Here is a 41,711-nt window from a genome sequence, read left to right on the forward strand (position 1 = left end):
CCATTCCGGGTAGCCTTGATGCAGCGACAGCGTAATCAAGGTTTATCGATGTCGCACCGCCAATTCATATTCACTAGTCCAACCCGTGTTGTGTTTTCATCATTAGTTCAGAAACAGGTAAAATAACCAGGAATTGGGCTGACTTGTTGCTTGAGCTTTTAGGTTGTTACGCTGTCGCTGCATCAAGGCTTCTTGGAATGGAGTTTTTAAGTTGTTTGGTTGTCCCTTATACGGCAGCCTGTATTAGACAACGTCGTAATACAGGTTCTAATCTTGCGATAGACCCTTGAAATACTCTGAAAAATCCCTGTATTACGACTTTGTCTAATACAGGCTACAAGTGAACAGAACAAGGATAGTAAACAGGCAAACACCTTAGGTGCTTGGGGAAAAGCATGAGAGGTAATGGTATTCATTCCGGGTAGCCTTGATGCAGCGTAAGCGTAATCAAGGTTTATCGATGTCGCACCGCCAATTCATATTCACTAGTCCAACCCGTGTTGTGTTTTCATCATTAGTTCAGAAACAGGTAAAAAAAACAGGAATTGGGCTGACTTGTTGCTTGAGCTTATAGGTGGATTGGGAGAGTTATCCCTTGATTACGCTGGCGCTGCATCAAGGCTTGGCTACTTGGCTGAAAATCACGCCTAATTTAGCCCGGGATTAAGCCAACTGGCTGAATCTCGGGTTTAGGTCTGCATCGATAGGTGGAAGATCATAACCTGATAAAAGTAGCATGGTCGCTTTAGAATAAATGCTCCTCAACAGGTGCGAAATGCTCATCGGTTTCGTTATTGCTTGCATTAAATACAGGGGCAGAATCTTCTTCAGCCGGTACCTCCCGGTCACGGAAATATTCAATGATGCCGTTTGGTTGATTGGGTTTGGCGAGTAATCCACTTACCGGGTCAATGCGAACAGCAACAACATTATCCGGTTGTTTTAATTCACTTTCGGGTTTGCCCTTTAACGCATCTCGCATGAAATCTATCCACAAGGGAAGGGCAAGGGTAGCGGCATATTCATGTAAAGACTTAGGATTATCAAATCCTACCCACACAGTAACCACTAAATCTGAGTTAAATCCGGCAAACCAGGAATCGACCTGATCATTGGTCGTTCCGGTTTTTCCAGCAATATCTTGACGGTTAAGGGAACGAGCTGCCCTTGCCGTTCCATGTTGAATCACATCTTTTAATGCAGAGTTCATTAAAAAGGCGATGTCTGCAGGGATAACACGTGGTGCAAGCATGGATGCGTCAGTTTTTTCATTATCACAAGGATCACACACAACAGCAGGTTTTGCTTGCAGTAATACCTTACCGTCCGCATCCGTTATGTGGTCAATGAGGTAGGGTTCTACTTTAAAACCGCCATTGGCAAACACGGCGTAAGCGGTCGTGAGTTCCATTGGGCTAATGGATAAGCTTCCCAGAGCCAAGGACAGTGCTTTAGGCAGGGATTTTTTGGTAAAGCCAAATCGGGTCAGGAAATCTACTGTATAATCTATACCTATATCATCCAGAATTCTGATTGATACGAGATTCTTGGACTGAACCAGAGCTTGCTTCATCCGAGTAGGGCCGTTAAATTTAAGATTAACATTATGAGGGCGCCAGAGTTTGGGCTGGCTTGGATCATCTACTACTATAGGCGCATCGTTAATCAGGGTTGCCAGATTGTAGCCATTATTCAAAGCGGCAGCATAAACAAAAGGCTTAAAGCTTGATCCGGGTTGTCTGCTGGATTGAGTGGCTCTGTTGAACTTGCTCTTTTGGAAATTAAAACCACCAACCAGTACTTCTATGGCGCCATTTTTAGGATTAAGAGCAACCATGGCAGATTCTGCTTCGGGAATTTGTGCCAGCTCCCAGTGTTTTTCAGTCGAGTGGACATAAACAACATCCCCAACTGCCACGACTTGTTGCGCCCTGACTGGCGATTTACCTACCCAGCCTTTTTTTAGTGCTGGTCTGGCCCAGGATAGGCCTTCCCAGGGAATTATAACGGTTTGGCCGTTGGCAAGAGCCGCTGTAGCTTCTTTTTCACCTACTTCGGTAATCACTGCAGGCAGCAGGGTATTCAGCTCAGGGTATTTTTTTAAATATTTTTGCCGAATTTGCGGTGATTGACTGTCTTTTTCCCCTATGGTGGCAACAGGACCTCTATAGCCATGACGATGATCATATGCGATCAGATTCTTTTCAACGACCTCATTGGCGGTATTTTGTAATTTGCCATCAATTGTCGTGTACACCTTGTAGCCCTTGGTATAGGCATCAGGGCCAAAATTATCATAAAGAGACTGGCGAATCATTTCGGCAACATAAGGGGCACTGACTTCGATATTGGTGCCATGGTATTTTGCGGTAATGGGCTGGTTGATTGCGTTTTGATATTGTTCTTCGTTGATGTAGTGTTCTTCTAATAATCGTTCCAGAACATGATCCCTGCGTTTTTTAGCCGCCAAAGGATTTGCCACAGGATTTTGTGTAGAAGGAGCTTGAGGAAGACCTGCTATCATTGCCAGTTCTGCCAGATTGAGTTCATTGAGCGGTTTACCAAAGTAAACCATGGCGGCAGCGCCTACGCCATATGCCCGATTCCCCAGATAGACTCTGTTGAGGTACAACTCCAGAATTTTTTCTTTACTCAATTCCCTGTCTATTTTAATAGCCAGCATGATTTCGTTGAATTTACGTAAAAAGGTTTTTTTACGGCTCAAAAAGAAATTACGTGCTACCTGCATCGTAATGGTACTACCACCCTGAGATTTGGTACCTGTTTTAATCATGCGCACCGCAGCACGACCCAAACCCATTACGTCAACACCGGGATGTTCAAAAAAACGTTGATCTTCTGTTGCGATCAGTGCCTGAACCAGTGTTTGCGGGATTTCATCATAGGTCAAGGGAATTCGTTTTTTTTCACCGTATTCCTGTATGAGTAAGCCCTCTTTACTGAAAATCTGTAGAGGAACCTGTAATTGAACTGTTTTTAGCGAATCGACATTGGGGAGCTGACTTTCCAGATATAGATACAAAAGGCTGCCCGCAACCAATAAAAGAAAAAACAGGCTCATCAGCGCCCAAAGACCTTTACGCCAGAAGTATGCCATTTTTTTCATAGAATTTAATTATCTTCAAGTGTGGATAATCATGCATTATACAGCGATTCTTGCTGACATTGCGAGTTTTGTTGGAAAAAGGGCAGCTACATAATAAAAAAAAGGTCATTTCTGCCCATAAAGGGCAATTATTTCCGGTTTGTCACAGAAGTATATCAGGATATAGCCCATGGATAATGGCACGAACTTTTAGCTTTTGGTGCTTTGTTGGCAGATCAGAGGTATCTGTTTTACAGCTCGTTACAGTTTATGGGGCATGGTGTTTTTGATGAGAGGTTCGCCATTGGTTTATTCAAAACCAATGGCGAACCAAACGGTATTCCTAAATGCCCAGATCGGATGATTCAGGTGGTACTGTGTTGGTAGTTCCCATTAATCTTGGAGCCCTGTCCAGGCCAAAGAAAGAAGAGGTACATGCAAAACCATTGATAATAGGTCTGGGCATTTGTACGGGCTCATCAAGCAGTCTAGCTTGTTCGCTTAATTGTTTCTGTTGCTCAAGTAGTTGTTGTGCTTGCTGTTCCATTAACCCGGTGAGGTAGGTGATGGAGTCTTCTTTTTCTCTGAGGAGACTGGCAAGTTGGGATGAATTGGCCTGAAGTTCTGCCAGCTGTTGCGTCAGCGATTCGACGATTTGTTTTTGTTCTCTGTTGTCTTGTTCCAGAATTGAGTTGGTTATCTTCATCTCAGATACTAATATGGTGTCCTGATGCTCAAGACAGATGTCTTTGGCCAATTCCCAGATTTTATCGTCAGAATCTTTATGAGTAATTTCCAGGGTTTTTAGAACCTCTTTTTTAAGAAAAATCCCTGAATTACAAAAATAATTTCCAACGTAAGCATCATTAATACACCCTGGTAAAGAAATTAGCTCCTGGGGGCCTAAATCAGACTGATGTTTCGTGACCACATAGATACTTCCTTTAGGAGTGTTTAAACACCCCTTTATATCAACGAGTAATGTGAATATCTGTAATGTATATTTATCAAGCTCCTCGGGTGTAAAGGATGTTGTTTTGTTCAAATAAGAGTGAATTAGTACGATTTCATTTAATAGATATTCAAGAAATGGCCGTCTGGCTTCATATCCAATGGTACAATTTTTAATTATGTTTTCCAGATTTTGGATAAAACCCGATCTTCTGATTAATTCTGTTGCGTACTGTCTCGACTTTGGTCTTGTCTCTGCGATATCGCGAGCTGTGATGAGTTTTTTGGAGGCTAGGCTGTCGTGATAACGAATAATCACTGTGGCTAGAGAATACATTAATTTTTCAATTTTAGTCATTTAAAACTCCTTTTTAAAACGTAAATCAATACTCCAAATGTGAAAAACAATGGCAGCTTGGTTTTTCACTATATTAAATGTTTTGCATCAGCGCAAGTATTTATTTACTGGTACATTAGTTGTAAAAAACATACAATAAAATGAGTTTATTTGTCCCTTTGTGTTTTTATAAAAGCGAAACCGCTTTTTTTTGCTGCGTTTTGTTATCTGTTTGTTTTTAACGCACCTTCTCAAAGTGCAACACTAAAAAATCCAAATCCGGCTGCTGATGAACTGTTGGCCTCAGGCAAGAGCAAGGATTCTAAATCACTAATTTTTTGGGTCAGGTGTTCAATTGTTTCTTCCTGCCGTTTTACGGTTTCTTTCAGGCGAGTTTCCGTTACTGTGCTTATGTTTAATTGCTCGTGCAATTGGTAGAGGGTCAGTAATTGTTTTGCAATCGTGGAATGTAACTTTTTTTGTTCTTCTTCTTGAGCACGAAACTGTTCTTGTAATTGATATATTTCTTCGTTATCGAAAGCTGAATGTGGAATTGAATTGTAAGTTAATTGCGCAGTAAACTCAGGAATCAGCAAAATGTTTTGATGTTCCTGACACAGTTGCATGGCAAATTCGTCGAGTTCAGCCTGAGGGGCATGAAGCGTCAAATTAAATCTATCGAGTATTTCTTCTTTCAGGATAAGGCCTGAGTTGCACAATTGACCTCTGCTGTAATAGTGATTATCAACAAGGCCATCCAGAAAAACGGTGCTTCCTGGGCTTAAATCGGTATTATGGTATCTTATTGGGGATTTTGTTCCTTTGCTATTGGCTAATAAGTGTTTAAGATCGGTTACTAGTTCGATAACCTGGGTTGTGTATGCTGCAAATTGACCAGAGCTAAATGAACTATTCTTATCAACAATACTTTTTAAAAAAATGATTTCGTTAACAAGGTAATTAAGAAAAGGTTTTCGATCATCATGATGTTTGGTGGATTGCTCGATTAAATCCTGCAATTGGGTTTTAAAATCAATTTCGGTGTTACTCATTATTTCTTTTGCCAAACAATGCGTTTTTTTTCTTAAAAGTACCTCATCACGTTCCGTAATTTTTAATGTCACACCGGGTTGCTTGTCATGATAGCGAATCATCACTGCAACCAGTGAGTAAAGTAACTCTTCACATCGTGTCATTTAAAACTCCCTTTAAATGCAAAAAAGAAGACATTGCGTGTTATGAACTACATGTTGAATTTCACTATATTTAATCATGACTCCCAGCGCAAGTTTTATACGGCATAAAATCTCATTAACTACCCACCTTGCAATTCCAGGGATACGCTTCGTTTTACTCGGGATGAGGAGGGTAGTTATAAATCTTTCATCATCCTTTACGACTAAGGTATGTTGACAATTCACCGCTGCCTACGTGCCGTGGCTTCTCCACGGCATCCAGTAGCTCTCAATCATTGGCAAATTTCTTCATATAGATCGCACCATTCGGGATTAAGTTTTTCAATTAGATTTAATTTCCAGTGTCTTGGCCAATTTTTGAAACGTTTTTCACGGCGAGCTGCTTCAATATACAACTCATCCATTTCATAATAAACCAGCATGTGTACGTTATATTGGGCTATGAAGCCGGGTATGAATTTATTTTTGTGCTCATTAGTCAGAACCATTTTATTATGACTTTGCTCCTCTTAATCAATTTATTAGAAAGTTCATATTTTAATTGAACCATCTACTGGATGCCGTGGACAAGCCACGGCACGTTGGCGTTGGTGAATTGTCAACAGACCCTACTGCTTAATAGAAAAAAATAATGGTTCAAGAGAACTGAATCTAAATGATTCCAATTTTCAGTATCTTACGTTACCATCTGAAATACATAAAAAGATAACAGATCATAAATAAACAAGAGCGCTTTAGGGGCTGCAAGGGAGATACAGGGAGATAAATCGGGTGCTCAAACTGTTTAAACCGAAACATCGTGCCATCCTGGGCATAGACATTAGTTCTTCGGCCGTTAAAATTCTGGAAATTTCCGGAACAGGAGAACACCTTTGTGTCGAGGGATATGGTCGTCAACTGCTGCCCCCCAATGCTCTTGATGGCAACGTCATCAAGGATATTGATGCGGTAGCCAGCACTATTAAACAGGTGATACAAACGGCCAGATTAAACTGCAAACAGGTTGCTCTCGCCGTGCCGGATTCTGCTGTAATCAGTAAAGTAGTACAAATGAATGATGGCTTGAATGATGCCGAACTGGAAGAGCTTGTTGTTATTGAAGCCGATAAATACATTCCTTATCCCATAGACGAAATTAATCTTGATTTTGAAATTTTAGGCCACTCTGCAAAAAACTCCGCTATGGTCGATGTTCTGATTGTTGCCTCTCGTGCAGAAAATGTTCAAAGTCGGGTTGAAGCAGTAACTCGTGCTGGCCTGGAGGCAAAAATAGTTGATGTAGAGTCTTATGCTGTAGAGCGGGCAGCGCAACAACTTGCAGCAGAATTACCTGCTGGCGGTCAGGATAAAATAGTTGCTATTGTTGATATCGGAGCCAATTATACGCATCTTTTTGTTTTGCATGGGATGAAATTGATTTTTTCGCGTGAGGAAAAATTTGGGGGCATGCAATTAATTGATGCGATAGCCGAACATTATGGTATGCCGCACGAACATGCTTTAATTGCAAAAGAGCAAGGTAAATTGCCGCCTGATTATACTACCGAAGTTCTCGAACCTTTCAAGGAAATGGTTTTATTACAAATTAAACGAACCCTGCAGTTTTTTTATTCATCAAGTCAGCACGGATTTGTTGATCATATTTTGCTTGCAGGGGGGCTGGCTCGTCAGGAAGGGTTGGCTGCCTTGATTCAAGAACAAATCGGCGTATCGACTACAGTGGCTAACCCCTTGTTGCATATGGTGCCTGGTAAAATGGTAAATCTGGAATCGATAAATAACGATGCCCCTGCTTTGATGGTTGCTTGCGGGTTGGCCCTAAGGCATTTAGAGTGAAACATGACTGAAATCAATCTGCTGCCATGGCGTGAATACAAGCGAGAGCAAGAAAAAAAGCTCTTTACTACCTTCTCTTTGATGGGAATAGCCGGTGCAGTTGCTGTTGTTTTTCTGGTTAATTCTTACGCCACGCATTTGATAAGCAATCAGACCGAGCGAAATAGCCTGTTACAAAAGGAAATCACTATTCTTGATGGTAAAATAAAAGAAATAAAGGCACTCAAACAAATTCGGGAGGGATTAATTTCCCGCATGTCCATAGTTCAGAATTTGCAATCCACCCGAACCTTGATGGTGCATTTATTTGATGAATTGATTAAGGTCATGCCCACAGGAATTTATGTGACCAAGTTGGAGCGCCAAAATGATGTAGTAACTGTGTGGGGATATACTGAATCAAATACGAATATCTCTGAACTGATGCGTAATATAGAAATGAACGCCTGGGTTCAGGCTCCTGTCTTGACCGAAATCAAGAAAATGGATGATAAAAAACAAGCTGCAAACAGTGAATTTAAACTAAGTTTTGTTCTTAAACCTAAATATTAAATGGGTAACCTTTTATGAATGCCGTTAATTTAAGCGAACTCACCCTGGAAAATGTTGGTCAGTGGCCTGTTGCGGTAAAAGTTGGGGTTATTGCCGGATTAAGTTTAATGATTATCGCTTTAGGTTATTTTTTAATTATTAAAGCCAATTTTGAACAATACGACACGCTGCAAGCTCAAGAGACTACGTTAAGAGCTGAATTTGAAAAGAAAGAGCATCAAGCATCTAACCTGAAAGCCTACCAAAATCAGTTGTTACTCATGAATGAGCGTTTTGGTGCGATGTTAAAGCAGTTACCTGCAAAAAACGAAATGCCGGGGTTACTGGAAGAAATTTCCAAAACCGGAGTAGAATCAGGATTAAAATTTGAATTGTTTGCTCCACAAGCCGAGGTAGTTCATGATTTTTATATAGAGCTGCCGATTAAAATAACAGTGGTTGGTACCTACATGCAATTGGCTGTTTTTTTGAGTAGAGTAGCAGAGATGAACCGAATTGTGACCTTACATGAGTTTAGTATTCAGGGCAAATCATCTAAAGACAGTAAAACGGTCTCAGAGGATGAATTGGTGATGAACATTACGGCTAAAATATACCGATACAGAGCGCAATGATAAATTTCAGACAACAAGTACATGCAGGGCTGGTAGCAATTTTTTCATTGCTGCTTTGCGCATGTTCAGGCGATAAGAGTGATTTAATCAAGTACATCAATGACATGAAATCACGTCCTGCCAAAGCTATTGAACCCATCCCCAAATTTGCCCCATTGCCTGTTTTTAAATTTCCCGAAAACGATCAGCGGCGCAGCCCATTTACCCCTGTTGTTTTAAAGAAAAATGCCGATTTATACGCTCCTGATCAAAAAAGACTCAAACAACCTTTGGAAGCTTTTCCTTTAGATGCATTAAAATTTGTCGGAATTTTAGAGCAGGACTCAGTGATCTGGGCTTTGATAAAACAACCCGATTCACAGATATCCCGGGTCAGGAAAGGGGATTATATGGGGCAAAATTACGGGCGAATAATCTCTATTACACAAGAGCAGATTAAGCTTGAAGAAACGTTAAAAGACTCAGGGGCGTGGATAAAGAAAACAACCACACTTAAATTGGATGCTGGCAACTAGGAGCGCAGGGTGCGAAAGATTATCGCTATTTTGATTTTATTAGGGGCAGGTTTTGGTGTGGCATTTTCCCAGGACAATTCCTTGACCTCAGTGAAAGTCATTCCCTTGCCCGAGGATAGAGTTCGTATCGATTTTCAATTTACGCATCCATTAAAACAACTTCCAGCCAGCTTCATTACCCAAAAACCCGCTCGAATCGTTTTGGATTTTATCAAGACCGATCTGCATGTGCCAACCGAACAAAAAATGAAAAAAATCGAGTTGGGCTCCTTAAAAACGTACACCATGGTCGCAGTAGCAGATAGGGTTAGGGCAATATTAGACCTTGATCGTACCGTTTCTTATTCGGGGAGCGCAGCAGGAACTGTTTATAGCCTGGTTTTAAACGGTAAAAGTAACGAAATATATCAAAGTAATAAAGAATTGTTTATTACCAATCAGGTCGTTAATGCCAAATACCAGATTAATAAAATCGATTTTCGTGGAAGAGAAAAGCAGGGAGGACGAGTTGTTGTCGATGTTTCAGACTCCAGCATTCCTGTTGATGTAACTCAGGTTGGTAAAGAAGTAGTGGTTAATTTTATCAACACCAAGATACCTGTTCATTTGATGAAGCGCTTTGATGTTGCTGATTTTAATAGCCCGGCTCAGGTGATTACCATGCAGCAGGATGGTAAAAACGTACGCATGACCATATTGAATAAAGGAGATTATGGTCACTTTGTATATCAGGTGAACAAGCAGTTTATGGTTGATATTTTCCCGCTGAGCGCTGAGGAAATGAAACAGGCGAAACTTAAAAAGCAAGTCTTTACCGGCAAACGAATTTCTTTAAATTTCCAAAATATTAATATTCGGGCGGTGTTACAGTTACTTGCTGATTTTACCGGAATAAACATGGTAGTAAGTGATAAAGTACAAGGAGATATTACCTTGAGACTTAATGATACCCCGTGGGATCAGGCTTTGGATATCATATTAACTACTCAGGGACTGGATAAACGTAAAACCGGTAATGTCATGTTAATAGACACCAAAGCCTCTTTGGATAAAATGGAAGAACAGCAGCTTAAAAACCAACAAACCATTGAAAAGCTGGAGCCTATACGCTCTGATTTGATTCAGATTAATTATGCAAAAGCTGCCGAAATTGCACTGTTAATCAAAGACAAACAAAATTCTCTTCTGTCTCCCAGAGGCAAAATCAGTGTTGATGGCAGAACCAATACTTTATGGATTCAGGACACCGGGCTTAAAATTGAAGAGGTTAGAGACTTAGTCAAGCAATTGGATGTAGCGGTAAAACAGGTTCAGATTGAAGCCCGTATTGTTGAAGTCAATAAAGATTTTAGCCAGGATCTTGGAATTAAATGGGGGGTTTCCAAACCTACTCATCTCAGTGGTACTTTAGAAGGGGCGAATCAGTTGCAATTACCTGCGGGAGTTGCCAACCCCGCTAACGTGCCTATTGCCCAACGCTTGAACCTGGATTTGGCTGCTGCGCCAAATAATGCAATACCCGCTTCTGTTGGTATAGCGCTGGCCAAATTGGGCAATAACATTTTGCTGGATCTGGAGCTCTCGGCACTGGAAAGTCAGGGGCAAGCCGAATTGATTTCCAGTCCCAGCGTGATTACCACCAATCAACAGCCTGCGGTTATTGAATCAGGTAAAGAGATTCCTTATCAGGAGTCCACCTCAAGCGGTGCCACTGCGGTAGCATTTAAAAAAGCAGTGTTGAGTTTGAAAGTAACCCCACAAATTACGCCTGACAACAAAATCCTGATGGAATTGCAGATTAATCAGGATGCTGATTCCGGTGAGCGCGTTCTGGGTGTACCTATTATTTTGACCAAGCAGATTCAGACTAATGTTTTGGTGAATAACGGTCAAACCATTGTGCTTGGCGGAATTTACAAACAAGATAAAAACAAATCCATCAAACGCATCCCTTTCCTGGGCGAGCTTCCTGTGGTTGGGATATTGTTCAGTAACAAACAGATACGATTGGATAATGAAGAGTTGCTCATTTTCATCACTCCGAGGATAATAACCAACTCGCTGTCGATTACAACAATACAAGGCCGTGAAAAAGAGGTGTATAAATAAGCTCAATTAAGCTCATAGATCTGATAAACTGTAATTTTAGAGGATTTTGGTATCTATTCGTTGTAGAATAGCGCAAATTTGTATTTGCCCTGTGAGTATAAATTCATTATCAAGTAGATAAGCAGTAAATTTAAGGCGTTTTAAAAGTGAATCTCGTCTACGAAATTTGTTTAATAGGATAAATCAGCTAAGACGTGTATTTAATTTGTTGTTATAATGGCGGTGTTAGTTATAACACAACAGTTAATGAGGTGTGTAAGAAAAAATGAGCATAGTTAAAGTACGAAACATTTTTCTCATTGGCCCCATGGGTGCTGGAAAAAGCACAATAGGCCGTGCTTTGGCAAAGGAGCTCAAACTGGAATTCTATGACTCGGACGAAGTCATTGAAGAGCGCGCCGGTGCCGACATATCCTGGATTTTTGACATAGAAGGCGAGGAAGGATTCAGACGCAGAGAGCAAAAGGTTATTGATGAATTAACCCAAAAAACCAACATCGTTTTAGCAACAGGCGGAGGAGTGGTCATTACTCCTGAAAACAGAAATGCTTTGGCTGGACGGGGTACGGTTATCTATTTGAAAACCTCTTTGCAACAACAATTTGAACGAACCAAACGAGATACCAAACGTCCTTTGTTGCAAACAGAAGATCTTGAAGGCCGATTAGAATCATTAAGAGACGAACGTGAGCCATTCTATGACGAGTTGGCAGACGTTAGTTTTGAAACGGATAAATTAACTGTAAAGGCTGTAGCGAATAACATTATAAAATACATTTATGGCGAAGTTTGAGGTTTTTACCCAGGTTGATGTCTGTTTGCCTGGATGTCACTATCCCATAATAATTTGTCGCAAGGGTCTGCACGACTCCTCGCTTTTATGCCAGTTGATTCCTTCGCAACAAGTGCTCATTGTAACCAATGATACTGTTGCGCCACTTTATTTGGAGTCCATTGAGGCTGCTTTGGCATCAAAGCAGTGTGACACAGTAGTAATACAAGACGGCGAAGCGTTTAAGAATCAACACAGTTTATTCAGTATTTACAATGCATTGATTCATAACAGACATCATAGAGATACTACTGTTGTGGCTCTTGGTGGCGGCGTGATAGGTGATCTTGCCGGTTTTGCTGCTTCAACATACCAACGAGGGGTGGGGTTTGTTCAAATTCCAACTACATTGCTTGCTCAAATCGATGCTTCCGTTGGCGGTAAAACAGCAATTAACCATTCTTCAGGTAAAAATTTAATAGGTAGTTTTTATCAACCCAATGCTGTATTAATCGATTTAAACAGTCTGGATACATTACCTGACAGAGAGTTTCGTGCTGGGTTAGCAGAGATGATAAAATACGCTGTGTTAGAAGGCGGTGATTTTTTAGACCATCTTATGGCCGCACTGCAACAGGGATTAACTTCTAAAAGTCATGAGCTTCCTGAGTTTATTGCTCATTGCTGTCGAATTAAGGCTCATTATGTTGCTATGGATGAAAAAGAAACTGGGCAACGAGCACTGCTCAATCTTGGTCATACTTTTGCCCATGCTTTGGAGGCATATACCTATTACGAACGATGGCTGCATGGTGAAGCGGTAGCAATTGGGTTATATTGTGCGGCTGTTCTATCCCATAACCTGGGATTACTGGATTTTAAATACGTTGAGTTGATTGAACAGATGTTGGAATATGGCGGTTTGCCGCATAAAATACCTGCATCAATTGATTTGATACGTTTAATGGATTTAATGCGTCTTGATAAGAAAATTAAAAATAACTGTTTACGTTTTGTTGTAATTAAAAAGCCTGGTGAATGCTTTCTTGATGACCAAGTGAGCACTCACTGTTTGCATAATACACTTATTACAGCTGTAAAAGGAGAATAAAAATGACAGATGGATCAATTCAGCCTGATGTTGGTGCTGTAAATCAACCCAGAATACTTTTCAAACCCGGAGCATGGTTAGCCAAAATCGATTTTATTAATCATTTGGTGTTATTTAATAATGTGCTCATTACCTTACTTTCAGAAAAAGAAGGCGGAAAAACATCCTTTAGCACCTTGTTACAACAACACGTGGATCAGCAAATAAAACCCGTTTTGCTGACCGTTAAGCCGCCATTCGATGAGCGCCACATCATTAGCGACATTGCTACCCAATTGTATTTAAATGCCAGCTCAGACACCCATTTTGCATCCATAGTCAAACAAATTAACGAACGCAAAGCCCATGTTTTACTGATTATTGACGATGCGCAAAATTTACCTGAATCTTTTATCAGAGAGGCTCTTTTTTCAATAAAAAATCAGGAAGACTTTGGTTTTTTTCATCTATGTCTGATTTCAGATTATTCACTAGTTGCCACACTGAACCAGCTTGCCGTAGATCAGTACAGTAATTTAATACACACCATTGAATTAGGGCCATTGAATGAAAATGAAACAAGAACCTATGTTTTACAACGTGCAATGAATGGTCGATTAATCAATAAACCTCTAACTGAAGCACAGTTCAAGCAATTTTATCAGTTGACCAAAGGAAATCTGGCGAAAATAAATTCTAATCTGGAATCTTATATTCAACAGTGTTTAACCCAAAAAGGCACCAATACCCTAAAGATTATAAAACACACCTTTACGGCTTTAGCCGCAGTTGCTGTTGCCGGGGTTTCATATCTTTATTTAAACGGGTTTAATACGGATAATTTCTTACCACAAAAAGCTCAACTAACTACCACAACGTCAATAGAAACTGTAGTCGCTGAATTAAAACCACAACCAGTTGAAGTACCGCCCCAGAGCTACATCGCTTCATGGCAGGATTCTTCCACACGTCAGATAATGCATTACGCTCTTCCCAAAAAGCAGATTCTCGATGATTTTGATGATGAGCAAGAACTAAACACCGTTGCTGTTGTTGATAAAGTCGTTGTTATTCCTACGGTTAAAGCACGAGAAGAACTGGTAGAAACACAACTTCCCTTAACGCAGACTGCTGCTGTTTTAGAATCCAAGCTGGTTGAGTTTAAAAAGCCCGAACCAGAGCTAATAGCGAATAAAACAGACTCGCAAAAATCCGGCGGTGCTCTATACACCATCCAGCTTGCGGCTAGCCACAATATTAGCGATATTCATCGTTTCCGAACCGTAAACAAGTTGCTTGAAAATACTCGAATAAGGCATTTTACCAATGCAAAAGGCGGCTGGTACATATTAACTCTGGGTGAGTACAACAGCAGAGCCCTTGCTCAAAGCATGACTAATAAATTACCACCAAAGTTAGCAAAATTAAAACCATGGATTAGGCCAGTAGCCGGCCTGACGGATCAAGGCTAAATAACAGGGAAGGGCGCATTAAGCCCTTCCGTATTTTGCAAAGATCATGGGACTTGTTGACAATTGCCTCCTTTGTCTGTGTGCCCCAGCGTGTTTTGGGTATCCATTACATTGTGATAAAAAAATTAATTTCTTATTAACTCATGGATTAATGATTTTATTTAACCCTTAACACCAGAGCGGGGTTCATACATGACGTGGGGAGTTACTTTTTGCAGGGACAGAGACTTGTATTTATATTGCACATATTGCTTATTACTTCTTTTTAATATATGATGCACAATTGCTCTTTATTTAGACTTATTGATCGATGCCATGACTGTTATCCTGAATACCCAAAAAGATAAATTTTTTATTGCACTAGGCAAGCAACATGATCATTCGTTTGTCATGTTTGGTGTCTATGATCAAAATAAAGTGCGCCGTCTTCTGTGTCGGGTAGGAAAACATAAATATGAGCCTGATGACGAGAAAACCAACATAATTGTGAAGGGCGTCAGGAATCTTTCAAATTTCTTTTTTTCCAGTGTGAAGGCGAAATTAGGCTCAGAGCCTATCTATAAAAAGAAACCATGTGTTGACCCCATCAGTTACCAAGCTTATGAAGCAACTTATGAGCAGTATCTTGAGTTAATTGGAATAATCGAAGGTGTTAGTCAAAAGAAAAGACCCATATGGTGTTTTAAGCCATATGATCATAACGACGATTATGTTTTACTCACAGAGAAGAACTCGCGAGTAACCCAGAAAACAGATCATCACAAAGAAATTAAAGATAATGTAGAATCCTTATCAGTATCCAATACATGCAGGCATACAGCGATTAGATTAGTTGAGGAAGTGCTGAAAACTCCGCTTAGCCCTTCGATATCTTCTCGTTATTTTGTCGATTTCTTATGTAAAACCCAGCTTGTTCATGGAGTTCCTTCTTCTGACATTCCTTTCTACGTATTACCAATACCACCCAATCAATTTACCACGCAAAGTCCGGCACATCAGGATATCTTAAAAAAGCTCTACGCTCGAATGGAGCATCTGATTACCCTTGATCCCAATTCAGTTGCGACTATGGAAAAATTTAACAGCATTAAGGCACAATACAATCAGCTGGCCGGTTCACCCGCACTTAGCCTGGAGCAGTTACTGGAAAGTATCCAAAGCTGGAAAGAGCGAGATAAAGCTCTTTTGAGTACCTTGAGAAAAACCTATATTTGGGATTTCTTTTTAAACCGATCCTCGGCAACTATGGATACCGTCAATGAAATTGAGAGCAGCCTTAAAAACGACAAAAACGGCTTGAAGTAACCGTATCAGGAACATTGCAGACGTGGTTTGTTAGACAGGTATTTGTGTCGGTTAAGATGCTGTCTCAATTAAATCCACTTATCCGTTTTTGTAGCCGTCTTTACATGCCGGGGATTTTAATACCGGGGATTGTTTTTGACTCCATTCCAATTCAGTATACAAATGCATACTTAACGCATGCAATCCGCTATCAAATTCATGCTTTAACAGCTGGTTAACCATTCGGTGCCGTGCTATTCGGGTGGATTCGTTAAAGCGGGAAGAGACCATAATGACCTTGAAATGCGTTTCTGCTCCTTCAGGTACGTGATGATTTTTAGATTCATCCTCTACTGACAAAAACAGGGGAGAGAATTCTTTGGATAACAGGGTTTCTATATTTGTTCTGCGTGACATACACTACTCGCTGGTGTTCGTGATGCCTGATTATATCCGGGAAAATAAGCCGGGCATAGTGCTGTGATGATTGTGCGGATTTAGGCCTCGTTTAAATGAGTCACCAATCCATATAAGTAGCCTGTAATAGACAAAGTCGTATTACAGGGTGTCCAATCTGGGAATGTTTTTTCATGACAGGGTATCTCTGGTGCGTCTGTTTTTTAGGGTGACTTGATGAGATAGGGAATCTGACCTCCTGTATTACGACTTCGTCTAATACAGGCTACAATTGTTGTTTGAGCAAGAGGGGTGTTGTGTCATCATTTCCCTAACCAGGTAAGGCGAGAGCAGAGGGGGGGACAGGTTGGATGATCTTATTTTAGTTTATTGTGTCACTATATGACAAAAAATGTCAGTTTGTTTTCGGGCAGGGGTTATGGATGAAAAAAATCTGGTGCTGCTTTCTACTTTGAATTTGCAGATTTAAGGAATCTCAAGGAGTTGGCAAATTGTGTCAACACGTTACAGAACATAGCCTTGGTAATCACGTTGATTTTATTTGATTTAGCTGTAACGCTTATGGGTATAGCCTGCTGGAATGGAAAAGCGCTGTTGGTGGGCTGGGATTTTTTTGCTTCATAGTGACAGTACTTGGTAGGGGCGGAAGATGATAAGGAGGGTTGCCTTTTATTTTAAGGGTAGTTTCATATAATGCTTGCTGGTTTTGGGGTTTGGTTGAATAATGGCATTTAAAATGCAGCCTGTAACACCCAGTTCAATAAACTGGCACTAAGTATGCATGATATTCAATGTCACTTAATTTACGGAGATGGACATGAAACAAAAGGGTTTTACACTGATTGAATTAATGATAGTGGTAGCTATTGTGGGCATCCTTGCCGCAATTGCCATTCCTGCTTATCAGGATTACACCATCAGGGCACGTGTGACTGAGGGTTTATCATTGGCATCTGCGGCTAAACTTGCCGTGTCTGAAACTGCTATAACTAATAATGCGTTGCCAGCAACAGAGGCAGCTACGGGATACACATCCCCTCCTGCAACGCCTAATGTTCAAGATATCTCAATAGCTGACGATGGTACAGCACAGATAACTATTACGTACACAGCTGCTGCTGGTGGTGGAACTATTATAATGACCCCTGCGCTTGGGGCAAATGGGGATGTAACGTGGACTTGTACCGCCGGAACCCTTCTGACCAAATATCGCCCAGCAAGTTGCAGACCTTAATCTCCTCCCTAAAAAACCGCCTCCAGAGGCGGTTTTTTTTAATGCTGGCATCATTAATCTTTAAAGTCTTTAATTTAAACTGTATTGGACGGTTATTTTTTATTTCAACCGGGGTTTACGATAGGGTAAAAGTATCTGATTTGAGTGCTACTAAAAGATTCTTGATCTTCACTTGAACTCTTTGCAAGACAGCTATTCAAGCATATTTCTGCATGCCGTTGTCTCAGAAGGATGCTATTATAATCAGGTACTAATTCAGTAATCGATTTGGAATAACCATGAACAGCTCACTATCCGCACTCGAGGAACAACGAGTTCTTAAAATATCCATAGCCGTGACCTTTATTTTGGCGGTAACCGGTATCTCTTTTGGATTATTATCCGGTTCGCTGGCTATAGTGTTTGATGGCATGTTTAATATGGTGGATACGGCCATGTCCATACTGGCTCTGCTGGTGGCACGACTTTTAACCAGTAAGGGAAGCCGGCGTTTTCAGTACGGTTATTGGCATGTAGAACCCATGGTGCTGGTGTTTAATGGCAGTGTGCTGATTTTGATTTGTGCCTATGCTCTGGTGAATGCGATAGGCAGCATGTTGTCTGGCGGACGAGAACTGGATTTTGACTGGGCTTTCATTTTTGCTTTTTTAATGTCGGTGTTATCGGTGGTGATGTATGTGTACGTCCGGCACAAAAACATTAAGCTCAACTCGGAATTTTTACGGTTGGACACACAGAGCTGGCTGATTTCAGCGGCTATTTCAACCTCCTTGCTGATTGCTTTTGGTATTGCCACCTTAATGAATAAGACCGTTTATGACTCTCTGACGCCCTATGTGGATCCGCTTATTCTGGCTGTTGTGACGTCTTGTCTGATTTTTGTACCTGTGACAGCGATTCGTGATGCGATGCGCGATATCTTTCTTATTGCCCCTTTTGGACTGGATGAAAAAGTCAGGGGATTTTTAGATGAATTAACCGCACGTTATGGATTTAAAACCTATTCGAGTTATGTTGCCAAGATAGGCCGTGCCCAATTTATAGAAATACACATAGTCGTTCCTCAGGGGTACCCTGTTGCAGGTATTGAGGCTTTGGATGCCATTCGCCAGGAAATAATAGGGGTTATGGGAGGGGATGATCCGCAGCTGTGGTTGACTATTGCCTTTACAACCGATGAGCGCTGGATTTAGGTACACGCCGCTCGAAACCAGCGGTATGCACCCGGGAAGTTAAATGAATTGGAAGTCTATTCTTAACGGTTGTTAAGCTTTTTGGCGACTAATTGATTTTTTAAACGGACGTAATCCGGCATGCCGTTCAGGTAATTGGGATAGGCTTCGCCTTGAATCAACGGCGATAAATAACGTTTGCACGCAGGCGTTATGCCCATTCCGTCTTCTGAAATAAATTCAGCTGGCATGGCTTTTTCCTGATTGGCAACCTCTGACAAAGCTACTTTGCCTATAGACCATTGATAGGGTTCATCCTGCTCTCTGATGATGACGGGCATGATGGCGTTATGGCCTTGAATGGCGTATTCCACAGCGGCTTTACCCAGGGCGTAGGCTTGATCCACATCGACTTGCGAGGCAATATGGCGAGCGGCTCTTTGCAGGTAATCCGCAACTGCCCAGTGGTATTTTAGTCCAAGCGCTGATTTAACCAATTGCGCAATAACAGGAGCAACGCCACCAAGTTGAGCATGGCCAAAGGCATCTCTTAATCCTGCATCACTCAAAAACTTGCCTTCTTTGTTACGTATTCCTTCAGAAACAACAACCACGCAATATCCGTATGAATCCACACACTCTGCCACTTTAGCGAGGAATCGTTCAGGATCAAAGGCCACTTCAGGCAGTAGAATAATGTGCGGTGGTTCTCCCTGGTTTTGGCTGGCAAGCCCGCTGGCTGCTGCTATCCAGCCGGCATGTCGCCCCATCACTTCCAGAATAAACACTTTGGTGGATGATGCCGCCATGGAGGCTACATCAAAGCCTGCTTCTTTGGTGGAAATAGCAACGTATTTGGCAACCGATCCGAAGCCTGGGCAGGCGTCTGTGAAGGGCAGGTCGTTGTCTACTGTTTTGGGTATTCCTATGCAGGTAATGGGGTATCCCATGGTTTCACCCAATTGGGAGACTTTATGGGCAGTATCTTGGGAGTCACCACCGCCATTATAGAAAAAATAGCCTATGTTATGTGCCTGAAATACTTCAATCAGGCGTTTGTATTCGTCGCTATTGTTGTTTAACTTATAGCGGCAGGAGCCAAAAGCGCCAGAGGGTGTTTGCATTAATCGTGCTATATCGGCATCGCTTTCCAAAGAGGTGTCTATGAGCTCCTCGTTCAAGGCGCCAATAATTCCATTTTTGGCCGCATAAACGGTTCCAATGTGTTCAGGGTATAATTTTGCGGTCTGGATAACACCACAGGCAGAGGCGTTGATCACGGCAGTTACGCCACCGGATTGAGCATATATTGCATTTTTTACAGCCATTTTTTCTCCATTAATTTATTGGAATTATTGAGTTTTATACTGCGTATTGATGTTCGTATTCGTTAATCACAGCGTCTATGCTTTGAATTAATTCCGCAAAAACGGTGGATAATTCCTCGATTTTTGTGGTGCGTTCTGCCAATTTTTCTAATTGGATGACGTTCTTTTGCAAGACAGGAACACCGCAAAAACAGCAGGCGCCATGTAATTTATGCGCCAGTGCGCCCAAGGCTTTGATATTTTGGTGATGCATTAGCTGGATAAACTCTTCCCGATTCTTATACAGCTCTTCTATAAATTTTGCCAGGAATTCTTCGGCAAGTTCCTGATTGCCTGAAACTTTTTGGACGCATAATTGCCAATCTATCGCTGAGTGCTTGGCTCGGTCTATGATGCGCAGAATCTGGATGAGTAATTGTTTTTCGTCTATGGGTTTTTGCAGACAAAAATCCACACCGGATTTTTTCAAATCCAGAGTGCTGATGTCGCTGCTGTTGGCACTGATTAGTACTATAGGGGTGTGTTTGTTCAGCAGTGATTTTTGGCGAATCATGCGGGCTGCTTCAAGGCCATTGAGTTTGGGCATTTGCAGATCGAGTAGGATAATATTGAATTTTTTATCTTTACAGGCATCTACTGCCATTGCACCGTCATCAACCGCAGTAACATAAGCGTTGTCGTTGAGTAGGGATTGCAGCAGCATTTTGTTCACTGGATTGTCTTCGGCCAGCAATAATTCAGGGTGTAAAAAACGTAACTGTTTACGCAGGCTGTCCAATTCGGTATTGGTTGTTTTTTCTGTGGCGGAATCTGCATTGAGTGATTCGATGAGGTCCTGTAATTTTTGGATGCTGATGGGCTTGTATAAAAATCCATGCGCTCCAAGTGCCATATAATCGCTGATAGGCCACTTGGATATCAGGACGCAGGGCTGATGCGCATGTTTTTTGATTAACTCGGCGACCTGCAGTTCACATCCTTGATTGACATTGATGAATGCGATTTTGCAGTCTTTATTTTTATCCAGTGCTTTGGCGAGTTTGTTAAACGAATTAATGGCAACACATTCTATGCCCCAGTACCCCAGACCATTGCACAATGCTTCCAGATGCAATGGGTTGTCATCAAAACACAGAATTTTTAAGTGCGCAAAGCGGTGGGTCTGATTTTTTTCAATTTCATAGGCAAGTAGTTTTTCAACTTTAATACGTGCGGCAAAGGTTGAGCCTTTGTTTAATTCGCTGGTGAGACTGATACGGCCGTGCATTTCTTCGCAGAGCTTTTTGCAAATCACCAGACCAAGCCCCGATCCACCGTACCGACGGGTGATGCTGGTATCGGCCTGATTGAAAGCGGTGAACAGTTTGTTTTGATCTTCTGGAGAAATTCCTATTCCAGTATCGGTAATGGTAAATAACAAGGTATAGTCTTTTTCGGTTTCGATGTCGATTTTGGTGCGAATCAACACATAGCCATGATCGGTGAATTTAACCGCATTGGTTACCAGATTACTAATAATTTGTTTGATTCTGAAGGGGTCGCCTAATATGGTTTTGGGTACTTGAATGTCGGTGATGGGGATTAAATCGATTCCTTTTTTGTGTGCATTGGGGCTTGCCAGAGCAAGCACTTCGTCTACACAGGCTCTGATGTCAACAGGAATGCAATCCAGATGCAATTTACCGGCATCAATTTTTGAAAAATCGAGAATGTCGTTAATTATACCCAGTAAATCTTGAGCGGATGATTTTATGGTTTTTACGTAGTCCAACTGTAAAGGGTCCAATTTGCTTTCCAGCAATACATTGGTAAAGCCTATAACGCCATTCATAGGGGTACGAATCTCATGGCTCATGTTGGCAATAAATTCTGATTTTTGGCGGCTTTTTTCTTCTGTTTTTTTCTTTTCCAGTGACAACTGGATGTTTTTTTCTTCCAGCAGTTCCAGACTTTGTTGCAAATCTTCTGTAGCTACTTCTATGTGCTGGTTGAGATCGCGCATGGTATTGAGGTATTGCTTTTGCAAATGCGCACAGCCCTTTTCAATAATACCTAATTCACCCTGGCTTACGACTTTTATTTCGGTTTCAAATTCATTACGCAAAATCTGTTTCATACTGCGGCGTAACCGGGAAATGGGCATGTAAATTCGTTTTGACAGGAAATAATGAATGGTTAATCCCATCAATAAGCCAAACAGGGTGATAAAGATGGTCACAATAAGCATTTGATAACGCTTGATGAGCATGGATTGGGTATCTATGTCTATAGACAGCCACCCCAGAATGTCATCCGCCTGAAAGGCAATGGGGCTTGGGATGTTTTTAAACAGGGTGCTGCTGGAGTATAAATTGAATTTGGGGATGGTGATGGGAGCGATAAAATTAATGGTAAAGGGATTTATATGCTTGCTTTCAATGTAATCACCCGTGAAATCAGGTGGATTAAAGGGTTTATGAATGGAATGTTTACCCCCACGATAAGCAAGCAGTTGCCCGCTGGCGTTATAAAAGGCCAGCGCTTTAACCTCGGGGTTGATGGTTGAGGCGTTAATCAGTCCTTGTAAGGTGCGATCATCATGGCGCAATAGAGCAAATTGTGCTGCGGGAAGCAACTGTCTGATGTAGGCTTCCCCCAAACGGGACATGTGTTGATTCAGATCTTTGCCGAATTGGCCATTGTAAAAAACAGCAAAAAGCAAAGCAACCAGAAAAGCTGGAATGAGTGTGGTGATTCTCAGTTGATATTTAATACCAATACTTTTCAACATAACTCCCGTTTATACTGAATTTGAGCGGTTGAATCTTTGCGTTGCTGGTAAAGTCGGCTATTATAGCCCGATTATTTTACTCCTTACAACGGATGATATTATGACTGTCAGAACCCGATTTGCTCCAAGCCCTACTGGATTTTTACATGTGGGGGGAGTGAGAACCGCTTTATTTTCCTGGTTATATGCCAAACGTCATCAGGGGCAATTTATTCTGAGAATAGAAGATACGGACAGGGAACGCTCAACAAACGAGTCCGTGCAGGCAATTTTGGACGGTATGGCCTGGTTGGGTATGACCTGTGACGAGGGTCCTTTTTTTCAAACTGACCGCTATGCCCGTTATAACGAAGTGGTTCAACACTTCCTGGACGAAGGCAAGGCATATCGCTGCGTGTGCAGCAAGGAACGTCTGGAATCGCTCAGGGAGTCGCAATTGGCCGCTAAGTTAAAGCCCAGATACGATGGTCATTGCCGCAATAAAAATTTACCTGCGTCTGATGCTCCCTTTGTAGTTCGTTTTAAAAATCCTGACAGCGGTATCGTATCGTTTAAAGATGAAGTGTATGGTGACATTCATGTCAATAATAATGAGCTGGATGATTTGATTTTAATTCGATCTGATGGGCATCCAACGTATAATTTTGCTGTGGTTATTGATGATTTGGACATGAAGATTACTCATGTGATTCGAGGCGATGATCATATTAATAACACGCCAAGACAAATTAACCTGTTCAAAGCCTTAAATGCTCCCATACCTGTTTTTGCTCATTTACCTATGATCCTTGGTGATGATGGCAAGCGTTTATCCAAAAGACATGGTGCCGTTAGTGTTTTGCAGTTCAAGGAGATGGGTATTTTGCCTCATGCCTTGTTAAATTATCTGGTTAGACTCGGTTGGTCTAACGGTGATCAGGAGCTTTTTAGTGTTGAGGAAATGATATCCAGTTTTGATTTAAAAAATGTAAGCAGAGGTGTGTCCAGCTTTAATTACGATAAACTGTACTGGTTAAATCAACACTATCAAAAAAGCGATGAACCTGAATTGGTCGCAGAAGCCTTGAGCTGGCATTTTGAGCAAGCTGGAATTGATGTGACTAAAGGCCCGCAACTTAAAGATTTAGTCTTGACCCAGGCTGAGCGTTGCAAAACATTGGCCGAGATGTGTGAGATGAGTCTTTATTTTTACACCGATTCTATTGAATACGATGACGATGCGGTGAAAAAGCATTTACGCCCGGTAGTTCTTGAGCCTTTAGTTGCGCTTTATGAGCGATTTAAAACTTTGGAGGATTGGCAAAGAGATCATTTGCAAGAGTGTATTAACGACATTAGTGCGCAATTTGATATAAACATGAGTAAAATTGCTCAGCCTTTACGTGTCGCTGTAACGGGAACAAGCATGTCGCCATCCATAGATATGACTTTGACTTTACTGGGTAAACAGCGAGTATTAGATCGTCTTGAATGTGCTCTTGAAAAAATTCGTTTACGAGCAAGTGCACAACAGTAGCGGACATAATTTTAGTGCTTTATGAGGTGTTTTATCAGAATTTTAATCGTTTTTAATCATTCGGTTATGTAGTTTTTTTGGGGTTGTTGTTTTGGCCTGGATTTATCTCTTTTCCTAAATACTCCCTTGTTCCCAAGTGGAGAAAGGTTGGACTCCGTACCGCACGCCCCCCCTCATCCCCAACCCTTCTCCCCCTAGGGGAGAAGGGAGGATTTGAGTGGAAATTGTTTTTTATGATTATTACTTTGCTTTGTCATCATTCATCAGTTTTTTTGTACCGTACCGTACCGTACCGTACGCCCCCCCTCATCCCCAACCCTTCTCCCCCTAGTGGAGAAGGGAGTGATTTGAGTGGAAATTGTTTTTTATGATTATTACTTTGCTTTGTCATCATTCATCAGTTTTTTTGTACCGTACCGTACGCCCCCCTCATCCCCAACCCTTCTCCCCCCTAGGGGAGAAGGGAGTAATTTGAGTGGAAATTGTTTTTTATGATTATTACTTTGCTTTGTCATCATCCATCAGTTTTCATACTCCCTTCTCCCTTGAGGGAGAAGGGTTGGGGATGAGGGTGGGGTATGCACGTGACTCAAGTCTTTTAGACAGTGAATTGGGCTGTGGTTTCTGTGGCTAAAAATTTCCGGTTTTTTTGTGACCACGTGATGTATCCGATAACTGCCAAACCAGTATAAATCAGCATTAAAGCACTGTGGAACGGTAATTGTTTGTGTAAATACATCACCGCATACAGCAGATCAGTTATAAACCATACAATCCAGGTTGCCATGATTTTATGGCACATGAACCACTGGGCTAAGAGGCTCAATGATGTCGTTGCCGCATCAAGGACTGCAACCGTAGAGTGGGTCAGGGTATGTAATAAATAATAAATCAGGGCGAATAGTGCTGCCGAAGCAATCATCAAATACGTTCCCTGAATTCGATTCAACCTACCCAGCGGCTTTTGTTTAGGCTGATTCTTAGTTGATTCGCTTTTATGCCAGAGTGACCAGCCATAGCACATACTTAAGAAGTAACAGACTTCCAGTACCATGTCAGCATAAATTCCCTTATGCCAATAGAGCCATCCGTTTAACACTGTTGCCAGTATGCCCAAGGGCCAGGCTTTAGTGCTAAGGCGAATAAAAAAAAGAGTTGATACCAGAGATGCCAAAGCACCAAGTAAATCCAGAAACATAAAAAGAACCATGATAACTGTTGATACGCATGCTGATTGATTTATAACACAAGTTGCTTGAGATTAATACGTCGCACTACACGTTATGACATTCTGTATTAAGCCTGATAATGGGAAATTTGGTCAGGATCTGCTAATCTTAAATCAGATAAGGAATTTTTAAGGAGAACATGATGTACAAAAGGGTATTATTTGCCACAGATTTTGATGAAGTTGGAGTCAGGGCTGCTGAAAAAGCGAAGAAAATTGCAGATGAAAATGGCGCTGATTTAATTCTGGTTCACGTTGTTGAGCCTATTCCTGCTTATGCCTATCCCGGATTTGCCGGATTTGCAGAAGTCGAGTTGTCCATTCGTGAGCAAGCTGAAAAACAACTTGATGATTTGTGTGACAAATTAGGCGTTGATGCAAAACACCGGTTTATTGAATTTGGCTCTACTAAAAATGAAATACTACGGGTAGCCAAAGAACATAAAATCGATTTAATCGTTACTGGAAGCCATGGCAAACACGGTTTGTCCTTATTGTTAGGCTCCACAGCAAACGCCATTTTGCATGGTGCTGAATGCGATGTCTTGATTGTACGGCCTAAAATCAATCATTGATAACAGGTTGATTTTGTTCACTCCTTTACTTAATTTTGCTTTCTTTAAAAAATGTCCAAGCAGTTTGGCATTTTTTAAAGAGGCAACTCTGTCTTTTGCTTTGATAACTCTTCTTGCTGCAAATAGTGTCTGATAACTCTGATACAGGTTATTTAAAAGCGAAATTTTATGAATACTCTATTTCTCAACAGACAATAAAACCAGTATAATAGGGTACTTTGATTCGTCTGATTAAACTGATTAATGAACTTGTTGCGTGGTGTTCAACATCTTGCTGCTATTGAAAAGGGCGTGGTTGCTACTATAGGTAATTTTGATGGCATACATTTAGGCCACCAAAACCTGCTTAAGATCCTTAATGATAAAGCGCATAGCATGAACCTTCCCCTGATGGTGATTCTGTTTGAACCTCAGCCTCGGGAGTATTTTCAAAAAGAGGCTGCGCCAGCCCGTTTATCCAGTTTAAGAGAAAAACTGGATATGCTGAAATCTTGCAGTGTAGACTATGTCTATTGCATTAAATTTGATCGGACAATGGCAGAAACGAATGCGGTTGATTTCGCCAACGATCTCCTTTTTAAGGCATTGAAAGTAAAATATCTCCTGGTTGGTGAGGATTTTCGTTTTGGGACGAACCGAACCGGCGATGTCGATTTGCTAAAAACTTTAGGCGCACACTATTCCTGTCAGGTAGATACTTGCCCTGACTTTTTAATTGAAAATAACAAGGTCAGTTCAACAAAAATCAGAACGGCACTTCAGCGGGGCGATTTAAATTGGGCTGCTCGATTATTAGGACGAACCTACAGTTTATGCGGTCGGGTGATAAAGGGTGATGGTCGAGGAAGGCAGTGGGGGATACCTACGGCTAACTTGAACTTGAATAGGCTTGCGCTTCCTTTGGTTGGTGTTTATGTGGTTCAGGTTCGTATAGGCACAAAATATCACGCAGGAGTAGCCAATATTGGAAAGCGTCCTACAGTTGATGGAACCAAAAATGTATTGGAAATACATTTATTGAATTTTAATGATTCTATTTATGGAGAGTTGGTGCAGGTGTTTTTCTTGCACCGATTGCGTGATGAGGTTAAATTCACATCAGTGGATGCTTTGATTACACAGATTCATCATGATATTGCGGCGGCAAAAGCATTTTTAAACCTGAATGAGCAGTAGTTTCTTGGGCTGCACATTAAACCGTCAAAACTTAACGATTTCGCAGAGTAGGCATCAATGACAGAATATAAAGATACTTTAAATCTTCCCAATACTTCATTTCCAATGAAAGCAAGCTTGGCTACCCGGGAGCCACAAATGCTGGAACAATGGCATGCCAAAAAAGTATACGAACACATACGTCAAAGCCGAAAAGGCAGTAAAAAATTTATATTGCATGATGGCCCTCCTTACGCCAATGGACATCTGCACTGCGGTCATGCTCTGAATAAAATTCTAAAAGACATCATCATTAAATCAAAAACCTTTAGTGGCTACGATGCTCCTTTTGTTCCCGGATGGGATTGTCACGGATTACCTATTGAACTGAATGTAGAGAAGAAAGTAGGGAAGGCGGGAGTCAAAATTTCGCCAAGAGAGTTTCGTGTCAAATGCCGTGAGTATGCTGCCAGTCAAATTGACATTCAGCGCGATGAATTTCAACGGCTTGGAATATTGGGTGATTGGTATAATCCCTACGTGACTATGGATTTTCGCTATGAGGCTAATATCGTCAGATCGCTGGGGTTGATGATCAAAAACGGTCATTTGCAACAGGGCTTTAAACCCGTACACTGGTGTATCGATTGCGGCTCCGCCCTTGCCGAAGCAGAAGTAGAGTATGAGGATAAAACATCACCTTCCATAGATGTTGCCTTTGTTGCGGTTAATCCTGCCGATTTTATTAAGCCATTTCAAAGTGCATTAGAGGAAAAACTGGTCATTCTTCCTATCTGGACTACTACGCCATGGACTTTGCCGGCAAATGAAGCCGTTTGTTTGCATCCTGAAATTGACTACGCCTTAGTTGATTCGCCCGAGGCGTACTATATTATCGCAACGGATTTGGTTGAGTCGGCAATGACTCGTTATGGTGTTGATACCTATACTATACGTGGCTCTGTAAAAGGCGGACTTTTTGAGTTGCTGCAATTAAAACATCCTTTTAATAACCGCACTGTACCGGTAGTTCTTGGCGAACATGTCACTACTGAGTCAGGAACAGGTTGTGTTCATACGGCACCAGCACATGGACCCGACGATTATTTAGTGGGTAAGTCATATGACCTGCCTTTAATCAATCCAGTAAAATCCAATGGCTGTTTTGCTGATGATGTTCCTTTTTTTGCGGGTATTTCTGTATTAAAAGTGAATGATGCAGTTTTAGATAAATTGTCTGAAAATAATGTACTATTAGCCAAAGAAAGCTTAAGACACAGCTATCCTCATTGTTGGCGGCATAAATCTCCCATGATTTTTTTGGCTACTCCTCAATGGTTTATCTCTATGGATAAATCCAGTTTAAGACAGGGGATAATCAACGAAATTGATAAAGTAAACTGGGTTCCTGATTGGGGTAAGGCTCGCATCACCAATATGGTAGAAAACAGACCCGACTGGTGTATTTCAAGGCAAAGAGCCTGGGGTACTCCCATGCCGCTGTTTGTCCACAACACCACCCGAGAGCTTCATCCTGATACTTTGGCGCTTTTGGAAAAAGTAGCGTTAATGATAGAGCAATCCGGGATAGATGCCTGGTTTGAATTGGATGCAGCAGAGTTGCTTGGCGATGATGCACAACATTACGATAAAGTTAACGATACCATGGATGTCTGGCTGGATTCAGGGGTATCACATTACAGCGTTTTGAAGCAAAACAAAGAATTGGATTTTCCAGCAGATGTTTATTTTGAAGGCTCAGATCAGCACAGGGGCTGGTTTAACTCGTCATTAACTACATCAGTGGCTATGAGTGGAAAGGCACCCTACAAGACGGTATTGACGCATGGCTATACGGTAGATGCGGAAGGTAAAAAATTATCCAAATCCAAGGGAAATTATGTTGCTCTGGATAAGCTCATTAATCAACATGGCGCAGACATACTCCGCTTATGGGTCGCTTCTACCGATTATCGCAATGAAGTCAGTATTTCAGATGAAATCATAAAGCGTAATGCTGATGCTTACCGAAGAATTCGTAACACGGGACGCTTTTTATTAGCTAATCTCTTTGACTTTAATCCTGAAACGGATTGCGTGGATGTTAAGGATTTATTAGAACTGGATCAATGGGCTTTAAAGCGTTGTCAGCTTTTGCAAGATGAAATTGTAGCCGCTTATGAGGCATATCAGTTTCATGTAATCTATCAGAAAATTCATAATTTCTGCGCTATAGATATGGGCAGTTTTTATCTGGATTTAATTAAAGATCGCCAATACACCAACGCAAAGGAAAGCAAAGCACGGCGTTCTTGCCAAACAGCGATGTATCATATTGTAAAAGCGTTTACTCTATGGCTTGCTCCTGTATTGTCATTCACTGCTGAAGAGTTGTGGCAATCCATCCCGGGTTATCAGGGCAATTCTGTTTTCATTGAGCGTTGGTATGATGCATGGCCTTTAATTGAGGCTGTGAATATGGATGATTGGCACCAATTGCATCAGATACGTGATGAAGTAAATAAAGCGCTGGAAGAAACTCGTCAAAAAGGAGAGATAGGCTCTGCTTTGGCTGCCGAGGTGAACTTGTATGCCGATGCTAAGGTAGTACCCAAACTTAGCCGTCTGGGAGAAGAGTTACGATTTTTATTAATGACATCGGATGCTGCTATTTTGCCTATGAGTGCTGCTCCTGCTGGAGTCCAGGGTACAGAATTAGGAGTCGCTATTGTGGTGAAGGCCAGTTCTCATGAAAAATGTGCTCGTTGTTGGCACAGGAGGCCGGATGTGGGGCATAATGAAGAACATCCTGAGTTGTGCTTACGCTGCGTGGGGAATATTAGTGGCCAAGAGGAAAAGAGGCTTTTCATATGAAAAAATGGCATTGGTTTTTACTCAGCATAGTAGTCATTATTTGCGATCAAGCAAGCAAACACTGGATTGGTGCTGTATTAACGCCTTATAAACCAATGCCTGTTATGCCCATGTTAAATTTTACGCTGGCTTATAATACTGGTGCCGCATTTAGTTTTTTAAGTGGTGCAGGTGATTGGCATCGTTGGTTTTTTGCTGGATTCAGCTCTTTGGTTAGTATTATCTTAATCATTTGGTTATGGCGGACTCCAGGAAATGCACGTTTGCAATCTGCCGGAATTAGCCTCATATTAGGCGGTGCTGTAGGTAATCTTTTTGATAGAGGACTGCATGGTTATGTTGTTGATTTTATTGATGTTTACTTTAAGTACCATCATTTTGCAACCTTCAATATTGCCGACAGCGCCATCTGTATAGGCGCCGCACTTTTGGTTCTTGATTTGTTGATACACAGAGAATAAAGCTTTTCAGAGGCACCTTGCCCTGGTAAGATGCCTTTTAAACCAAAACTCCGGAAGACAGGGAAACGAGCTGTTTTTTATCGGGGTTATGAATACCCACTGCAGTAACTGCCGGTAAATTAAGAAAATGCTCTGCTTCTTCCCACTCTATTTCTGCTGGAAATAAAAGAAGACTGGGCAGGCTTTTATTCAATAAAGTACAAAACGCCAAGCTGGCTGGAAAGGGGCGCACTCGGTTAAAACCTAAGTGTAATGCTGCCATGGCTTCGGAAACAGTAGCTACTCCCGGTAAATAATCCATAGAATAAACATGAGCTGTTTGAGCTATAGCTGGTAAAAAACCTGGGCTTGAGGCAAAGTGAACGCCGGCATTATAACAGTCTTCCAATTGTTGCGTGTTGATTATGCCACAAGCGCCTATTTTTATTGAAGGGTTTCGTTTAATCAACTCAGATAACAGCTGTGAGTCTGTAGAATTGATTTCTACGGTCGTAAAACCGGCTTCTTTGATTTGATCTACTCGTTCAAATAATAAATTATCGACATCAAGTGATACAATAACGGGTTGGTTAACCATCAACTTATCGATATTCATGTTAATTTCCGCATGGCTCTATCATTTTTCAATGTTAGAAGACTTAATCTGGCTTGGCAAGCTAAATATTTAGGGTCTGTTGACAATTCACCACCGCTTCCGTGCCGTTGGTCTAAACATTGCAAACTCGTTTTATATTGAGCGTTAGAACCGTTATATTATGAGTTTGCTCCTATTAATCAATCTATTAGAACGTTCTTATTTTAATTTGACCATCTACTGGATGCCATGGACAAGCCACGGCACGTTGGCGGCGGTGTATTGTCAACAGACCCTAAAAAAAGTCTAAATAAAGCTGGCAGGGTTTTTCTTTTTTACTGTCTATGGAGTATTTAGGGAAGGGCGCAGCGCTTAAATTCGGGTATGAACTAGGGTTCAGTCTTTTTACTGTCTATGGAGTATGTAGGATAGGGCGCAGAGTGATGAGGCGGAGAACAAAAACCAAACCCGTATCGGTAATATACCGAGTACGGGTTTATGGGCTTATTATTATCCAAATGGCTTTGTTTTAAAAGGAGTTGGAGCAGGTCTTGTCGGTTCTGCTGTAGTTTTATTTTCCGCTTGTTGTCTCAGCTCAGGCTCACTTTTGATTGCAGTCACCGCTTCTTTCGTTGCATCAACACCAAATCGTTCCATATTTCTTAGCATGGACTGCATGGTTTGGAATGGGATATTTCCAGTTCTTGGCATATTGACGAACATACTTTGCAAGTAGGCCATAGCTGCGATTTTATTGGCTCCAGGTGCTTGATTGGCCAGATTAAACAGGTCGTCGCGGGTTAATTGAGTTGCTTGTTTCAATTCATCAAGACGTTTTTTAAATAAATCTACAGGATTGGCCTGTGCTGTTTTTTTTGCCGGAGCAACGCTTGCTGATTTGGGTTTGGGAGAAGGGGTCGGCATTGGTGACAGTGACAGTTTTACTTCAGTATTTATTGATTGGTTGCTTTGATTGTCTTGGTTGAGCAAGGTGCCACGAAGCGCTGTAAGTTGTGTTACTTCATTAGTAATCATCATTTTCAAATACTGGTTTTCCTGTTTTAGCGCAATCGTTTCCTGAACCTTTATGCTGTGCAGGTTAAGTTCGAGCACTTTATTATGCTGCACGACTTTTTTGACGGACATGGCTTGGGGGTCTTGTTTAAGTGCTTCGTATCCTTTGCGAGCGTTGGCTTTTGCATGAGGATCTGCTTTGATTTGATCCCAATCATCTGATGACTTGATGAGATAAAGCATGCCGTCTGCGTCTTTGACAATTTTTTGTGAGATATTTAAGGTCAATTCAGCATCTTTGACAGAGGTAACTGCCTCCCCATCGGCATTTACAAAGAATTTCTTATTGCGAAGAACATCGATCATGTCGTGATAGCCTGCCGCCTGGGCGTTAAGTCCAGTCAAAACATGCAACAAGATTCGTGCTTCATCGTCTTTTCCTGTTTGAAGCAGTTCATTTACTTCATCTACGTAAGCATCCATCTGTTGTTTTAGTTCAAGAATTCTTTTTTCTATATCACTCAAGCTGTGATGTGAACCTAGAAAATTTTCAAAGGCGAGGATGTTGTCTTCGTATGTGCTGTATTTAACAGTAAGATGCGCTTCTTCGAGGTTTAATCGTTCCATTTGTTTATCAAGATCGGAGCCTTTAGTATCCAGAGTATTTAATACTTTGGCGTAATCGGAAATAGCATTGTCTATTTGCTGGATTGAGTGAACAACAGCTGTTTGTTGTTTTGGTGCTCCGGTTGATTGAGCTCTTTCAATGGCTTTCTCGTTTTGTTGCAGTACTAAGTCTTTTATTTTATCTGCAGCGTGTGCTTTTTTTTCCAGATACCAAAGGAACATAAGGGCTTTTAATCTGCTCATCAACAGTCTTTTTTCTTGCTGATCGAATTGTTGTTTATTCTCTATTGCTTTTTCCTTTGCTAACTCAGCTTGAATTTCTGTAATGAGTGCTTCTCCAGCGGGAGAGCGTAGAAATAATTTGACGTCGTTGGGTGTTTTTAAACCAAAACGACTCAGCATAACTGTGGGTCTGTAATCTTCATCTGATTTATGGTCTGAAGTTTTAGCAGCTGCTTTGGCGTCTTTGGCATAAACGGAATCAACCCAGGCTTCCAGGGTTACAAGATGAGTATCGGCAGCAGGCTCTGTGGCAAGTTTACTCTGGGCACTGTTATGCTCATTTTGCCCCAGATTCTTTTTTGCAAGCTGAGCTGCGTTGAATGGATTCACATTACTCATTTGGATGATCCTTTTTCGATCTGATTAAGTTTATTATACACAAATATGGTTAAATAAACACCAGTTATTTGCCGTATATGCGTGTAAATTAGCTGTTAGCGACCACTATGACCTGGGCAATCAAAGAGTGTGAGGGTAACTTATGGCGCTTTGGCTAATATTAGGTACAACTTTAAAATTTTGCAAATGAATGAACAGATTAAATGACGCTAATTTTTAGACCAGCCAAATAAAAGGAAAATAAAGGCAAGAAGAGATATAATGCAGCAATACCCGTATCTTCGTCCTGAAAAACTGGATGTTTTCCAGTCTGACTGATAAAATGACTTAAAAATAAACAGGAACCAATTTGAATGGCTAGTTACTGCGGATATATTGCTTTGGTCGGTAGACCAAATGTGGGCAAATCAACGTTGCTTAATCGCATCTTGCAACAAAAACTAAGTATTACCTCTAAAAAACCTCAAACAACCCGTCACAGCATTTTAGGCATTCGTTCTGAGGGGGAGCATCAATTTGTTTATGTTGATACGCCTGGAATTCATCAGAGCAACAAAAAAGCAATGAATCGTCTGATGAATAAAACCGCCATCAGCGTGTTGCGTGATGTTGATGTGATTGCTTTTCTGGTCGACGGAACCCATTGGCAAGAGGAAGATGAATACGTGCTTGGCTTGATTAAACAAGCTCAGGTTCCATGTATTCTTGTGATCAACAAAGTAGACAAAATAGTCGAAAAAGATCAGCTGCTTCCCTGGATAGAAGAGATGAGCAAGCGTCATGAATTTGCTGCCATCATTCCTGTCTCAGCCAAGACAGGAGTTCAGGTTGAAGAGCTTGAGACTCGCCTTGTTCCATTTTTACCTGAGGGGCCTCATTTATTCCCTGATGATCAATTCACCGACAGGCCAATTAAATTTTTATGTGCTGAGTTATTACGGGAAAAAATATTTCGTTTGTGCGGTCAGGAAATCCCTTATGCCGTTTCTGTTGAAATTGAGTCTTTCAAGGATGAGGGAAATCTGGTGCGTATTCATGCGTTAATTTGGGTTGAAAAAGACAACCATAAGCGGATGGTGATTGGCGATAAAGGTCAAAAAATGAAGGAAATGGCAACCAGCGCTCGCCTGGATATGGAGAAAATGCTGGGGAAAAAAGTATTTTTACAATGCTGGTGTAAAGTCAAGTCCGGTTGGGCTGATGATGAGCGTATGTTAAAGCAATTGGGTTATGACAACTAAATCCTTGCAAGCATGGGTTATTCATAAACAATGGTCTGGAGATACCAGTGCCAGAGTGCATTTTTTTTCTCGAGAATTAGGCCTCGTTCATTCCTTGTGTAAAGGGGCCCGAACACTTAAAAAATTACCTTTATTGCAACCCTTTACTCCTTTATGGGTAAGTGTTGATGAACGACACGACCGTTATTACACGCAAAGCATGGAATCTGTTTCTCCTATGTTGCCTCTCGAAGGCCATGCTCTTTTTTCCGGTTTGTATGTGAACGAGTTACTTTATCACGTTTTGCGCCCTCTATACCCGGACCCAAACTTATTTGATGCGTATTTGACGACTTTAAATGGATTGGCTATGGCGGCTGATCGCATGACTATTGAATCGATTTTGCGTCGTTTTGAATGGGCTTTGTTAGATTCCTGCGGCCATTCTTTTTCATGGATCCATGAAGCTCGAACGGGTAGTTTGGTGCGTCCTGAATGTCAGTATCAGTTTATTGCAGGTGAGGGGTTTGTTGTGTCTGCACAAGGGATTCCTGGCGAACATATTCTTGCTCTGGCAGAGGATAATCTCAACGATGCGTCTTGTCTTAAATCAGCCAAGCGAGTGATGCGCCTCGCAATAGATCATCTTTTAGGTGGGCGAGAGATTAAGGCCAGAGCTTTATACAGTTGCAGTACCCCCTAAGTCAGGTCATCCTAATGGCAGTTTAGCAGGAAGTCTATTATACTTCGTATTTTAAGTTCTTGTGGTGCAAAATGAATAAAGAGTTGTTGTTAGGCGTTAATATAGATCATATAGCCACGCTGCGTCAGGCGCGTGGTACACGCTATCCTGATCCCGTTCAAGCTGCTATGGATGCAGAGGAAGCAGGGGCAGACGGTATTACCTTGCACATGCGCGAAGATTTACGACACATTCAGGCACGTGATGTTCGTTTGATTAAACAGGTATTACAAACCCGGATGAACCTTGAATTAGCCGTGACAGAAGCTATGCTTGATTTTGCAGAAGAAATTTTACCTGAGCATACTTGTTTAGTTCCAGAAAAACGTGAAGAATTAACTACAGAGGGAGGGCTTGATGTCCTGACCCATCAAAAGGCTGTTGAGCAAGCGGTGCGTCGTTTGGAACGAATTGGGAGTGAGGTATCCTTGTTTATTGACCCAGACAAGGAACAAATTAAAGCAGCCGCTGATATTGGTGCCCCGGTTATTGAATTGCATACCGGTTGTTATGCCGATGCGACCAATCCCGAACAACAAAACAGGGAACTGGTGCGTATTCAAAGTGCTGCGGAATATGCGTCCAGCCTTAATCTTATTGTTAATGCAGGGCATGGGCTTCATTATCATAACGTAAAACCTGTTGCGGCAATAAAAGAATTACATGAACTTAACATAGGCCATGCCATTGTTTCCCGAGCCCTGTTTTGCGGACTTAAAGAAGCAGTGCGTCATATGCGCCAACTAATGCAAGAAGCGAGACTTTATGTCCATGACTGATGATGTGATTGTGATTCGAATTACCGGGGACTCTGGTGACGGAGTACAACTGGTTGGTGAGCAGTTGACCATTAGCGCAGCGCTTACTGGGCGTGATGTTCGTACTCTTCCTGATTTTCCAGCAGAAATTAGAGCTCCAGCCGGAACTGTTGCCGGAGTTTCGGGTTTTCAGCTTGCTATGGCCGAAAGCGCTATTTTCACCGCAGGTGAATCGCTGGATGTGTTAGTTGCTTTAAATCCTGCTGCCTTGAAAAATTCGCTGCAACATTTGAATCAGGGCGGTTTATTAATTATTAACGAAGACAGTTATACCGATAAAGACTGGCAAAAAGCTGGATTGGATAAAAGTTTTCTCGATAACTGTGCCGAACACTATCAGGTGGTGTCTTTTCCTTTGATTACCCAGACATTGCAAGCGGTAGAATCTTTGGAGTTGACTAAGCCGCAAGCGACTAAAACCAAAAATTTTTATATTTTGGGTTTGGTTTTGTGGCTTTTTGATTTGCCGACTGCAACCTGTCAGGCCTTTATAAATAAAAAATTTAAAGCAAAACCAGAAGTTGCCAAAGCCAATGAGCTTGCTTTGCTGGCAGGGTATAATTACGCTCTGACTTTAGAGTTATCCCGTCGTGAATACATGTTGGGGGGCGCTAACCGACAAGCAGGCGAATACCGTCAGATTACTGGTGTAGAAGCAGTAGGGTTGTCATTGGCTACTCTTGCAACCCATACCAAGACGCCTATGCTGGTTTCTGGATACCCCATTACCCCTGCCTCGGCAATTTTGCACGAGTGTGCACGACTTTCTGATTATGGCGTGCAACTCATTCAGGCTGAAGATGAAATTGCGTCTTTGTGTTGTTGTATTGGTGCTGCATATGGTGGGAGGCTTGCCCTAAGCTGTACTTCAGGCCCAGGTCTTGATCTGAAAAGCGAAAGTTTGGGGTTGGCTGTAGTCGCTGAGTTACCTTTGGTTTTAGTAGACGTGCAAAGAGCAGGTGCATCAACAGGTTTACCAACGAAAACCAGCCAAAGTGATTTACGTCAGGCCTTATACGGCAGACACGGCGAAGCACCCTTGCCAGTGCTGGCAGCTCAATCACCATCCGATTGTTTTTACACGGTGCTGGAAGCATTTAATATCGCAATCAAATACATGACCCCGGTAATTGTTTTACTGGATGCGTATCTTGCTAACGCCGCCGAACCGTGGGAAATTCCGACAGTTGAATCCTTAAAGATTCCCACTATTGAATACAACCGTTTTACCAAACCTTTTCAGCGAGATGAATCCTTGAGTCGAAGCTGGAATATTCCCGGAACCCCTGGTTTTATCCATCAATTAGGTGGTTTGGAAAAACAGGGCGATGAGGGACGAGTCAGTTATGATGCAGAAAATCATCAAAAAATGGTGAATTTGCGCATGAACAAAATCAACGGTATTGCACACAGCTATGAGAAAATTCGTGTTGAAGGAGATGCCTCTGCTTCGGTATTGATCATTGGATGGGGCAGTACTTATGGCAGTATAAAATCAGCAGTGACCCTATGCTGTGAACAAGGCTTGCCGGTTGCCTACATCCATTTACGTCATCTCAATCCCTTACCTGATGATTTGGCAGGCTTAATCAAATCCTTCGATAAAGTCATTGTTGCCGAGTTGAATTCAGGGCAGTTATGTCAGATCTTGAGAGCAACTTATCTAGTCGATGCCCAATCTATTAGTCAGTGTAATGGTCAGCCATTTAGCGTCACTTATCTTGTTAATGCCATCCAAGCGGAAGCCAATTATGAACAACAATTATAAGCGTGAAGACTTTACTAATGCGAATGAAGTTCGTTGGTGTCCCGGGTGTGGGGATTATGCCATTTTAGCGGCTTTGCAAAAGGTTCTGCCGGAATTGGGACTGGCACCAGAGCAACATGTGTTTGTTTCAGGAATAGGCTGCGCTGGTCGTTTGCCTTACTACATGAATACTTACGGTTTTCATACCATTCATGGGAGAGCAACTGCTGTTGCAACCGGATTAAAAACCATGCGGGATGATTTAACCGTCTGGATTATTACTGGAGATGGTGATGCTTTGAGCATAGGGGGTAATCACCTCATCCATATTTTAAGACGTAATGTTAATGTTAATATTTTGCTGTTTAACAACCAGGTTTATGGCCTGACCAAAGGGCAGTTTTCACCTACATCCCAAAAAGGGCAAGTCACTAAAACATCACCTCAGGGAGTAACCAATGAACCGGTTAATCCGCTGATGATTGCTCTGGCTTCAGGAGCCAGTTTTGTAGCTCGTGCCGTGGATAAAGATCCGGCTCATCTGAGTTCCATATTGAAAAAAGCTTACGAACATCAGGGATGTTCTTTTGTTGAGATTTATCAGGATTGTAATATTTTTAATCATGGTGCCTTTGATGACTTTGCGGTAAAAAGTAATCGTGCAGAGCATACCGTTTTATTGGAAGAAGATAAGCCTCTGATTTTTGGTGCTCAAAAAGAACATGCCTTGAATGTATGTGATGGACTCTTTGAACGTGTCGGTTCTGATATGGGTAGTTTATATACTCATAATTCAGCGAATTTAATTGATGCGATGCGTCTGGCTCGTTTGACCTTTCCCGATTATCCAGTGCCTTTAGGCGTGTATTATCAAAAGCCTCGGGAGTTGTTCACTCTACCTCAAGACATTAAAAAAACGGTTAATGACTTACCTGCTCTGTACAGGGCTAAAGCCAGCTGGCAACACAGTTAAGCGTTGGTGTTAGGGGAGAGTAAATATCGCATTGGACAGCACGATTAAGTGCAACCCAATGCGAGTATATTTAGGGTCTGTAACGTTCAGCTCGGTCATATGGACAGGCGTACTCAACCATGAGGGATGCTTTTACTTGCTCTGTTGAGAAAAACCAGAACTCCTCAACCGAAAAATCCTGCTCAGTTCTTTTGTTGAATTCGTTAGTGACAAATTTTCGAACATCTTCTGGTAATTCGTTGAATGGTTTTAATAACAAGCCAAGGGCTTGATTCAGATTGAGCTTCGCAGGAGAAAAGAAGCCACTGCTTGAGCTAAAAACACTTTGTGATGCAGTGCTTTCAGGTAGTTTGGGCAGTATCTCCAGAGCGGGCTTAGATCTGCTGAATAAGTCAGCAAACACGCTGAAATAACGTAACTCACTAAAATCTGTCTTGGAAGTAAGTGCATGGTATTGCACGAACATTGCGCTCAGTCCGTTTTCCTGAAATACTCAGTTGGCTCGTCTTAATAATGCTGCATCAAATAATCTATCATTAGCCACAATATACAAAGCCATTAATCTAAAGGCAAAGTCATTCGGAATGGACTCTGAGGATGATATCAGATAAGTCCCTAAACTTTTTTGTTGTAAGTAGTCAAGATTTTGGTAGAGCATATCAGTTTTGGTGAATTGCGCTGCTATCTCGTCTGGGTTTAAATGATCCAGGGTAATTTTCGCTGCAACCGCATATTTTAGAAGATAATGTTCTTGCGGTATCGCACTTAGGGCATTTGTATACAAAAATGCTGTTCGCTGGTCTGTTACCGTAACTTGAGAAGATGCGACACTGGTTGACTCTGATCTCCAGCTTAACATTACCGGCTTATCTGCTTCGCTCATAGCAGCCATTTTAAAACCTTGTTTTGCCAAAAATTCCATTTGTTGTTGTGCGCAACGGTGAAATTCCATGACAGATGGGACTGGCTCACTTGAGGATGCTGATGATGAGGCTCCGGATGATGAAGCTCCTGATGAGGCAGCATCAATTCTGTGCTCAACAGTTGTTCTTGGCGATGTAGTTGGGCGAACTGAAGTGCAAGACGAGGCTGAGCTGCTCGGTGTATGTTGTTGCCTTAGCGTTAGCGTTGAGAGGGCTAATTGTTCGACCAGATAAGAGTATAATCGTGGTACTGATTCGTTATATCTAATCTCTAAATCATCAGGCAGATTTTTTTTGAATGCTTCAGTTATTAATAACGATGCTACTTTATTTTCTTTGCTGCGTTCAGTGAATTCGGTAAGAAAAGAGTGAATGTTTTGTTTCAGCAGATATTCGTCTTCTGTTAATGATGGCGGATACATTTCGCATAAAAATTGCGATAGGATCAAGCTGTCGTTTTTAATGTTGGTTGATAGCGAGGATTGATTCAATTCGTTTAACGCATAGCGAAGAGTTTTAATCTGCATCATTTCCAGTAATGCGACATTATTCAAATTCATTCTATCCAGATAGGCTCTGTAAAATAAAGCAGTCAAATGATTGACCTCATCAGGTGTTCTCTCTGTGATGCCTGCTCCAGTTCGCAGGTTAATTGTTCCCAGGATGATTCCTACCATGTTAGCTGCACTATGAATACCACAGCTCCACTCTTCGGTTCCGTCATTTTGTTGAATGGTTGTTACCGCCGGAGCAATTATGGTGTAATCAGCAAGAATTTTATTGTCTACTGCTCTTTTTATCAGATGGTATGCCTCACCATTGTACCGATACAGTGAGTCTATGAAAAAACACTGTTTGTTGCTTGTGTCCATGACAACTGCAACAGAGTGATGTCCTTTGTTTACAGGTAATGAAAAAATAACATAGCGTTTATCAGCGGGAATGGTCGGGATTAACTCTGCAAGCTGTTCGGATAGATCAAAATAAACACCTCGACTTTGAGGGGCTACTTTTATAACGTGTACGTTTTTAACGCCATTAGCCTCCAACACTTGTAAGGCGCTAAATGCAACCATTTGGTTATCAAAATCAGTATAAGATTGTTTAAAATCAATCATTAAACTGTCTTTTTCTTCGTGCGGTAAATTATCATATGGAGGGTAATTCATCAGTATCTCCTACCTGTGTGGATAGTCTATTTTTTTTAGAGGAACAATGAGTTAAATTTACAATTAAATTAAAGCTAATTTTTGATTATTACTTTACCACTTCTTACTTAAGGTATTATTAATTCTGCTCTTTTGATAGCAGTTTTGTAGCCTGTATTAGACAAAGTCGTAATACAGGGTGTCCAATCTGGGGGCGTTTTTTAATGTCAGGATGATGTCGAGGTGATTCATCTGGTGTGTCTTTTTTTTTTTGCGACTTGATGAGATAGGGAATTTGACTACCTGTATTACGACTTCGTCTAATACAGGCTACGCCTAAATGAGTCACAAATCCGTTGATGTAGCCTGTAATAGACGAAGTCGTATTACAGGGTGTTTAATCTGGGAATGTTTTTTCATTGCTGGGGGTTGTCGAGGTGATTCATCTGGTGCGTCTGTTTTTTTTTGCGACTTGATGAGATAGGGAATTTGACTACCTGTATTACGACTTCGTCTAATACAGGCTACATATGCTAAATGAGTCACAAATCCGTTGATGTAGCCTGTAATAGACGAAGTCGTATTACAGGGTGTTTAATCTGGGAATGTTTTTTCATGGCTGGGGGTTGTCGAGGTGATTCATTTGGTGCGTCTGTTTTTTTTTTGCGACTTGATGAGATAGGGAATTTGACTACCTGTATTACGACTTCGTCTAATACAGGCTACATATGCTAAATGAG

At 41.5% G+C, this 41,711-nt stretch carries 34 protein-coding genes and 1 pseudogene; 21 read left to right on the forward strand and 14 right to left on the reverse strand.

All coding sequences use genetic code 11. The features are described from left to right. Positions 1-745 precede the first annotated feature (745 nt). The 4 genes and pseudogenes from Lwor_RS08690 to Lwor_RS08705 form a co-directional block, all read right to left on the reverse strand. Positions 746-3,127 (reverse strand): penicillin-binding protein 1A, encoded by a 2,382-nt coding sequence (locus tag Lwor_RS08690; RefSeq protein ID WP_058493501.1) that lies wholly within the window; start codon positions 3,125-3,127, stop codon positions 746-748. Between the two features lie 322 nt (positions 3,128-3,449). Beyond that, positions 3,450-4,415: a hypothetical protein gene (locus tag Lwor_RS08695; protein WP_058493502.1), complete on the reverse strand. Its 966-nt coding sequence runs from the start codon at positions 4,413-4,415 to the stop codon at positions 3,450-3,452. A gap of 230 nt (positions 4,416-4,645) precedes the next feature. Continuing rightward, a complete protein-coding gene (locus Lwor_RS08700) occupies positions 4,646-5,590 on the reverse strand; it encodes a hypothetical protein (protein WP_058493503.1) in 945 nt (314 codons plus the stop codon). A 272-nt stretch (positions 5,591-5,862) separates the two neighbouring features. Then, a pseudogene (locus Lwor_RS08705) lies at positions 5,863-6,063 on the reverse strand (GIY-YIG nuclease family protein); the annotation flags it as partial. A 298-nt stretch (positions 6,064-6,361) separates the two neighbouring features. Here Lwor_RS08705 and Lwor_RS08710 point away from each other — a divergent pair. The 9 genes from Lwor_RS08710 to Lwor_RS08750 all read left to right on the forward strand — a co-directional run bounded on the left by Lwor_RS08710 (position 6,362) and on the right by Lwor_RS08750 (position 15,855). Further along, positions 6,362-7,426, forward strand: coding sequence for a pilus assembly protein PilM (locus Lwor_RS08710; protein ID WP_058493504.1), 1,065 nt, complete (start codon positions 6,362-6,364; stop codon positions 7,424-7,426). A 3-nt stretch (positions 7,427-7,429) separates the two neighbouring features. Continuing rightward, entirely contained in the window at positions 7,430-7,978 is a 549-nt protein-coding gene (locus Lwor_RS08715) for a PilN domain-containing protein (protein ID WP_058493505.1), read from the forward strand. A gap of 14 nt (positions 7,979-7,992) precedes the next feature. Next, positions 7,993-8,592, forward strand: a complete 600-nt coding sequence (locus Lwor_RS08720) for a type IV pilus inner membrane component PilO (protein WP_058493506.1) — start codon at positions 7,993-7,995, stop codon at positions 8,590-8,592. Next, positions 8,589-9,107 (forward strand): pilus assembly protein PilP, encoded by a 519-nt coding sequence (locus Lwor_RS08725; protein ID WP_058493507.1) that lies wholly within the window; start codon positions 8,589-8,591, stop codon positions 9,105-9,107. Before Lwor_RS08720 ends, Lwor_RS08725 begins: the two co-directional genes overlap by 4 nt. A 9-nt stretch (positions 9,108-9,116) precedes the next feature. After that, a complete protein-coding gene (locus Lwor_RS08730; RefSeq protein ID WP_058493508.1) occupies positions 9,117-11,216 on the forward strand; it encodes a type IV pilus secretin PilQ in 2,100 nt (699 codons plus the stop codon). Positions 11,217-11,481: 265 nt separating this feature from the next. Beyond that, positions 11,482-12,009 (forward strand): shikimate kinase AroK, encoded by a 528-nt coding sequence (aroK, locus tag Lwor_RS08735; RefSeq protein ID WP_058493509.1) that lies wholly within the window; start codon positions 11,482-11,484, stop codon positions 12,007-12,009. Then, on the forward strand, positions 11,996-13,099 hold the full coding sequence (gene aroB / locus Lwor_RS08740) for a 3-dehydroquinate synthase (RefSeq protein WP_058493510.1): 1,104 nt from the start codon (positions 11,996-11,998) through the stop codon (positions 13,097-13,099). Before aroK ends, aroB begins: the two co-directional genes overlap by 14 nt. Before the next feature lie 2 nt (positions 13,100-13,101). Beyond that, positions 13,102-14,550: an SPOR domain-containing protein gene (locus Lwor_RS08745; protein ID WP_058493511.1), complete on the forward strand. Its 1,449-nt coding sequence runs from the start codon at positions 13,102-13,104 to the stop codon at positions 14,548-14,550. Between the two features lie 315 nt (positions 14,551-14,865). Then, positions 14,866-15,855: a hypothetical protein gene (locus Lwor_RS08750; RefSeq protein ID WP_058493512.1), complete on the forward strand. Its 990-nt coding sequence runs from the start codon at positions 14,866-14,868 to the stop codon at positions 15,853-15,855. A gap of 78 nt (positions 15,856-15,933) precedes the next feature. Here the strand turns inward: Lwor_RS08750 and Lwor_RS08755 are convergent, their stop codons facing one another. Then, positions 15,934-16,251, reverse strand: a complete 318-nt coding sequence (locus Lwor_RS08755) for a BolA family protein (RefSeq protein ID WP_058493513.1) — start codon at positions 16,249-16,251, stop codon at positions 15,934-15,936. Positions 16,252-17,068: 817 nt separating this feature from the next. Here Lwor_RS08755 and Lwor_RS08760 point away from each other — a divergent pair. Both Lwor_RS08760 and Lwor_RS08765 read left to right on the forward strand, forming a co-directional pair. Continuing rightward, positions 17,069-17,485 carry a pilin gene (locus Lwor_RS08760; RefSeq protein WP_058493514.1) on the forward strand — a complete coding sequence of 139 codons (417 nt, stop codon included), beginning with the start codon at positions 17,069-17,071 and terminating at the stop codon, positions 17,483-17,485. A gap of 278 nt (positions 17,486-17,763) precedes the next feature. Further along, on the forward strand, positions 17,764-18,678 hold the full coding sequence (locus Lwor_RS08765) for a cation diffusion facilitator family transporter (protein WP_058493515.1): 915 nt from the start codon (positions 17,764-17,766) through the stop codon (positions 18,676-18,678). A 62-nt stretch (positions 18,679-18,740) separates the two neighbouring features. Here Lwor_RS08765 and Lwor_RS08770 read toward each other — a convergent pair whose 3' ends face one another. Next, on the reverse strand, positions 18,741-19,985 hold the full coding sequence (locus Lwor_RS08770; protein ID WP_058493516.1) for a 6-phosphofructokinase: 1,245 nt from the start codon (positions 19,983-19,985) through the stop codon (positions 18,741-18,743). Between the two features lie 34 nt (positions 19,986-20,019). Then, a complete protein-coding gene (letS, locus tag Lwor_RS08775) occupies positions 20,020-22,755 on the reverse strand; it encodes a two-component system sensor histidine kinase LetS (RefSeq protein ID WP_115091057.1) in 2,736 nt (911 codons plus the stop codon). Positions 22,756-22,855: 100 nt separating this feature from the next. Between letS and gltX the strand changes: the two genes are divergently transcribed. After that, on the forward strand, positions 22,856-24,271 hold the full coding sequence (gltX, locus tag Lwor_RS08780) for a glutamate--tRNA ligase (protein ID WP_058493517.1): 1,416 nt from the start codon (positions 22,856-22,858) through the stop codon (positions 24,269-24,271). Positions 24,272-24,869: 598 nt separating this feature from the next. On the opposite strand, the gene pnuC is transcribed toward gltX, so the two are convergent. Next, on the reverse strand, positions 24,870-25,469 hold the full coding sequence (gene pnuC / locus Lwor_RS08785) for a nicotinamide riboside transporter PnuC (RefSeq protein WP_058493518.1): 600 nt from the start codon (positions 25,467-25,469) through the stop codon (positions 24,870-24,872). Between the two features lie 173 nt (positions 25,470-25,642). Between pnuC and Lwor_RS08790 the strand changes: the two genes are divergently transcribed. The 4 genes from Lwor_RS08790 to lspA all read left to right on the forward strand — a co-directional run bounded on the left by Lwor_RS08790 (position 25,643) and on the right by lspA (position 30,564). Further along, a complete protein-coding gene (locus Lwor_RS08790; protein ID WP_058493519.1) occupies positions 25,643-26,074 on the forward strand; it encodes a universal stress protein in 432 nt (143 codons plus the stop codon). 243 nt (positions 26,075-26,317) lie between these two features. Further along, entirely contained in the window at positions 26,318-27,250 is a 933-nt protein-coding gene (gene ribF, locus Lwor_RS08795) for a bifunctional riboflavin kinase/FAD synthetase (protein WP_058493520.1), read from the forward strand. Between the two features lie 57 nt (positions 27,251-27,307). Further along, positions 27,308-30,103 carry an isoleucine--tRNA ligase gene (gene ileS / locus Lwor_RS08800; protein WP_058493521.1) on the forward strand — a complete coding sequence of 932 codons (2,796 nt, stop codon included), beginning with the start codon at positions 27,308-27,310 and terminating at the stop codon, positions 30,101-30,103. Continuing rightward, the gene (lspA, locus tag Lwor_RS08805; protein WP_058493522.1) at positions 30,100-30,564 is read left to right on the forward strand and encodes a signal peptidase II; all 465 of its coding nucleotides are present in this window, start codon (positions 30,100-30,102) and stop codon (positions 30,562-30,564) included. The genes ileS and lspA overlap by 4 nt, the downstream gene beginning before the upstream one ends. 37 nt (positions 30,565-30,601) lie before the next feature. Here the strand turns inward: lspA and Lwor_RS08810 are convergent, their stop codons facing one another. Both Lwor_RS08810 and Lwor_RS08815 read right to left on the reverse strand, forming a co-directional pair. Further along, positions 30,602-31,159: a bifunctional 4-hydroxy-2-oxoglutarate aldolase/2-dehydro-3-deoxy-phosphogluconate aldolase gene (locus tag Lwor_RS08810; protein WP_058493523.1), complete on the reverse strand. Its 558-nt coding sequence runs from the start codon at positions 31,157-31,159 to the stop codon at positions 30,602-30,604. A 489-nt stretch (positions 31,160-31,648) separates the two neighbouring features. After that, positions 31,649-33,400, reverse strand: coding sequence for a hypothetical protein (locus Lwor_RS08815; protein ID WP_058493524.1), 1,752 nt, complete (start codon positions 33,398-33,400; stop codon positions 31,649-31,651). Between the two features lie 353 nt (positions 33,401-33,753). On the opposite strand from Lwor_RS08815, the gene era reads away from it, so the two are divergent. From era to Lwor_RS08840, 5 genes are all read left to right on the forward strand, one after another. Further along, a complete protein-coding gene (gene era, locus Lwor_RS08820) occupies positions 33,754-34,641 on the forward strand; it encodes a GTPase Era (protein WP_058493525.1) in 888 nt (295 codons plus the stop codon). Continuing rightward, on the forward strand, positions 34,631-35,323 hold the full coding sequence (gene recO, locus Lwor_RS08825; RefSeq protein ID WP_058493526.1) for a DNA repair protein RecO: 693 nt from the start codon (positions 34,631-34,633) through the stop codon (positions 35,321-35,323). Before era ends, recO begins: the two co-directional genes overlap by 11 nt. A 71-nt stretch (positions 35,324-35,394) precedes the next feature. Further along, entirely contained in the window at positions 35,395-36,141 is a 747-nt protein-coding gene (gene pdxJ / locus Lwor_RS08830) for a pyridoxine 5'-phosphate synthase (protein WP_058493527.1), read from the forward strand. Next, complete coding sequence (locus Lwor_RS08835; RefSeq protein ID WP_058493667.1) at positions 36,134-37,948, forward strand: 2-oxoacid:acceptor oxidoreductase subunit alpha; 1,815 nt, start codon at positions 36,134-36,136, stop codon at positions 37,946-37,948. Before pdxJ ends, Lwor_RS08835 begins: the two co-directional genes overlap by 8 nt. Further along, positions 37,932-38,900, forward strand: coding sequence for a 2-oxoacid:ferredoxin oxidoreductase subunit beta (locus tag Lwor_RS08840; RefSeq protein ID WP_058493528.1), 969 nt, complete (start codon positions 37,932-37,934; stop codon positions 38,898-38,900). The genes Lwor_RS08835 and Lwor_RS08840 overlap by 17 nt, the downstream gene beginning before the upstream one ends. A gap of 70 nt (positions 38,901-38,970) precedes the next feature. Here the strand turns inward: Lwor_RS08840 and Lwor_RS08845 are convergent, their stop codons facing one another. The 4 genes from Lwor_RS08845 to Lwor_RS13770 all read right to left on the reverse strand — a co-directional run bounded on the left by Lwor_RS08845 (position 38,971) and on the right by Lwor_RS13770 (position 41,517). Then, positions 38,971-39,366, reverse strand: coding sequence for a hypothetical protein (locus Lwor_RS08845; protein ID WP_058493529.1), 396 nt, complete (start codon positions 39,364-39,366; stop codon positions 38,971-38,973). A 27-nt stretch (positions 39,367-39,393) separates the two neighbouring features. After that, positions 39,394-40,992 carry a hypothetical protein gene (locus Lwor_RS08850; RefSeq protein WP_058493530.1) on the reverse strand — a complete coding sequence of 533 codons (1,599 nt, stop codon included), beginning with the start codon at positions 40,990-40,992 and terminating at the stop codon, positions 39,394-39,396. A gap of 118 nt (positions 40,993-41,110) precedes the next feature. Next, positions 41,111-41,320, reverse strand: coding sequence for a hypothetical protein (locus tag Lwor_RS13765; protein ID WP_147279873.1), 210 nt, complete (start codon positions 41,318-41,320; stop codon positions 41,111-41,113). Beyond that, positions 41,317-41,517, reverse strand: coding sequence for a hypothetical protein (locus Lwor_RS13770; protein WP_147279874.1), 201 nt, complete (start codon positions 41,515-41,517; stop codon positions 41,317-41,319). Before Lwor_RS13770 ends, Lwor_RS13765 begins: the two co-directional genes overlap by 4 nt. Positions 41,518-41,711: the final 194 nt, after the last annotated feature.

Origin of the sequence: Legionella worsleiensis (assembly GCF_001467535.1) — a bacterium.
Classification (GTDB): domain Bacteria; phylum Pseudomonadota; class Gammaproteobacteria; order Legionellales; family Legionellaceae; genus Legionella; species Legionella worsleiensis.

Bases quoted from the DNA above. Each gene is read 5' to 3' on its own strand.
- Lwor_RS08690 (WP_058493501.1), bottom strand. From the start codon at position 3,127: ATGAAAAAAATGGCATACTTCTGGCGTAAAGGTCTTTGGGCGCTGATG.
- Lwor_RS08725 (WP_058493507.1), top strand. From the start codon at position 8,589: ATGATAAATTTCAGACAACAAGTACATGCAGGGCTGGTAGCAATTTTT.
- Lwor_RS08695 (WP_058493502.1), bottom strand. From the start codon at position 4,415: ATGACTAAAATTGAAAAATTAATGTATTCTCTAGCCACAGTGATTATT.
- recO (WP_058493526.1), top strand. From the start codon at position 34,631: ATGACAACTAAATCCTTGCAAGCATGGGTTATTCATAAACAATGGTCT.
- Lwor_RS08770 (WP_058493516.1), bottom strand. From the start codon at position 19,985: ATGGCTGTAAAAAATGCAATATATGCTCAATCCGGTGGCGTAACTGCC.
- Lwor_RS08845 (WP_058493529.1), bottom strand. From the start codon at position 39,366: ATGTTCGTGCAATACCATGCACTTACTTCCAAGACAGATTTTAGTGAG.
- lspA (WP_058493522.1), top strand. From the start codon at position 30,100: ATGAAAAAATGGCATTGGTTTTTACTCAGCATAGTAGTCATTATTTGC.
- aroK (WP_058493509.1), top strand. From the start codon at position 11,482: ATGAGCATAGTTAAAGTACGAAACATTTTTCTCATTGGCCCCATGGGT.
- Lwor_RS08810 (WP_058493523.1), bottom strand. From the start codon at position 31,159: ATGAATATCGATAAGTTGATGGTTAACCAACCCGTTATTGTATCACTT.
- gltX (WP_058493517.1), top strand. From the start codon at position 22,856: ATGACTGTCAGAACCCGATTTGCTCCAAGCCCTACTGGATTTTTACAT.
- Lwor_RS08715 (WP_058493505.1), top strand. From the start codon at position 7,430: ATGACTGAAATCAATCTGCTGCCATGGCGTGAATACAAGCGAGAGCAA.
- Lwor_RS08760 (WP_058493514.1), top strand. From the start codon at position 17,069: ATGAAACAAAAGGGTTTTACACTGATTGAATTAATGATAGTGGTAGCT.
- aroB (WP_058493510.1), top strand. From the start codon at position 11,996: ATGGCGAAGTTTGAGGTTTTTACCCAGGTTGATGTCTGTTTGCCTGGA.
- ribF (WP_058493520.1), top strand. From the start codon at position 26,318: ATGAACTTGTTGCGTGGTGTTCAACATCTTGCTGCTATTGAAAAGGGC.
- Lwor_RS08790 (WP_058493519.1), top strand. From the start codon at position 25,643: ATGTACAAAAGGGTATTATTTGCCACAGATTTTGATGAAGTTGGAGTC.
- era (WP_058493525.1), top strand. From the start codon at position 33,754: ATGGCTAGTTACTGCGGATATATTGCTTTGGTCGGTAGACCAAATGTG.
- Lwor_RS08745 (WP_058493511.1), top strand. From the start codon at position 13,102: ATGACAGATGGATCAATTCAGCCTGATGTTGGTGCTGTAAATCAACCC.
- Lwor_RS08720 (WP_058493506.1), top strand. From the start codon at position 7,993: ATGAATGCCGTTAATTTAAGCGAACTCACCCTGGAAAATGTTGGTCAG.
- Lwor_RS08750 (WP_058493512.1), top strand. From the start codon at position 14,866: ATGACTGTTATCCTGAATACCCAAAAAGATAAATTTTTTATTGCACTA.
- pnuC (WP_058493518.1), bottom strand. From the start codon at position 25,469: ATGTTTCTGGATTTACTTGGTGCTTTGGCATCTCTGGTATCAACTCTT.
- Lwor_RS08840 (WP_058493528.1), top strand. From the start codon at position 37,932: ATGAACAACAATTATAAGCGTGAAGACTTTACTAATGCGAATGAAGTT.
- Lwor_RS08755 (WP_058493513.1), bottom strand. From the start codon at position 16,251: ATGTCACGCAGAACAAATATAGAAACCCTGTTATCCAAAGAATTCTCT.
- Lwor_RS08815 (WP_058493524.1), bottom strand. From the start codon at position 33,400: ATGAGTAATGTGAATCCATTCAACGCAGCTCAGCTTGCAAAAAAGAAT.
- Lwor_RS08835 (WP_058493667.1), top strand. From the start codon at position 36,134: ATGACTGATGATGTGATTGTGATTCGAATTACCGGGGACTCTGGTGAC.
- Lwor_RS08700 (WP_058493503.1), bottom strand. From the start codon at position 5,590: ATGACACGATGTGAAGAGTTACTTTACTCACTGGTTGCAGTGATGATT.
- pdxJ (WP_058493527.1), top strand. From the start codon at position 35,395: ATGAATAAAGAGTTGTTGTTAGGCGTTAATATAGATCATATAGCCACG.
- ileS (WP_058493521.1), top strand. From the start codon at position 27,308: ATGACAGAATATAAAGATACTTTAAATCTTCCCAATACTTCATTTCCA.
- letS (WP_115091057.1), bottom strand. From the start codon at position 22,755: ATGTTGAAAAGTATTGGTATTAAATATCAACTGAGAATCACCACACTC.
- Lwor_RS08765 (WP_058493515.1), top strand. From the start codon at position 17,764: ATGAACAGCTCACTATCCGCACTCGAGGAACAACGAGTTCTTAAAATA.
- Lwor_RS08850 (WP_058493530.1), bottom strand. From the start codon at position 40,992: ATGAATTACCCTCCATATGATAATTTACCGCACGAAGAAAAAGACAGT.